The sequence below is a fragment of the Streptomyces phaeochromogenes genome, from assembly GCF_001418655.1.
In the GTDB taxonomy this organism is placed as follows: Bacteria; Actinomycetota; Actinomycetes; order Streptomycetales; family Streptomycetaceae; genus Streptomyces; species Streptomyces phaeochromogenes.
This window is the reverse complement of record NZ_LIQZ01000161.1, coordinates 1-56,603: the sequence shown is the minus strand read 5'-3', so window position 1 is coordinate 56,603 and position 56,603 is coordinate 1. Positions and strand designations below refer to the sequence as shown.

At 69.8% G+C, this 56,603-nt stretch carries 51 protein-coding genes and 1 pseudogene (1 of these 52 running past the window's edge); 29 read left to right on the top strand and 23 right to left on the bottom strand.

The window, feature by feature from the left end:
• The 6 genes from ppdK to AOK17_RS22060 form a co-directional block, all read left to right on the top strand.
• On the top strand, positions 1-510 hold the 3' portion of the coding sequence (gene ppdK / locus AOK17_RS22085) for a pyruvate, phosphate dikinase (protein ID WP_055614250.1). 2,178 nt of this gene lie to the left of the window's left edge; only the last 510 of its 2,688 coding nucleotides appear in the window; its start codon lies off the left edge, out of view; it ends in the stop codon at positions 508-510.
• A gap of 281 nt (positions 511-791) precedes the next feature.
• Complete coding sequence (locus AOK17_RS22080) at positions 792-1,517, top strand: CBS domain-containing protein (RefSeq protein WP_245697280.1); 726 nt, start codon at positions 792-794, stop codon at positions 1,515-1,517.
• Between the two features lie 203 nt (positions 1,518-1,720).
• Entirely contained in the window at positions 1,721-4,423 is a 2,703-nt protein-coding gene (gene adhE, locus AOK17_RS22075) for a bifunctional acetaldehyde-CoA/alcohol dehydrogenase (protein WP_055614249.1), read from the top strand.
• A gap of 166 nt (positions 4,424-4,589) precedes the next feature.
• Positions 4,590-5,066, top strand: a complete 477-nt coding sequence (locus AOK17_RS22070) for a pyridoxamine 5'-phosphate oxidase family protein (protein WP_055614248.1) — start codon at positions 4,590-4,592, stop codon at positions 5,064-5,066.
• 128 nt (positions 5,067-5,194) lie between these two features.
• Positions 5,195-5,860, top strand: coding sequence for a DUF4389 domain-containing protein (locus AOK17_RS22065; protein WP_055614247.1), 666 nt, complete (start codon positions 5,195-5,197; stop codon positions 5,858-5,860).
• A complete protein-coding gene (locus AOK17_RS22060) occupies positions 5,857-6,237 on the top strand; it encodes a hypothetical protein (RefSeq protein ID WP_055614246.1) in 381 nt (126 codons plus the stop codon). The genes AOK17_RS22065 and AOK17_RS22060 overlap by 4 nt, the downstream gene beginning before the upstream one ends.
• A 46-nt stretch (positions 6,238-6,283) precedes the next feature.
• Here AOK17_RS22060 and AOK17_RS48650 read toward each other — a convergent pair whose 3' ends face one another.
• The 6 genes from AOK17_RS48650 to AOK17_RS22025 form a co-directional block, all read right to left on the bottom strand.
• A complete protein-coding gene (locus AOK17_RS48650) occupies positions 6,284-8,074 on the bottom strand; it encodes a PAS domain S-box protein (RefSeq protein WP_245697278.1) in 1,791 nt (596 codons plus the stop codon).
• Between the two features lie 344 nt (positions 8,075-8,418).
• Positions 8,419-9,342 carry a universal stress protein gene (locus AOK17_RS22045; RefSeq protein ID WP_055614245.1) on the bottom strand — a complete coding sequence of 308 codons (924 nt, stop codon included), beginning with the start codon at positions 9,340-9,342 and terminating at the stop codon, positions 8,419-8,421.
• A gap of 163 nt (positions 9,343-9,505) precedes the next feature.
• Positions 9,506-10,123: a DoxX family membrane protein gene (locus AOK17_RS22040; protein ID WP_055614305.1), complete on the bottom strand. Its 618-nt coding sequence runs from the start codon at positions 10,121-10,123 to the stop codon at positions 9,506-9,508.
• 145 nt (positions 10,124-10,268) lie between these two features.
• Positions 10,269-12,653, bottom strand: coding sequence for a phosphoketolase family protein (locus AOK17_RS22035; RefSeq protein WP_055614244.1), 2,385 nt, complete (start codon positions 12,651-12,653; stop codon positions 10,269-10,271).
• Positions 12,654-12,900: 247 nt separating this feature from the next.
• A complete protein-coding gene (locus tag AOK17_RS22030) occupies positions 12,901-13,752 on the bottom strand; it encodes a universal stress protein (protein WP_206190803.1) in 852 nt (283 codons plus the stop codon).
• A gap of 85 nt (positions 13,753-13,837) precedes the next feature.
• Complete coding sequence (locus AOK17_RS22025) at positions 13,838-14,746, bottom strand: universal stress protein (protein WP_055614303.1); 909 nt, start codon at positions 14,744-14,746, stop codon at positions 13,838-13,840.
• A 441-nt stretch (positions 14,747-15,187) separates the two neighbouring features.
• Between AOK17_RS22025 and AOK17_RS22020 the strand changes: the two genes are divergently transcribed.
• The 3 genes and pseudogenes from AOK17_RS22020 to AOK17_RS50125 form a co-directional block, all read left to right on the top strand.
• Positions 15,188-15,652 (top strand): Crp/Fnr family transcriptional regulator, encoded by a 465-nt coding sequence (locus tag AOK17_RS22020; RefSeq protein WP_055614243.1) that lies wholly within the window; start codon positions 15,188-15,190, stop codon positions 15,650-15,652.
• A 34-nt stretch (positions 15,653-15,686) separates the two neighbouring features.
• Positions 15,687-16,391, top strand: coding sequence for a CBS domain-containing protein (locus tag AOK17_RS22015; RefSeq protein ID WP_055614242.1), 705 nt, complete (start codon positions 15,687-15,689; stop codon positions 16,389-16,391).
• 295 nt (positions 16,392-16,686) lie between these two features.
• Positions 16,687-16,852: pseudogene (locus AOK17_RS50125) on the top strand (protein phosphatase); the annotation flags it as partial.
• A gap of 327 nt (positions 16,853-17,179) precedes the next feature.
• Here the strand turns inward: AOK17_RS50125 and AOK17_RS22005 are convergent.
• Positions 17,180-19,780, bottom strand: coding sequence for a glycoside hydrolase family 2 (locus tag AOK17_RS22005; protein ID WP_055614240.1), 2,601 nt, complete (start codon positions 19,778-19,780; stop codon positions 17,180-17,182).
• 158 nt (positions 19,781-19,938) lie between these two features.
• Here AOK17_RS22005 and AOK17_RS22000 point away from each other — a divergent pair, with 158 nt between their 5' ends.
• The 5 genes from AOK17_RS22000 (at position 19,939) to AOK17_RS21980 (ending at position 25,717) form a co-directional block, all read left to right on the top strand.
• A complete protein-coding gene (locus tag AOK17_RS22000) occupies positions 19,939-20,952 on the top strand; it encodes a LacI family DNA-binding transcriptional regulator (protein WP_055614239.1) in 1,014 nt (337 codons plus the stop codon).
• Between the two features lie 165 nt (positions 20,953-21,117).
• A complete protein-coding gene (locus tag AOK17_RS21995; RefSeq protein WP_055614238.1) occupies positions 21,118-22,215 on the top strand; it encodes an ABC transporter substrate-binding protein in 1,098 nt (365 codons plus the stop codon).
• Position 22,216: 1 nt separating this feature from the next.
• On the top strand, positions 22,217-23,734 hold the full coding sequence (locus AOK17_RS21990) for a sugar ABC transporter ATP-binding protein (RefSeq protein WP_055614237.1): 1,518 nt from the start codon (positions 22,217-22,219) through the stop codon (positions 23,732-23,734).
• Positions 23,727-24,689 carry an ABC transporter permease gene (locus AOK17_RS21985; protein WP_055614236.1) on the top strand — a complete coding sequence of 321 codons (963 nt, stop codon included), beginning with the start codon at positions 23,727-23,729 and terminating at the stop codon, positions 24,687-24,689. Before AOK17_RS21990 ends, AOK17_RS21985 begins: the two co-directional genes overlap by 8 nt.
• Before the next feature lie 23 nt (positions 24,690-24,712).
• Positions 24,713-25,717 (top strand): ABC transporter permease, encoded by a 1,005-nt coding sequence (locus AOK17_RS21980; protein WP_425424626.1) that lies wholly within the window; start codon positions 24,713-24,715, stop codon positions 25,715-25,717.
• 113 nt (positions 25,718-25,830) lie between these two features.
• Here the strand turns inward: AOK17_RS21980 and AOK17_RS21975 are convergent, their stop codons facing one another.
• A complete protein-coding gene (locus AOK17_RS21975) occupies positions 25,831-29,040 on the bottom strand; it encodes an alpha-L-rhamnosidase (protein WP_055614234.1) in 3,210 nt (1,069 codons plus the stop codon).
• 288 nt (positions 29,041-29,328) lie between these two features.
• Here AOK17_RS21975 and AOK17_RS21970 point away from each other — a divergent pair, with 288 nt between their 5' ends.
• The 3 genes from AOK17_RS21970 to hemC all read left to right on the top strand — a co-directional run bounded on the left by AOK17_RS21970 (position 29,329) and on the right by hemC (position 31,872).
• Positions 29,329-29,817, top strand: a complete 489-nt coding sequence (locus AOK17_RS21970; protein ID WP_055614233.1) for a carboxymuconolactone decarboxylase family protein — start codon at positions 29,329-29,331, stop codon at positions 29,815-29,817.
• A 114-nt stretch (positions 29,818-29,931) separates the two neighbouring features.
• Positions 29,932-30,798 carry an AraC family transcriptional regulator gene (locus AOK17_RS21965; protein ID WP_055614232.1) on the top strand — a complete coding sequence of 289 codons (867 nt, stop codon included), beginning with the start codon at positions 29,932-29,934 and terminating at the stop codon, positions 30,796-30,798.
• Between the two features lie 138 nt (positions 30,799-30,936).
• Positions 30,937-31,872 carry a hydroxymethylbilane synthase gene (gene hemC / locus AOK17_RS21960; protein ID WP_055614231.1) on the top strand — a complete coding sequence of 312 codons (936 nt, stop codon included), beginning with the start codon at positions 30,937-30,939 and terminating at the stop codon, positions 31,870-31,872.
• Positions 31,873-31,906: 34 nt separating this feature from the next.
• Here hemC and AOK17_RS21955 read toward each other — a convergent pair whose 3' ends face one another.
• Both AOK17_RS21955 and AOK17_RS21950 read right to left on the bottom strand, forming a co-directional pair.
• A complete protein-coding gene (locus AOK17_RS21955; RefSeq protein WP_055614230.1) occupies positions 31,907-32,503 on the bottom strand; it encodes an MBL fold metallo-hydrolase in 597 nt (198 codons plus the stop codon).
• Between the two features lie 102 nt (positions 32,504-32,605).
• The gene (locus AOK17_RS21950) at positions 32,606-32,908 is read right to left on the bottom strand and encodes a muconolactone Delta-isomerase family protein (RefSeq protein ID WP_055614229.1); all 303 of its coding nucleotides are present in this window, start codon (positions 32,906-32,908) and stop codon (positions 32,606-32,608) included.
• A gap of 152 nt (positions 32,909-33,060) precedes the next feature.
• Here AOK17_RS21950 and AOK17_RS21945 point away from each other — a divergent pair, with 152 nt between their 5' ends.
• From AOK17_RS21945 to AOK17_RS21935, 3 genes are all read left to right on the top strand, one after another.
• Positions 33,061-33,984 carry a LysR family transcriptional regulator gene (locus AOK17_RS21945; RefSeq protein WP_055614228.1) on the top strand — a complete coding sequence of 308 codons (924 nt, stop codon included), beginning with the start codon at positions 33,061-33,063 and terminating at the stop codon, positions 33,982-33,984.
• A 253-nt stretch (positions 33,985-34,237) separates the two neighbouring features.
• On the top strand, positions 34,238-34,951 hold the full coding sequence (locus tag AOK17_RS21940) for an SDR family NAD(P)-dependent oxidoreductase (RefSeq protein WP_055614227.1): 714 nt from the start codon (positions 34,238-34,240) through the stop codon (positions 34,949-34,951).
• 59 nt (positions 34,952-35,010) lie between these two features.
• Complete coding sequence (locus AOK17_RS21935) at positions 35,011-35,382, top strand: SgcJ/EcaC family oxidoreductase (protein WP_055614226.1); 372 nt, start codon at positions 35,011-35,013, stop codon at positions 35,380-35,382.
• Between the two features lie 98 nt (positions 35,383-35,480).
• On the opposite strand, the gene AOK17_RS21930 is transcribed toward AOK17_RS21935, so the two are convergent.
• From AOK17_RS21930 to AOK17_RS21915, 4 genes are all read right to left on the bottom strand, one after another.
• Positions 35,481-36,347: an RNA polymerase sigma-70 factor gene (locus AOK17_RS21930; protein ID WP_055614225.1), complete on the bottom strand. Its 867-nt coding sequence runs from the start codon at positions 36,345-36,347 to the stop codon at positions 35,481-35,483.
• Positions 36,344-36,925, bottom strand: a complete 582-nt coding sequence (locus AOK17_RS21925; RefSeq protein ID WP_055614302.1) for a carboxymuconolactone decarboxylase family protein — start codon at positions 36,923-36,925, stop codon at positions 36,344-36,346. Before AOK17_RS21925 ends, AOK17_RS21930 begins: the two co-directional genes overlap by 4 nt.
• A gap of 90 nt (positions 36,926-37,015) precedes the next feature.
• Complete coding sequence (locus AOK17_RS21920; protein ID WP_055614224.1) at positions 37,016-37,993, bottom strand: SMP-30/gluconolactonase/LRE family protein; 978 nt, start codon at positions 37,991-37,993, stop codon at positions 37,016-37,018.
• Positions 37,994-38,102: 109 nt separating this feature from the next.
• Complete coding sequence (locus tag AOK17_RS21915; RefSeq protein WP_055614223.1) at positions 38,103-38,999, bottom strand: helix-turn-helix domain-containing protein; 897 nt, start codon at positions 38,997-38,999, stop codon at positions 38,103-38,105.
• A 159-nt stretch (positions 39,000-39,158) separates the two neighbouring features.
• Here AOK17_RS21915 and AOK17_RS21910 point away from each other — a divergent pair, with 159 nt between their 5' ends.
• Positions 39,159-40,589, top strand: coding sequence for an FAD-dependent oxidoreductase (locus tag AOK17_RS21910; protein WP_055614222.1), 1,431 nt, complete (start codon positions 39,159-39,161; stop codon positions 40,587-40,589).
• Between the two features lie 68 nt (positions 40,590-40,657).
• Here AOK17_RS21910 and AOK17_RS21905 read toward each other — a convergent pair whose 3' ends face one another.
• Positions 40,658-41,629, bottom strand: a complete 972-nt coding sequence (locus AOK17_RS21905) for an SGNH/GDSL hydrolase family protein (protein WP_206190802.1) — start codon at positions 41,627-41,629, stop codon at positions 40,658-40,660.
• 375 nt (positions 41,630-42,004) lie between these two features.
• On the opposite strand from AOK17_RS21905, the gene AOK17_RS21900 reads away from it, so the two are divergent.
• Complete coding sequence (locus tag AOK17_RS21900; RefSeq protein WP_055614300.1) at positions 42,005-42,565, top strand: GNAT family N-acetyltransferase; 561 nt, start codon at positions 42,005-42,007, stop codon at positions 42,563-42,565.
• A gap of 34 nt (positions 42,566-42,599) precedes the next feature.
• Here AOK17_RS21900 and AOK17_RS21895 read toward each other — a convergent pair whose 3' ends face one another.
• The 3 genes from AOK17_RS21895 to AOK17_RS21885 all read right to left on the bottom strand — a co-directional run bounded on the left by AOK17_RS21895 (position 42,600) and on the right by AOK17_RS21885 (position 44,632).
• Positions 42,600-43,427 carry an SAM-dependent methyltransferase gene (locus AOK17_RS21895; RefSeq protein WP_055614221.1) on the bottom strand — a complete coding sequence of 276 codons (828 nt, stop codon included), beginning with the start codon at positions 43,425-43,427 and terminating at the stop codon, positions 42,600-42,602.
• An 84-nt stretch (positions 43,428-43,511) separates the two neighbouring features.
• Positions 43,512-43,763, bottom strand: coding sequence for a DUF397 domain-containing protein (locus tag AOK17_RS21890; protein ID WP_055614220.1), 252 nt, complete (start codon positions 43,761-43,763; stop codon positions 43,512-43,514).
• Positions 43,760-44,632, bottom strand: a complete 873-nt coding sequence (locus AOK17_RS21885; protein WP_055614219.1) for a helix-turn-helix domain-containing protein — start codon at positions 44,630-44,632, stop codon at positions 43,760-43,762. The genes AOK17_RS21890 and AOK17_RS21885 overlap by 4 nt, the downstream gene beginning before the upstream one ends.
• A gap of 135 nt (positions 44,633-44,767) precedes the next feature.
• Here AOK17_RS21885 and AOK17_RS21880 point away from each other — a divergent pair, with 135 nt between their 5' ends.
• From AOK17_RS21880 to AOK17_RS52370, 3 genes are all read left to right on the top strand, one after another.
• A complete protein-coding gene (locus tag AOK17_RS21880) occupies positions 44,768-45,385 on the top strand; it encodes an ATP-binding protein (protein ID WP_342671514.1) in 618 nt (205 codons plus the stop codon).
• Between the two features lie 402 nt (positions 45,386-45,787).
• Positions 45,788-47,869, top strand: coding sequence for a SpoIIE family protein phosphatase (locus AOK17_RS21875; protein ID WP_055614217.1), 2,082 nt, complete (start codon positions 45,788-45,790; stop codon positions 47,867-47,869).
• Between the two features lie 13 nt (positions 47,870-47,882).
• Positions 47,883-48,425, top strand: a complete 543-nt coding sequence (locus AOK17_RS52370) for a hypothetical protein (protein WP_055614216.1) — start codon at positions 47,883-47,885, stop codon at positions 48,423-48,425.
• 48 nt (positions 48,426-48,473) lie between these two features.
• On the opposite strand, the gene AOK17_RS21865 is transcribed toward AOK17_RS52370, so the two are convergent.
• Complete coding sequence (locus AOK17_RS21865; protein ID WP_055614215.1) at positions 48,474-48,833, bottom strand: nuclear transport factor 2-like protein; 360 nt, start codon at positions 48,831-48,833, stop codon at positions 48,474-48,476.
• 38 nt (positions 48,834-48,871) lie between these two features.
• Positions 48,872-49,657, bottom strand: coding sequence for an SDR family oxidoreductase (locus AOK17_RS21860; protein ID WP_055614299.1), 786 nt, complete (start codon positions 49,655-49,657; stop codon positions 48,872-48,874).
• A 128-nt stretch (positions 49,658-49,785) separates the two neighbouring features.
• Here AOK17_RS21860 and AOK17_RS21855 point away from each other — a divergent pair, with 128 nt between their 5' ends.
• Positions 49,786-50,295: a winged helix-turn-helix transcriptional regulator gene (locus AOK17_RS21855; RefSeq protein ID WP_206190801.1), complete on the top strand. Its 510-nt coding sequence runs from the start codon at positions 49,786-49,788 to the stop codon at positions 50,293-50,295.
• A gap of 42 nt (positions 50,296-50,337) precedes the next feature.
• Here AOK17_RS21855 and AOK17_RS21850 read toward each other — a convergent pair whose 3' ends face one another.
• Positions 50,338-51,120, bottom strand: a complete 783-nt coding sequence (locus tag AOK17_RS21850) for an SDR family NAD(P)-dependent oxidoreductase (RefSeq protein ID WP_055614214.1) — start codon at positions 51,118-51,120, stop codon at positions 50,338-50,340.
• A 67-nt stretch (positions 51,121-51,187) separates the two neighbouring features.
• Positions 51,188-52,315 carry a sigma-70 family RNA polymerase sigma factor gene (locus tag AOK17_RS21845; protein WP_079053202.1) on the bottom strand — a complete coding sequence of 376 codons (1,128 nt, stop codon included), beginning with the start codon at positions 52,313-52,315 and terminating at the stop codon, positions 51,188-51,190.
• A 78-nt stretch (positions 52,316-52,393) separates the two neighbouring features.
• On the opposite strand from AOK17_RS21845, the gene ligA reads away from it, so the two are divergent.
• The 3 genes from ligA (at position 52,394) to AOK17_RS21830 (ending at position 55,549) form a co-directional block, all read left to right on the top strand.
• Positions 52,394-54,511 (top strand): NAD-dependent DNA ligase LigA, encoded by a 2,118-nt coding sequence (ligA, locus tag AOK17_RS21840; RefSeq protein ID WP_245697274.1) that lies wholly within the window; start codon positions 52,394-52,396, stop codon positions 54,509-54,511.
• A 95-nt stretch (positions 54,512-54,606) separates the two neighbouring features.
• On the top strand, positions 54,607-55,065 hold the full coding sequence (locus AOK17_RS21835) for a hypothetical protein (protein ID WP_107102470.1): 459 nt from the start codon (positions 54,607-54,609) through the stop codon (positions 55,063-55,065).
• Position 55,066: 1 nt separating this feature from the next.
• Entirely contained in the window at positions 55,067-55,549 is a 483-nt protein-coding gene (locus AOK17_RS21830; protein ID WP_055614212.1) for a pyridoxamine 5'-phosphate oxidase family protein, read from the top strand.
• A 19-nt stretch (positions 55,550-55,568) separates the two neighbouring features.
• On the opposite strand, the gene AOK17_RS21825 is transcribed toward AOK17_RS21830, so the two are convergent.
• Positions 55,569-56,441 carry an endonuclease/exonuclease/phosphatase family protein gene (locus tag AOK17_RS21825; protein WP_079053206.1) on the bottom strand — a complete coding sequence of 291 codons (873 nt, stop codon included), beginning with the start codon at positions 56,439-56,441 and terminating at the stop codon, positions 55,569-55,571.
• Positions 56,442-56,603: the final 162 nt, after the last annotated feature.

The window sequence follows — 56,603 nt, the reverse complement described above, 5'->3', positions numbered from 1 at the left end:
CTGCGGCTCGTACGTGAGGAAGTGGAGCAGGTACTCGCCGAGGTCTCCAACGCCTCGGGCGTCCTCGTCCAGTGCCCGGTGGGCACGATGATCGAGCTGCCGAGGGCCGCCCTCACAGCGGGCGCGATCGCGAAGGAGGCCGAGTTCTTCTCCTTCGGCACCAACGATCTGACCCAGACGACCTGGGGCTTCTCCCGCGACGACGTGGAGGCGGCGTTCTTCTCCGCCTATCTCGACAAAGGCATCTTCAAGGTGTCCCCGTTCGAGACGATCGACCGGGCAGGTGTCGGCCGCCTGGTCGAGATCGCGATCGCGGAGGGCCGCGCCGCGCACCCCGGGCTGAAGGTCGGCGTCTGCGGCGAGCACGGAGGCGACCCCGAGTCGGTCCACTTCTTCCACACAGCGGGGCTCGACTACGTCTCCTGCTCCCCGTTCCGCGTCCCGGTCGCCCGCCTGGAGGCCGGACGGGCCGCGCTCCACGGGCCCGCGGACAACGACGACAGCAAGTGATGAAGGGCCGGGCTCCGCTCCGGCAGGGAGGTTCGTCCCCGGTCGCGGGACACTCGGCCCCTGCCCTGGCCGGCAGCCGGGCGAGAGGCTGAACAGGCACCGGAAGCCGGGCTGCCGGAGCCGTCCGAAGGGGCGGCCCCGGCCGGTCCCACCGCCCGGGCCCGCGCTTCCGGCCCCCGGACACCCGCCGCGGGCGACAGCCCCCGCCGGAGTCCGACGCCGCCCACAGGTGCGCGACTCGGAATCAGCCGCTCTCCTGTACCCGTAGAGGAGGAAATGCCGTGAAGACCCGCACCGTCGGCGAGGTGATGACCAGCGAGGTCGTCGAAGCCCGCCCGGAGACGTCGTTCAAGGACGTGGCACGGCTGCTGGACGGGCATCGCATCAGTGGGCTGCCCGTCGTGGATCACGACGACAAGGTCCTGGGAGTGATCTCCGAGACCGACCTGATACACCGGCAGGCGTTCCGCGCCGGCCACGGCCGGGAGCGCCGCTTCCGGATGCCCGCGCTGCGGCGTGCGGCCCGCGCGGCTGCCACCAAGGCGACTGCCGTGACCGCGGAGGAGCTGATGTCCACGCCCGCGATCACCGTGCACCCGGAACAACGCGTCGCGGACGCCGCACGTGTGATGGAGCGCCACCACATCGAGCGGCTCCCGGTGGTGGACGAGGAGGACCGCCTGATCGGCATCGCCACGCGCCGCGACCTCCTGCGCGTCTTCCTCCGAACGGACGACGAGATCCGGCAGGAAGTTGTCGCCGAAGTCCTGACCCAGGCCATGCTCCTGCCGCCCCAGAGCGTGTTCGTCTCGGTCAACGACGGGGTGGTCACGCTGGAGGGCCGGCTGGAGCGCCGCAGCGACATTCCGCCGACCATCCGGCTGACCTGGCGGGTGGACGGAGTCGTCGGCGTGATGAACAGCCTGACGTTCCGCATCGACGACACCCGCCCGCCCGAGAATCACCCTTCACACAGGATCGACCACCACTGGCTTCCGGAGCGGTGACAACCGGCACTCACGGACCGGGGCCGGTCGGCCCCTCAAGGGGACCATCGGCATCTGCGGGACGGCACGGGGCCGGGGTGACCGTAGTGGTGGGAGCGGTACCGATCCCCCGCGGTGCCGCTCCCGCCCTCGCTCCCCACGCACCGGCCTCGCTCGAGTCGCCGACCTTGCGCAACAGACTTCAACAACGGAGGCGGATCCCCATGACCCGGCATGACGACAACCGGCCCCGGACCGCTTCGGGCCACGGTGCGCCGTCGGACATCGCCATCGCCGTCGACCGGTTGGTCACGGACGGGCTCAAGGCGCTCGCCGACTACGAGTCCATGGACCAGGAGCAGATCGACCACATCGTCAAGAAGGCCTCGGTCGCCGCCCTGGACCAGCACACCGAGCTGGCCCGCCTCGCCGTGCAGGAGACCGGCCGCGGAGTCTTCGAGGACAAGGCCGCCAAGAACATGTTCGCGTGCGAGCACGTCACCCACAGCATGGGCCGCATGAAGACCGTCGGGGTCATAGCCCGCGACGACATCGACGACATGGTCGAGATCGCCGAACCGGTCGGCGTCCTGTGCGCGATCACACCGGTCACCAACCCGACCTCGACCACGCTTTTCAAGGCCCTCATGGCGCTGAAGACCCGCAATCCGATCGTCTTCGCCTTCCACCCCTCCGCCCAGCGCTGCAGCGCGGAGGCGGCCCGCATCGTCCGGGACGCGGCTGTCGCCGCGGGAGCGCCGGAGCATTGCGTGCAGTGGATCGAGTCCCCCTCCATCGACGCGACCGGCGCGCTGATGCACCACCCCGGTGTCTCGTTGATCCTCGCGACCGGCGGAAACGCCATGGTCAAGGCCGCCTACTCGGCCGGGAAACCCGCGCTCGGGGTGGGCGCCGGCAACGTCCCCGCCTACGTCCACAAGAGCGCCCGCCTGCGCCGCGCCGTCAACGACCTCGTCCTGTCCAAGGCGTTCGACAACGGCATGATCTGCGCCTCCGAGCAGGCCGTCATCCTGGACACCGAGATCTACGACTCGGCGCTGGCCGAATTCCGCATCCTGCACGCCCACCTGGCCACCGCCGAGGAGAAGCGGAAGCTGGAGGCCTACCTCTTCCCCACCGACTCCTCCAACCGGGGGCACCCCGGGCCGGAGGTCGGAGGAGGCTGTGAGCCCAAGGTCAACTCCGCGGCCGTCGGCCGGAGCCCGGCATGGATCGCCGAACAGGCCGGCTTCACCGTGCCCGCAGACACCTCGCTCATCCTCGTCGAGGCCGACCACGTCGGTCCGGACGAACCCCTGACCCGCGAGAAGCTGTGCCCGGTTCTGACCATGCTGCGCGCCGACTCCCAACAGCAGGGCTTCGACCTGGCCGCCGACATGATCGCCTTCCACGGCCAGGGCCACAGCGCCGTCATCCACACCGAGGACGCGGCACTGGCAGAGGCGTACGGCACACGCATGAAGACGGTAAGGGTGATCGTCAACGCTCCGTCCTCGCAGGGCGCGATAGGCGGCATCTACAACAGCCTGCTCCCTTCGCTGACCCTGGGCTGCGGCTCCTGGGGCAGTACCTCGGTGTCCAACAACGTGTCCGCCGCCAACCTGCTGAACATCAAGCGGGTCACCGGTCGCCGCAACAACCTCCAGTGGTTCAAGGTGCCGCCGAAGATCTACTTCGAGCCGGGGTCCATCAGCTACCTCGCCTCCATGCCGGAGGTCCACCGCGTCACGATCGTGACCGACGCGACCATGACCCGTCTCGGCTTCGTGGACCGTGTCGGCCGCGTCCTGCAGCGCCGCCCCCAGCCCGTGACGGTGCAGATCATCGACAACGTCGAGCCCGAACCGAGCATCGACTCCGTGCGGCGCGGCGCCCGTCTCATGCACGACTTCCGCCCGGACACCATCATCGCCCTGGGCGGCGGCTCGCCCATGGACGCCGCCAAGGTGATGTGGCTGCTGTACGAGCAGCAGGCCGTCGGCAGGGAAATGGACTTCGCCGACATGCGGCAGAAGTTCTCCGACATCCGCAAACGGGCCTTCCGCTTCCCGGTCCTGGGCGAGCGCGCCCGCCTGGTGTGTATTCCGACCACCTCCGGCACCGGCGCCGAGGTCACCCCGTTCGCCGTGATCTCCGACCCGGCGACCGGCAAGAAGTACCCCCTTGCCGACTACGCGCTCACCCCCAGTGTGGCCATCGTCGACCCACTGCTCACCGCCGACCTGCCCCCGGCCCTCGCGGCCGACAGCGGCTTCGACGCCCTCACCCACGCCATCGAGGCGTACGTGTCCGTCTACGCGAACGACTTCACCGACGGCCCTGCCCTGCACGCCATCAGGCTCGTCTTCGACAACCTCGAACCGGCCGTGAACGACCGCGCCGCCCGGCCCGACGCGCGGGAGAAGATGCACAACGCGGGCACCATCGCCGGCATGGCCTTCGGCAACGCCTTCCTCGGCATCGTCCACGCCATGTCCCACACGCTCGGCGCGACCTTCCGCATCGCCCACGGCCGCACCAACGCCGTCCTGCTGCCGCACGTCATCCGCTACAACGGCACCGTCCCGACGAAGCTCACCGGCTGGCCCAAGTACGAGCACTACCGCGCCCCCGAGCGGTTCCAGGACATCGCCCGCACCCTCGGCCTGCCCGCGGCCACCCCGGCCGAGGGCGTCGAGTCGCTGGCCGCCGCCGTGGAACGGCTGCGCGACGGCGTGCGCATCGAACCATCGTTCCACGCCCTCGGCATCGACGAGCAGACCTTCCTCGACGCCCTGCCCCAGCAGGCTCTCAACGCCTACGAGGACCAGTGCGCGCCCGCAAACCCGCGCATGCCCATGCTCGACGACATGCAACGGCTCATGCGCACGGCCTACCACGGCGAGGCGGGCGCTCCCGGCGAATAGGGTCGACCGGTCGGCGACATGAGCCGAACGGCCCTTGTAAAGCGCGATCAACCGCCGTTCGATTTAGATCCACCAGCCCGCACCCGGAATCGCTCCGTGGCTGTGGCAACGGTTCCTCAACCCGCCGAGCCACGGAGCGAGCGACGAATCCGTACGGAAGTTCACCATGGCAACCGAGAACGCCCAGCAGCCCGCCGCAGGACCGCGGCAGAGTGTCGAGCTCGACAGCGCCGCAGCCCTGAAACTGCTGGGCAGCGTGTCGCTGGGCAGGGTCGTCTTCACCCAGCACGCGCTGCCGACCATCCGTCCGGTCAACCACGTCCTGGAGGACGGCGACATCATCATCCGCACCCACGAGGGTGCGGCCCTGACATCGCACACGCGGCACGCCGGAGGTGAGGGCGTCGTCGTCGCCTACGAAGCCGACACCATCGACCCGGACACGCACCTCGGCTGGAGCGTCGTGGTGACCGGATACGCCCACCTGGTCACCGACGCCGCGGAGGTGGCCCGCTATCGGGCGATGCTCCGCCCCTGGATGAACCGGACCATGGACTACACGGTCCGCATCCGTCCCGATCTGGTCACCGGAATCCGTCTCACGTCCGCGCCCGGGCCGGACGGCGGGCACGAAGCGAGCTGAGCGACGAAGGGCCGACAGGCCCAACGGGACAACCCCACACAGCCCTCGCGGCCGGGACCGTGCGCGGCGGACGCTGGTCATGTGCCGGTGGTGCACTTCGGCCGGCGCGGACGAAGGAGCTGATCGCCATGACGATCCTCGTGGGATTCCCGGACCACCCGGTCCGGGTGAACGCGGAGCTCGACGCGCCGCTGTCCCGGTGGCTGTGGCTGGTGAAGTGGATCCTGGTCATTCCGCACTACGTGGTGCTGTTCCTCCTCTGGATCGCCTTCGCCGTGGTGAGCGTGATCGCGTTCTTCGCCATCCTGTTCACCGAGCGCTATCCGCGCGCACTGTTCGACTTCAACCTGGGTGTGCTGCGCTGGAGTTGGCGAGTCGCCTACTACTCGTACGGCGCCCTGGCCACCGACCGCTACCCGCCCTTCAGTCTGCGTGCGGAACCCGATTACCCGGCGCGGCTGGACATCGCCTACCCGGAACGGCTCTCCCGGGGCCTGGTGCTGGTGAAGTGGTGGCTCCTGGCCGTCCCGCACCTCATCGTCGTCGGCTTCTTCCTCGGCGGCTACCACCTCGGATGGTGGTCGGGCGGACTCGTCGCCCTGCTGACAGTCATCGCCGGCGTGATCATGGCCTTCACCGAGAAGTACCCGAAGGACCTGTTCGACCTGATCCTCGGTCTCAACCGCTGGGTGCTGCGCGTCGCCGCGTATGTCGCCCTGATGACCGACTCGTACCCGCCGTTCCGGCTGGACCTGGGCGGCACCGAACCGGCCGATGCGGAGGAGTTGTCGTGACCACCATGCTGGTGACCGTGTTCCTGATCGCGCACGGGCTGCTGCACCCGGGCGTCTGGACGGCGCCGGTGCAGCCCGGCAAACAGCTCGCCTTCGACCCCGGGCACTCGTGGGTTCTCACGGCGGCCCACGTCTCCGCCGCACCTGCCAGGGCCACGTCGCTGGCACTCGCCTGGTACGTGGCCCTTGTCTACGTCGTCGCCGGGGCCGGGGTGGCCGCGGGAAGCGGCTGGTGGCCCACCGCAGCGGTCGTGGCGGCGTCGAGCGGGCTTGCCCTCAAGGCGCTCTGGTTCGATCCCTGGCTCAGCGTCGGAGTACTGCTCGACGTGAGTGTCATCGTCGCCGTGGCCGGCACCTGGCCCGCGTCCCTCTACTGAACCGACCGCGCCACCCGGCGCGGCCAGGACCCGTCGGAGGCAGGCACTACAGCGCGAGGGTGAACCATGTGGTTTTGCCCTCGTCGGTGGGACGGACGCCCCAGGTGTCGGCAAGGGCCCGGACGAGGATCAGTCCTCGTCCGGATTCCTCGTCCTCGGCTGCGAGCCGCGGCTGGGGCAGATGCGGGCTGTGATCACTGACCTCGACGGTGAGTTCGGTGGCGGTGCGGCACAGGTGCAGACCGAGGGGGCCCTGGGCGTGCTGAACGGCGTTGGTCAGGATCTCGGACAGCAGGAGTCGTGCGTCGTCCGCGGTCGTCGTGCAGTCCCAGGAGGTGAGGGCCTTGGTGAGGAAGGCGCGGCCCTCGGGTACGGAGTCCGGGACGGCGGGCAGGTCGGTGGTGACCGCGGCCAGGGGCGCGTCCGGGAGCTGGGTCAGCAGCAGGGTGACGTCGTCGTTGTGGCCCTCCGCGTCGGGCAGCAGAGCGGCCAGGACGCGATCGGCGGCGACTTCCAGGTCGGGGGCGGTGGTGAAGAGGTCACTCAGTACGTCGGTGAGCTGCGCGAGTTGGTCCTCGATGTCACTGCCCGGGGTTTCGATCAGGCCGTCCGTGTAGAGCACGAGTGTGGCACCGGCCGGGATCACCGCGCTGGTCTGCTCGTAGAGGACCCCGCCGACACCGAGGGGTGCGTTCACGGGTGCCGACAGCGCCCGGGCGCCCTCGCCGGGTGTGGCGATGAGGGTGGGCAGATGTCCGGCCGAGCAGATGGTCACCTCACCCGCGTCGGCTGCGATCACCAGGTAGCAGCAGGTGACCAGCTGGTCGGGCACGTCCAGATCGGCGACGACCGTCTCCAGGGCCTGCATGAGCTGTCGGGGCTGCATGCCGGTCTTGGCCAGGGCATGTGCGGCGGAGCGCAACTGGCCCATGACTGCGGCGGCTTCCAGGCCGCGGCCCATCACATCGCCGATCAGGACGCCGACCCGGCCGGCTCCCAGCGGGACGAGGTCGAACCAGTCGCCGCCCACCCCGGCCCCCTGAGTGGCGGGCCGGTAGCGGCTGGCGGTGGCCAGCCCCGGAATGGCGGGCGGTGTGCCCATCAGACTGCGCTGCAGGGTGAGGGCGATGTGCCGTTGCTGTTCGTACAGCTCGGTCAGTTCCGCTTCGGCCCGCTTGCGGTCGCTGATGTCGCGGACGATCGCGCAGGCCCCGATGACCGTTCCGTCCGGGGAGCGGGTGGGCCACAGAGTGATGTCGACGTCCAGCAGATCACGGGAACGGGTCAGCCGCAGGGTCTCGAAGTGCTCTACCCTCTCGCCGTCGCGCAGTTGGTCCATGAGCGCGTCGATCTCGTGGCGGCGTTCGGACGGGGCGAGCAGGGACACATGGCGGCCCATGACGTCGTCCCGGGTGTACCCGTACAGCCGTTGGGCGGCGGCATTCCAGTAGGTGATGTGACCGTCGAGGGTCTTGGCGAGGATCGCGTCCTGGGAGGACTCGACGAGTGCGGCCAGCTCGTTGATACGTTCCTCGGCCCGCCTGCGGTCGCTGACGTCACGGACGGCGGCGGAGACGAGCAGGCCGTCGGCGGTCTCCAGCGGGCTGAGGCTGATCTCGACCGGGAACTCGGTGCCGTCCCTGCGCAGCCCGTGCAACTCCAGGCCCGCTCCCATCGGGCGCACCTGACGGTTGGCGGCATAGCCGTCGCGGTGCTGGACGTGGTGGGCACGGAAGCGGCCGGGGATGAGCAACTCGACGGGTTGGCCGAGGAGTTCTTCGCGTCGGTAGCCGAAGAGCGCCTCGGTCTGGGCGTTGACGAGTCTCATGGTTCCCATGTCGTCGACGATGACCATCGCGTCCGGCGCCGCCTCCAGCAATCCCCGGAACCGCTCCTCGGCGCCTTCTGAACCGCCCTTGAGCGCTCCAGCGCAGCATTCGCGCCCTCCGCGGCAGGCCACTGGGGCTTCCGGGATTGACGCCGGTCCGACCGTGTCACGCATGTCCGCCCCCAACGACCCGCATCTCGAAATCAGTTGGGCCATCCCAGCGTGTTTCGGTCACAGCGACTCCGGCATGTTCCTTACTGTCCGTACAACGGCCGATCCTGTTCCCTGTGAGAGCACGCAATGCCCGTCTGCCGACGCCTCCGCCCCTGCCGTGAGCGGTGCCGTCCTCGTGGTCAGTCGTGCGGGACCACCGCTACCGGCGCGGTGGCGTGATGCAGGACCGCATGGGTCACGGGGCCTATGTGAGGGCCGAACTGCACGTTCCGGGTACGGCGGCCGACGACCACAAGTGCCGCGTCCCATGAGGCATCCACCAGGTGCGAGCCCGCTCCGCCGATCACGGTCTGCTCGTTCACCTCGACGCCGGGGAACTTTGTCCGCCACGGTCGCAGTACGTCGCTCAGCTCCTGTCGTACCCGGGCGGTCAGTTCGGCGTCGAACTCGGGGTCGACGACTCCTCCGTAGCCGTGGGAGGAGACCGGCAGGCTCCAGCCGTGGAGAACGCGCAGGTTCGCGGCACGGCGTGAGGCGGCGTCGAACGCGAACTCGATCACCTTGTCGTCGGGGTTGCGCAGGTCCAGCCCGAGCACGACGTCGCGGTACGGAGTGACCGTGGACGCGACTCCGGCGCCGTCCGGCAGGTGCTCGTCCTCGGCGCGCTCACCGGCCCGTACGAGGACGACGGGCCGGGCCGTCCTGGCCACGACGGCGAGTGCGACGGAACCGAGCAGGAAACCGGTGACTCCGTTCAGGCCCCGGGATCCGAGCACCAGCACCTCGGCGTCCTCGGCGGCGGCGAGCAGCGCGGGTACGGGTTGTTCCGCGATCCGGTCGAGGCCGATCCGCAGGCCGGGGTGCCGACGGACAAGCCGGCTCTGGGCCTCGCGCGGCATGCGTTCGACCCATTCGCGGTCCGCGTCGCTCACGGCACGCGGCACGCCGGCTCCGGCCAGCGGTGTGTACGCGTACGGCTCCCATTCCCAGGCGTGCACGAGCCGCAGGGGCGTGTCGCGGAGCAAGGCTTCGCGGGCGGCCCAGTCGGCGGCGGCAAGGCTCTCGGGCGAGCCGTCCAGACCGGCGGTGACATTGCGGGGCATGTCAGAACCTCCTTGAGGGGGGATGTGGTTTCAGTTTCCGGGCCGGGCAGTTGCGCCAGGAGGGGCCGCTGGTCCCTGGTGGGGACCATTGGTCCCGGGTGGCATCACGATCGCGGGGCGCCACCGCGTCGTCGCGGTGGCGCCCCGGGGCCGAGCCGAGTGGTCAGAGCAGCCAGCGGTTGCGGCTGACGAACGGCAGGCGTGCCCACGCCTTGCCCAGGCCCCACGTGGCGCCGGCGCCAGCGGCCGCGAGGGCGATGAGGACGACGGCGTAGATCAGGTGGTAGTCGGCGAAGGGGTTGGTGGACATGCTCAGCGAACCGTCGGACAGGTGCCTGGCCGGGGGCCACTCCGCGATCCACATCAACGCCATCATGGCGGTGCCCGCGACCGCGGCGAGCCGCAGCGCGATGCCGGAGACCAGGGCGAGACCGATGCCGAGCAGGCCGAGCATGAACAGCCAGTCGGCCCAGCCGGCTCCGGCCCAGTCGTGGAACGTGGACTCCATCGGTCCCACGGCGACGCCGCCGAGGAAACCCTTGGTCGGCGAGCCGCCGTCGATCCAGCCCTTGCCGGAGCCGGTCGCGTAGCCGAAGCCGAAGGTCTTGTCGAGGAAGGCCCACAGGAAGACGAACCCGGTCAGCAGGCGCAGCCCGGCGAAGACGTACGAACGGGTCGCCGTGACCGTCGCGGTCTCGGCGTCGCCGGACGCGGTACCGGTCCTGCGCACCGACGGGAGGCGGAACCCCGTGTGCCGGTGGGGGTGTTCGTGGACTGCCATGATGCTCATCCCTTCCATCCAAGGGCCGGTGGACGAGGCCGAGGTGGCTCTCGTTGCGCCTTCAATGTCCCGCTCCAGCAAGGGAGTTCGGAGGGGCTGCAGGGCCCCTGACGACGGGCCGAAGGTCCCTCGGCCAAGGGGCCGGTCAGCCGCTCCAGGTCCAGTCGGTGACCTCGGGCAGATCGGTTCCGTGCTCGCGGATCCAGGCGTGGTGGCGCAGCCGGGTGTCCTCCATCAACTGCCGGACGGGGGCGGCGCGTACGGCCAGTCCGGGGACCCGGTCGATGACGTCCATCACCAGGCGGTAGCGGTCGAGGTCGTTGCGGACCACCATGTCGAAGGGCGTGGTGGTGGTGCCAATCTCCTTGTAGCCGCGGACGTGGAGATTGGCGTGGCCGGTGCGCCGGTAGGCAAGCCTGTGGATCAGCCAGGGATAGCCGTGATAGGCGAAGATCACCGGCCTGTCGCGGGTGAACAGTGCGTCGTACTCCGACCCCGGCATGCCGTGCGGGTGCTCCTCCTGCGGCAGCAGCCGGGCCAGGTCGACGACGTTGACCACGCGGACGGCAAGGTCCGGCAGGTGCTGTCGCAGCAACTGCGCGGCGGCCAGCGTCTCCAGGGTGGGGACGTCGCCGGCGGCTGCGAGCACCACGTCGGGTTCACGGATGCCGTCCTCGGAACCCGCCCACTCCCAGATCCCGGCGCCACGGGCACAGTGGGCCCGCGCCTGGTCCATGGTGAGCCAGTCGAAGCCGGGCTGCTTGCCGGCCACCACGACGTTGACGTAGTCGCGGCTGCGCAGCACGTGGTCGGCGACCGACAGCAGGGTGTTGGTGTCCGGCGGCAGATAGACCCGTACGACCTCGGGGCTCTTGTTGAGTACGTGGTCGACGAAGCCGGGGTCCTGGTGCGAGAAGCCGTTGTGGTCCTGGCGCCAGACGTGCGAGGTCAGCAGGTAGTTGAGGGAGGCGATGGGAGCGCGCCAGGGCAGCCGGCGCGTGACGCGCAGCCACTTGATGTGTTGGTTGACCATGGAGTCGACGATGTGCACGAAGGCCTCGTAGCAGGAGAACAGACCGTGCCGTCCGGTCAGCAGATACCCCTCCAGCCAGCCCTGGCAGGTGTGTTCGGAGAGGATCTCCATGACCCGGCCGTGCCGGTCCAGGTGCTCGTCGACGGGCAGGGTCTCGGCCTGCCAGGCCTTGCCGCTGGCGTTGTAGACGGCCTGGAGCCGGTTTGACTCGGTCTCGTCGGGGCCGACGATCCGGAAGTCGCGGCGGCCGCTGGTGTGGTGCATGACGTTCTCCAGCAGGTCGCCGAGGACCCTGGTGGGTTCGTGCAGCGTGCCGCCGGGCTTGTCGACCTGGACGGCGTACCGGTCCAGCTCCGGCAGCGGCAGCTCGCGCAACAGCAGACCGCCGTTGGCGTGCGGGGTGGCCCCCAGGCGCCGGGTGCCCTCGGGGACACAGGCCAGCACCTCCTCGCGGGGGCGGCCGTGCTCGTCGAAGAGCTCTTCGGGCTTGTACGAGCGCAGCCAGGTCTCCAGCTGTCGCAGGTGCTCCGGGTTGTCGCGGACGGCCGACAGCGGGACCTGGTGGGCGCGCCAAGTGCCCTCCACGGGAAGGCCGTCGACCTCGGCCGGCCCGGTCCAGCCCTTCGGGGTGCGCAGCACGATCACCGGCCAGTGAGACCGCTGGGTGACGCCCTCCTCGCGCGCGGTGCGCTGCAGGAGCTCGATCCGCTCAAGGGCGTCGTCCATGGCTGCGGCCATGGCACGGTGGACGGTCATCGGGTCGTCGCCGGTGACGTGGATCGGGGCGTGGCCGTATCCCCGGAGCAGTGCGTCGAGTTCGGACTCGGGCAGCCGGGCCAGCACCGACGGATTGGCGATCTTGTAGCCGTTCAGGTGCAGGATCGGTAGCACCGCCCCGTCGTGAACCGGGTCGAGGAACTTGTTGGAGTGCCAGGAGGCCGCCAGCGGCCCGGTCTCGGCCTCGCCGTCACCGATCACGCAGGCGACCAGCAGATCCGGATTGTCGAGTGCGGCCCCGTAGGCGTGCGAGAGCGAGTAGCCGAGTTCGCCTCCCTCGTGGATGGAGCCGGGTGTCTCGGGCGCGACGTGGCTGGGCACTCCGCCGGGGAAGGAGAACTGCCTGAAGAGCCTGGCCATGCCCGCGCCGTCCCGGCTCACATCCGGGTACGTCTCCGAATAGGTGCCCTCCAGCCAGGAGTTGGCCAGTACTGCGGGTCCGCCGTGACCGGGGCCCCAGATGCACAGGGCGTCCTGGCCGCGGGCCTTGATGACGCGGTTGAGGTGGGTGTGGACCAGGTTCAGGCCCGGGGAGGTTCCCCAGTGGCCGAGCAGCCGGGGCTTGACGTGCTCGGGACGCAGGGGCTCGGTGAGCAGCGGGTTGGACATGAGGTAGATCTGGCCGACGGCCAGGTAGTTCGCGGCACGCCAGTGGGCGTCCAGAGCCCGCAGTTCGTCGTCCGTGATCTGGGCGGGCGCCTGCTGTGGGACGTCGCGCATGGTGGACTCCCTTCCGGTGGAAAGACACGTGCCGGTGCGTACTGCCTTCCACCCTCGGTCCACCCGATGGACCGTCAACAGAGCCGGTCGGCCCATACCGATGCTCGATCAGGCCCTTTCGGCCAGTCCGAGCGGCGCTGATGCACGATCCGGGGCGAATCCGGCGACGTGGGGTCTTGACGGCATCCGGCAGCCCCTGCGGCAAGCTCTCTCAACGCCGTCGGGACTGCCGCCGTACACCTGTTGCTCAGCCGGTGGTCACAGCGGCCTGTCCCGTGGGGACGACCAGCACCGGGCAGTGGGAGCGGTGCAGCAAGGCGTGGGTGACGGGGCCCAGTTGCGGGCCGAGCCGGTTCGGGCGGCGGTGAGCGCCGATGACCACGACGTCAGCGTCGCGGGTGGCCTCCAGCAGCGCGTGCGCTGGACCCGAACGGACCGCGTGGGTCTCCACCCCGACCCCGGGGTGCTGCTCCCGAAGGCCGGCCACCGCGAAGCGGGGCACCGCCTGTTCGGTCCGTGCCTGCCGGACGAGGTCGTCCTGCAATCGGAGTGTGGGCAGCGGGTCCGGCTGCTCGGGTGTGAGGTGCCGATAGGTCCACGCGCGCAGGATGCGCAGCCCGGCTCCTCGGCGTTCGGCCTCTTCGAAGGCGTACGCGGCCGCGTCCGTGTCGGCTTCGCTCTCCAGGCCGAGCAGCAGCACCCCGCCACGGCGTGCCGGTGCGTGATCGCCTCGTACGACGAGCAGCGGCGTGTGCGAGTGGGCGGCCAGGCGCAGGCTCACCGAACCGAACAGCCGACCGGTGATTCCCCCGAGCCCGCGGGTGCCGACCACGGTGAGCGCCGCGTCCCGGCTGTGGCGCAACAGGGCTTGTACCGGGCTGCCTTGGACCGCTGAGGTCGTCACAGGCAGGCCGGGGTGGCGGGCGCGGGCGCGTAACTCCGAGGACGCCAGGATGGGTCCGGCCTCGTCGATGTCGTGCACGGCGTACACGATCTCCAGAGCGGTGCCTCGCAGTACCGCCTCGTCGGCGGCCCGGTCCAGCGCCCGTACGGCGATGAGTGAGCCGTCCACGCCGACGGTCACATGGCGGGTGGTCATGTCCGTCCCTTCCTGTGGGTCGATGGGCCGGGCAGGGACGGATGTGCCGTCCCTGCCCGGTTCGCGGGGTCGGCGCGACGCTGCTTCAGCAATGCGGGATCACAGCGACGGGGCACCCGGCGTGGTGCAGCACTGCGTGCGCGATGGAACCGATATGCGTACCGAGCCGGGCTTCCCGCGTCCGCCGTCCCACGACGGCGAGGGCCGCTCCGGAGGTGGCCCGCACCAACTCGTTGGCCGTACGCCCTTCGACAACCGTCTCGGTGACGGCGACCTCGGGGAACTTCTCGCACCACGGGCGCAGTGCCGCAACCACGGCATGTTCGTGCTCGGCCAGCAGTTCGGGGCCGGACTGTGGAACGAGCCGGTCGGCGGCCTCGTGGGCCGGCGAGGCGCTGAAGACGTGAACGACCCGCAGGGACGCATCGCAGCGCCGGGCCGTCTCGAAGGAGAACTCGATCAGCTCGTCACAGGGTCGGCCGGTGTCGAGCCCGAGGACGATGTCGCGATACGGGGTCTTGGAGATCTCGTCCGGCGAGACGCCGCCGGGGGCCGAGAAGTGTTCGTCCGCGGAACTCTCCCCCACCCGTACGAGCACCACGGGACTCGTCGACCTGGCGACGACCCGCTGGGACACGGACCCGACCAGGAAGCCCGCGACGCCGCTGAGTCCACGGGAGCCGAGGACCAGCAGCTCGGCCTGCTCGGCAGCCGCGAGCAACGCGGCGACCGGCGACTGCGACACCGGCTCTTCGACGATGCGCAGTCCGGGATGAGCGGCGCGGACGCTGTTCGAGGCCTGCGTCAGGGTCTGCTCGGCCCACTCACGCTGGGACACGCCCATCGGCACCGACGGGGCGGGGCGCGGACGCCATTCCCAGGCATGCACCAGACGCAGCGCGGCGCCGCGCCGAAGCGCGTCCCGGGCCGCCCAGTGCGCGGCGGCGAGGCTCTCGGGCGAGCCGTCGATCCCCGCGGCAACGTGTCGAAGCATGATCCGCACCTCCTGGGTGTGTATCTACCTGTCCTTGTGTAGAACCTCGTGCAGGTAGGGCACGGCGGGTAGGGGCCGCCCAGGCCCTTCCGAGGGCCCTTCGACCCAACCTCTGTGCACCCCTCGCTCCCAGGTCGAAGCGATGGGCCCAAAGTGGGCCGGTCCGCGCGAGGCCGCGCGGTTCTGGGCACCTGCCCCATGCCGGTCCGGTGCCGTACGGCCCGGCCTGTGGGCCGGGTGGCCCCTGGTGAGAGCGGCCCCGCCGAAAGACGCTGGAGTCGCCAGGTACGTAACCATGTCCGGGAGGGAGGAATGACACACCACCCGGCGCAGCGCACTGGTGGTCCCGGCCGCCTTCACCACGGCTGCGGCCCCGGCCCGGCGCCGTCGTCCTCGTCGAGCTCACGAAGCGGTCCACGTTCTCCAGGAAGAGGCAGGGTCATGAACACTTCCACCACATTCAGCATGCTGCGTGCGCTGCCCGCCGAGCACCGCGAACGGCTGATGCGCAGCGCCCGTGAGGTGTCTTTCCCGCAGGGGACCCGCCTTTTCGAAGAGGGCGCCCGCGCGGACCGGTTCTGGATCATCCGGACCGGCACGGTGGCTCTCGACATGCACGTGCCGGGGCGCCGAGCGGCCGTGATCGAGACCATCGGGCACGACGAACTGGTCGGCTGGTCCTGGCTGTTCGCGCCGCACGCGTGGCATCTGGGCGCCGAGACGACGAGCCCGGTCCGCGCCTACGAGTTCGACGCCGTGGCCGTACGGTCCATGTGCCAGGACGACCACGCTCTGGGCCACTCGGTCGCCCAGTGGGTGGGCGACATCCTCGCGCACCGGCTGCAGTCGGCCCGCACAAGGCTGCTGGACCTGTACGCGCCGTACGGCAGCGGCAGCACCCTGTGACCGCGCTCGAATCCGAGGCGACCAAGGAGCCACCATGCACGGCACACCGCACATCGTGAGCGACGTCATGACCCACACGGTCGCCGCCATCGGCCGCGGGGCGCGCTTCAAGGAGATCGTGCAGATGATGGCGGAGTGGAAGGTCAGCGCCCTGCCCGTCGTGGAGGGCGAGGGCCTCGTCGTCGGCGTCGTCTCCGAGGCCGACCTGCTGCCCAAGGAGGAGTTCCGCGACAGCGACCCCGACCGGTATACGCAACTGCGGCGTCTCTCCGACCTCGCCAAGGCCGGCGCGGTGACCGCCGGCGAGCTGATGACCTCTCCCGCCCTCACCACCCACCCGAACGCGACGCTGGCCCAGGCAGCACGCAGCATGGCTCGTGCCAAGGTCAAACGGCTCCCTGTCGTCAACGACCTGGGCATGCTGGAGGGCATCGTCAGCCGCGCCGACCTGCTGAAGGTGTTCCTGCGGGACGACGAGGAGATCGCGGAGGAGGTCCGCAGGGAGGTCGTGGCATACCTCTTCCCCACCCCGGCATCCACTGTCCGGGTAAAGGTCCAGGACGGAGTCGTGAAGCTCGGCGGGCACGTCCGTGACACGTCCTTGGTCCCCGTGGCCGCGCGCTTGGTCCGCGCCGTCGAGGGCGTTGTGGACGTGGAGTTCGAGCTTGCGGGGCATGGCGGTTCCCCGGAATCAACGACCTCGACAGCCGGGGGTACGGGGAGTGCCTCTCAGGAATGAACAAATGAACTGGGGCGTGGAGCGGGGACGCTCGGTGAGCTGGCGCCGCTCGACCGTGAGATCAGGCGCCCCAGTGTCGTTCAGGATCCCCGACTTCGTTGGCAACAAAGGGAGTTCGTCAGCAGTGGATTGCCAAATCCACGCTTCTGTCAGCAATGGATCTCGTGACCTGCGCATACGCCAGTCGCAGCAGCTGCGACAGCAGGCTCCGCTGAGATCGCACCCCGGATGGGCACATCCGGGATTCGATGCGCACGATCACGCCTCGTGCCGCGAGCTGAATCACGGGAGCGTGATGAGGGCGCTGCTCACCCCCGACCTGGTGTACGCCGACGCCAAGGACGACTTCCTGCGCCTCGCCGGACGCATCCGCGAACAGTTGCTGGGCCGCTACATCTTCGACGTCATCCCCGAAAACCCGAACGATCCAGCCGCGGCCGGCGTGCGGGAGACCCGCGCTTGGCCCGCCTTGCCGACTCCCTCACCCGCCACCGGCAATGAGGCAGTGGAGCTGGTCGTACGGTTCGATATCGCCCGGCGTGAGCGGGGCGAGGCGGCCCAGGAGGGCGGTCAGCGCGTTGCGGACGCGCTGGAGGCCTGTGCAGGGCCATGTCGTCGAAGCGAGTGCGTGTTGTTCCGTCACGCAGGCATTCATCCCATATGCCTGAATTCCGGATGCTCGTATGAGACCAGAAAGCGGGCGCGGGTGAGCGCGGTCAGGTCCGCGGTGTGGGGCCGGAGCCGCCCGGCGAACGGAGGGAGGTGAGCCGTTCGGCGGGCGGTCCGGGTCAGGCGCAGCCGGCGGGAGTCGGCCGCGACACGTCGTTGATCAGTGCCTCGTGGGCCGCCTTGACCCGTGGCACATCGGGCTTGACGACCTTGCGGTCGTAGGTGATCAGCCCGTTGAGCTCGCCCTCGACGTCCGCGATCTGGGTGTAGACCGCGCCGTTGCCGCCCTTGCAGGCCAGGGCGTGCACTTCGGCGAGCTTGGTGAGGTAGTCGTCGGTGTACGTGGCCGGGTCGACGTCGACGTAGGACTGCTGCACCGACCAGGCGTGTCCGGGTACGGCGAGGCCGAGGCCGCCGTACTCGCCCATGACCGTGGCCCGTTTGCCGTCCGGGCGCGGTGGTAGCGCCGGGCTCGGGTAGCCGTGCTCGTCCATGATGTCGCCGGTGCCGCCGTCGGCTCCGAGGTTGAGGCCCGACTGGTTGTTGACCAGGCGGGTCGGGTCCCAGGCCTTGGCCTGTGTGGCGATGCGGCCCACGTCGTACTGGCCCCACCCTTCGTTGAAGGTGACCCACATGACGATGGACGGGCTGCTGATGTGCTCGTCGATCATCTGCTTCATCTCTAGTTCGTACTCGGCGCGGGCGGCGGTGGACGGGTTGACGCCCGCCGTCATGGCCGGCATGTCCTGCCACACCAGCAGGCCGAGCCGGTCGGCCCAGTAGAACCAGCGGTCGGGTTCGACCTTGATGTGCTTGCGGACCGAGTTGAAGCCCATCGCCTTGTGCATCTTCAGGTCGTAGGCCAGGGCCTTGTCGCTGGGGGCGGTGTGCAGGCCGTCCGGCCAGAAGCCCTGGTCGAGGGTGGCCATCATGAAGACCGGCTTGCCGTTGAGGACGGTTCGCGGGGTTCCGTTGACGTTCTCCATGGTGATGGACCGCATGCCGAAGTAGCTGTTGACGCGGTCGGCGCCGACGCTGACCTTCAGGTCGTACAGGAACGGGTCGTCGGGCGACCACAGCCGGGGATTCTTGATCTTCAGGGTGAGTGGGCTCCCGGTGCGTCCGCTGACGGTGGCGACCTTCCGCTTGCCGTCGTACGCGGTCGCGGTGACGGCGAGTCCGGGGCGTACGCCCTGCGGCTCGACGGTGAGGGTGCCCGCACCGGCATCCGGGGTGAGCTTCAGCGAGTCGACGTGGTCGGTGGCGACGGGCTCCATCCACACGGTCTGCCAGATACCGGAGGACGGGGTGTACCAAATGCCACTGGGGTCGAGGCGCTGCTTGCCGATGGGCGGGTTCTCGCCGTTCGCGGCGTCGGTCGGGTCGTAGACGCCGACGATCAGCTCCTGGGTGCGGCCGGGCTTGAGGGCGTCGGTGACGTCGGCGCTGAACTTGTCGTAGCCGCCCTTGTGTTCGGCGACCTTGGTGCCGTTGACGTAGACCTCGGAACGCCAGTCGACCGCGCCGAAGTTGAGCTGCAGGCGCTTGGCGGAGCCGATCTTCCAGTCGGACGGGACGGTGAAGGTGCGCCGGTACCACATCCGGTCCTCGTGGCGTTCGATGCCCGACAGCTGGGACTCGACGGGGTACGGGACGAGGATCTTCTCGGCGAGTTTCCGGCCCACCGGGGGCTGTTCGCCCGCCTTCGCGGCGGCGAACTGCCAGCTGCCGTTGAGGTTCTTCCAGTCGCTGCGGGTGAGCTGCGGCCTGGGGTACTCGCGGTGGGCGTTGGCCGGGGTGACCTTCTCGCCCCACGGGGTGCTCAGCTGGTAGGTGGATTTGTTGGCGCCGCTGCTCCAGAAGGCCTTGACAACGTTGCCGTCCTTGCCGGAGAGGCCACCCGACCCGTCGTAGCGCACATCGGCGGCGCCGCGCGCGGTACCGGTCTTGTTGCCGACCACGGGTTCCTTGAGCGTGACCAGCAGCGACCTGGGGTTGGCCGGATCCAGTCGTGCCCGGCCGAGCGGCCAGGTGGCGCCTCCGATCACGGCGTCCAGGTGCTCGGTGAGACCGGCCGGTGCGGCCGCGAGTGTCTGGGCGAAGTCGAGCCGCAGGGTGCGGCCGTCCTTGAGGACCGTGGCGGCGATGGCGCCGTTGTAGTCGTAGCCCGCGGGCAGCAGGAAGGCCGACTGCGGGATGGCGGTCTTGGTACCGCCGGGCGGTGTCCAGCGCACGTGGAGGTTGGAGCCTCCGTAGTGCTCGAAGTACTCGATCTTGATGTCGTAGGCCTTGCCGGCGGTCAACTCCACCGGGGCGCCGGTCTGTTCGCGGTCCCAGTCGTCGACCCAGTGGTCGATGGCGATTTTCCCGTCCACCCAGAGACGGAAGCCGTTGTCGCCGATGATCGAGAAGGTGGTGGGGCCGGTTTTCTCCGGCACGATCCGGCCGGTCCAGCGGACGGAGACGTCGTCCGACCGGCCGGTGGCCGAACGGAGACGGGGCTCCAGGTTGTCGAAGTCGAGTTGCGGGTCGAATCCGGTGGCTTTGAGTTCGTGGAAGTCGAAGGCGCCGGGGGCGGACTGGGTGTAGTACTCACCCTTGAGGCCGTGGATCTCGGGATCCTCCGCGGCCGTCGCGGCAGGTGCTGCGGCCAGTCCCGCGGCACCCAGCACTGCTGCGACGAGCAGGGCGAGGCTGTGTGTGAACGGTCTGATGCGCACGAATCCTCCTTGGTTGAGGAAGGGTGGCGGCTCGGTGCTTCAGTCTGTACAACGTTGGAAGCAGAGGCAGTTGGCATGAGAGCACGGGCTCTCGGCCGCTGTCCAGGTCCATGACAAAGCTCCGGTCGCGGAGCTCCTGTCGATGCCGAGGAGATTCCTTGCGGGTCAGCCTGAAGGACGTGGCCGAGCGGGCCGGCGTCTCGATCAAGACCGTTTCCAACGTCGTGAACAACTATCCGCACGTCACACCGGCGATGCGTGCCAAGGTGCAGGAGGCGATCGACGAGCTCGGCTACCGCCCGAACCTCACCGCGCGCCATCTGCGCAAGGGCCGTACGGGCATCATCGCGCTCGCCGTTCCCGAGCTCGGAAATCCCTACTTCGCCGAGCTCGCCGGCGCGGTGATCGACGCGGCGGCCCAGCACGAGTTCACGGTCCTGCTCGACCACACGCGCGGCGACCGTGAGCAGGAGCTGCTGGTCAGCCAGGGTTTCCGGGCCCGGGTGATCGACGGGCTGATCCTGAGCCCGCTGGAACTGGAGGCCGAGGACCTGCACGGCCGGGCCGACGACGTGCCGCTGGTGCTGCTCGGCGAGCGCGAGTACGACCTGCCGTTCGACCACATCGCGATCGACAACGTGGCCGCCTCGCGAGAGGCGGTGCGCCATCTGCTCGGGCGCGGCCGGACCCGGATCGCCTACCTCGGTGCCCGCACCGACTCCGCGAACCGCCCCGCCCATCTGCGACTCGACGGCTGGCGGGCGGAGTTGACGGCGGCGGGCCTGCCGACCACGGACGACATGGTCGTGCCCGTCGACGGCTGGGACCGGGACGACGGGGCCCGGGCCATGGCGCGGCTGCTGGACTCGGGCATCCGGCCCGACGCGGTCTTCGCCTACAACGACCTCATCGCGATCGGCGCTATGCGGGTGCTGCACGAGCGTGGGCTCAGGGTGCCGTGGGACGTCGCCGTGGTGGGTTTCGACGACATCGCCGAGAGTCGTTTCGGAGCCGTCTCGCTGACCACGATCGCGCCGGACAAGCAGGCCATCGCCCGCCTCGCGATGGGCTCACTGCTGCGCAGTCTGTCCGGCCGTCAGGATCCCGGAGGACGTGAACTGACCGCGGAATACCGGCTGGTGGAGCGGGAGAGCACCCTCGGGCGACGCTGATCACGGTCCGGACCAACTGGCCGAGATTTCGGACGGAAGGGTTTACAGCCTCCTTCCAACGATGTAAAAAACTCCCCTGAACGACGTGCACGCCATGTTGACCGCAAGTGCCGAACTCCCCGGGAGCGCTCTCAGCGCCGGGGCCGCGCCGTTTGGGGAACTCCCATGAAGCACACCGCACTTCTTCGTCGTACCTCCGCTCGAACCCTCCTCGCCACCGGCCTCCTGACAAGCCTGGTCCTGACCACCGGATGCACCAAGTCCGAGGACTCCTCCGACAGCGACAAGGCCGCACCCCAGCAGGGTGACTCCGGCCAGCAGGTCGCCTCGCCCAGCGCCGGATCCGGGCCCACCTGCACCATCGACGCGTACGGGGGCGAGAAGCTCGACCTCAAGAGCGCCACCGTCGGTTTCTCCCAGTCCGAGAAGGAGGCCAATCCCTTCCGCATCGCGGAGACGGCCTCCATCGAGGCGGAGGCGAAGAAGCGGGGCGTCAAGCTCCTCACCGCCAATGCCCAGTCGCAGTTCTCCAAGCAGATCAGCGACGTCCAGGACCTCATCGCCAAGGGCGCCGACCTGCTCGTCATCGCGCCGCTCAACTCGGACGGCTGGGAACCCGTGCTGCGCACGGCGGCAGCCAAGCACATCCCGATCGTCACGGTGGACCGCAAGATCAACGCCACCGCCTGCAAGGACTATGTGAGCTTCATCGGCTCCGACTTCGTGGAGCAGGGCAAGCGAGCCGCCGACGAGATGATCGAAGCCACCGGGGGCAAGGGCGACATCGCCATCCTGCTCGGTTCGGCGGGCAACAACGTCACGACGGAACGCACCAAGGGCTTCGTCGACCAGATCAAGGCCAAGGCGCCCGGTCTCAAGGTGGTGTTCCAGCAGACCGGCGAATTCGCCCGCGAGAAGGGCCAGTCGGTCACCGAGAACCTCATCCAGTCCAAGCCCGGGATCAAGGGCATCTACGCCGAGAACGACGAGATGGGCCTCGGTGCCGTCAACGCCCTCAAGGGTGCGGGCAAGAAGGCGGGCGCCGTGAAGATCGTGACCATCGACGGCACCCGCAACGCCGTGCAGGGCATCGTGGACGGCTGGATCAGCGGCGTCATCGAGTCCAACCCGCGCTTCGGGCCGCTCGCCTTCCAGACCCTGGACACCTTCACCAAGGGCTCCGAGGTGGCTCAAGACATCGTTATCAAGGACAGCGCGTACACCGAGGCCAACGCCCAGTCGGACCTCGACAAGGCGTACTGAGATGCTCGCTGTCACCGGCGTGTCCAAGGTCTTCCCCGGCGTGAAGGCGTTGTCCGACGTGGACTTCACCGCCCGCGCCGGGGAGGTCCACGCCCTCGTCGGCGAGAACGGCGCGGGCAAGTCGACCCTGATCAAAGTACTCACCGGCGTCTACCTGCCGGACGCGGGCGAGGTCGTCCACGACGGCACGCCGGTCCGCTTCACCACACCCCTGCAAGCCCAGCAGGCAGGCATCTCGACCATCTACCAGGAGGTCAACCTCGTCCCGCTGATGAGCGTGGCGCGCAACCTCCTCCTCGGCCGCGAACCCCGCGGCCGGCTCGGCCTGATCGACTTCCGGCGCATGCACCGGGAGGCGGACGAGGCACTGCGCGGCCTGGGCATCCGCGTCGACGTGCGCCGCCCGCTGCGCGAACTCGGCGTCGGCGCCCAGCAGATGGTGGCCCTCGCCCGGGCCGTCGCCATCGACGCACGTGTGGTGATCATGGACGAGCCCACCTCCTCGCTCGAACCGCGCGAGGTGCGCACCCTGTTCGACGTGATCCGCATGCTGCGCGAGCGCGGTATCGCCGTGGTCTACGTCAGCCACCGCATGGACGAGCTGTACGAGATCTGCGACTCGGTCACCGTGCTGCGCGACGGCCGCGTGGTGCACACCGGCCGCCTCGCCGACCTCGACCGGCTGCGTCTGGTCTCGCTCATGCTGGGCCGGGAGATCGGCGAGGTCCGCAGCGAGGGCCTGACCAAGTTCACCGGCTCCCACCACGCGTCGGCCGAACCCATGCTGCACGCCGAAGGATTGACGGTACGTCACCAGTTGCGGGACGTCTCGCTGTCCATCCGCCCGGGCGAGGTGGTGGGCCTGGGCGGGCTGCTCGGCTCCGGCCGCAGCGAGACGGCCAGGGCCGTCGCCGGGGCGCTGCCGACCGACTCGGGCCGGGTCTCGGTCGGCGGCGCCCCCGTGCGCACCGGCTCGACACCGGCCGCGATCCGCGCCGGCATCAGCCTGCTGCCGGAGGACCGCAAGGCCGAGGGCATCGTCCCCGGTCTTTCGGTACGGGAGAACATCGCGCTGGCCGCCCTGCCCTCGCTCTCGCGGTTCGGCCTGGTGGACGACGCCCGTATCGACCGGATCGTCGACACCTTCGTGAAGCGGCTGCGCATCAAGTCGTCCGGCCCGCACCAGAAGGTGGGCGAACTCTCCGGCGGCAACCAGCAGAAGGTGCTGCTGGCCCGCTGGCTCGCCCTGCACCCGAAGGTGCTGCTGCTGGACGAGCCGACCCGCGGGATCGACGTCGGCGCCAAGGCGGAGGTACAGGCACTCATCGACGAACTCGCCGACGACGGACTCGCCGTGCTGCTGATCTCCTCCGACACCGAGGAGTTGATCGAGGGCAGCGACCGGATCCTCGTACTCAAGGACGGGGCGGTGGTGGACGAGTTGACCGGCGACGCCGTCACCGAGGACGCGCTGATGCGGGCCATCGCGGCCGAACCCGCCGGGAGCCACCATGACTGAACTCACGCTCGCGCAGGGCCGGGTGGATCGCGACCGGCTGCTGCGCCTGCTCCAGGAGTACGGCGTCTACGCGGGCGTCGCCGCGCTCCTGGTCTTCAACTTCGCCTTCACCGATCACTTCGTCTCCGCGGAGAACTTCCGCACCCAGGCCGTCCAGGTCGCACCCGTGCTCATCGTCGCGCTGGGCATGGCGCTGGCGATCGGCACCGAGGGCGTCGATCTGTCGGTGGGTTCCGTGATGGCCCTGTCCACCTCGCTGCTGTCCCTCTATCTCGGCTACGGGCCGTGGGCCGCCGTGCTCGTGCCGGTGGCGGGCGGCATCCTGATCGGGCTCGCGAACGGAACACTGGTCGCCCACCTGGGAGTTCAGCCGATCGTCGCCACGCTCGCCCTGATGGTCGCCGCTCGCGGCCTGGCCCTGGTCCTGCTCCCCCAGCTCAAGGACGTACGCGATCCGGGCATGACGGCGCTCGGCTCCGGCGACGTGCTGGGTGTCCCGTATCTCGTCCTCATCGCCGTCGCCCTGGCCCTGTTGGTGGCGTTCGTGGTGCGCCGCACCACCTTCGGGCGGCAGTTGCTCGCCATCGGCGACAGCCGTCCGGCGGCCCGGCTCGCGGGCCTGCCCGTCCGCCGGGTCCTCATCGTGGTGTACGCGTGCTCCGGCGCGCTGGCCGCGGTGGCCGGCGTCCTCGCCACCGCCCGGCTGACGGCCAGTGACCCGACCTCGCTGGGCACGCTGATGGAACTGTCGGCGATCACCGCCGTGGTCGTCGGCGGCACTCCCCTGTCCGGCGGCCGGGTCCGGATCGGCGGCACGGTCGCCGGTGCCGTCCTCATCCAGCTGCTGACCACCACGCTCGTCAAGCACGACCTGCCGCCGTCGTGGACGCAGATGGCCCAGGCCGTGGTGATCGTCGGTGCCGTCTACGCGGCCCGCGAACGGGGGAAGCGATGACCACCGAGACCACGGAAGCCGACATGCAGCCCGACGCCGTCCCAAAGGTCACCGACGAGGACCCGGGACCGAGCCGCGCCGACCGCTTCAGCGCCCTCGCCCAGCAGCACGGGGCCCTGGTCACCCTCCTGATGGCCATGGTCGTGGCGTCGCTGAGCTTCGACACCTTCCTGACCGGCGACAACCTGGAGAACATGGCGCTGTCCTCGGCCTTCCTCGCCGTGGTCGCGCTCGGCATGACGTTCGTCATCGTGACCGGCGGGATCGACCTGTCGGTCGGCTCGCTCTTCGCCCTCGGCGGCGTCGTGGCGGCCTGGGGCTCGCAGTACGGCTCGGCGGTGGCCCTGCTGCTCCCGCTCGCGGTGTGCGGGCTGATCGGCCTGGTCAACGGACTGCTCATCGCCCGGTCGGGACTGGCCCCGTTCATCGTCACCCTCGCCGCCATGCTCGGCGCGCGCGGCATCCTGCTGGCGATCACCGACGAGGGCTCCCGGACCTACCTCGTCGACAAGGACTCGTTCCTCGCGACGCTCGGCCAGGGCTCACTGCTCGGGATCGGCGTGCCCGTGTGGATCACGGTGACCCTGTTCGTACTGGGAGCCGTCGTACTGCGACGCACCAGATTCGGCCAGTACGTGTACGCGGTCGGCGGCAACGAGGACGCGGCGGCCCTGATGGGCGCCCCCGTGGCACGGACGAAGATCGCGGTGTATGCCGTGTCGGGGCTGTGCGCCGGTCTCGCGGGCGCGCTCAACGCGGCCTGGCTGCTGTCGGGCGTGACGATCCTCGGCTCGGGCATGGAGCTGGAGGCCATCGCGGCGGTCGTCATCGGCGGCACCCTGCTGTCCGGCGGTTTCGGGTTCGTCAGCGGTTCGCTGGTCGGGGTGCTCCTGCTGAAGGTGATCCAGAACGTCATCAACCAGATCGGCTCCCTCGACTCCGCCTACCAGCAGGTCGTCAGCGGGGCCTTCCTCGCCGTCGTGGTGGTGGCCCAGACCTGGCTCGGCCGTAGACGCCGCGTCCTGTGACCGCGAAGCCGCGGTCCTCTGCATGAGTTCCTGACCGACGACCTCGACGTGCGGCGCGGGCTGCCACCGGGCAGCCCGCGCCGACGTGTTCAGCCGTCTCGGGCAGTCACGCGCTACGTGGTGAAGCGGTGGCTGCCGGACCCGGCGCGGTACACCACGCAGCCGTCCTCCTCGCGCAGGAACGTCGCGCGGGTGTGGGTGACCGCGTCCGGACCGTCCGCGGGGATCCATACCTCGGCGGTCGTGTTGGCGGGCACGGTGCACGTCAGGACGAAGCCGCCGGACCGCTGTTGCCACCTCGTCGAGATCGGACCGTGGACCGAGGTGAACGTGGCGCGTGCGGAGGTGACGTCACCGCCCGGACGGGGACGGATGACGATCTCCCGGTAGCCGGGCCGGCCCGCCGAGATACCGGCGATGTTCGTGTACATCCACTCCCCCACCGAGCCGTAGGCGTAGTGGTTGAAGGAGTTCATGTCCGGTGTCTGGAAGTCGCCGTCGGGCTCGATGGAGTCCCAGCGTTCCCACATCGTGGTGGCGCCCTTGTCGATCTGGTAGCCCCAGCTGGGGAAGGAGCGCTGCTGGAGCAGCCGGTAGGCGACATCGGTGTGCCCGGAGTCGGTGAGCACGGGCAGCAGCCGGGGCGTACCGAGGAAGCCGGTCGACAGATGCCAGTCCTTGGCCTCGATCAGCGCGACGAGCCGGTCGGCCGCCGCTTTCCGCAGTGCGTCCGGCAGCAGGTTCATCGACAGGGCGAGGACGTACGCCGTCTGCGTGTCGCCCTTCACCCTGCCGTCGGCGGTGACGTAGGCGTCCTGGAACGCCTTGCGGACGCGCTCGAAGAGGTCGCGGTAGGGGGCGGGGTCCTTGCCGAGCTCCCCGGCCGTCCGGGCCGCAAGGTCGGCACTGTGCGCGAAGTACGCGGTGGCGATGACGTCCTTCGGTGTCTCGTCGGAGATGTTGAGCCAGTCGCCGTAGCCGCTGGCCGGCCGCAGCAGGCCGGTGCTGTTCTTCTCCAGGTACTTCAACCAGGCCTGGATGGACGTCCAGGCGTCCTCCAGCACCTGCCGGTCGCCGTACGCCTGGTACAGGGACCACGGGACCGTGACGCCCGCGTCGCCCCATCCGGCGACGCCGTTGCCGACCGTCCCGACCATGGGCGCCACATCGGTGAAGGCACCCTCGGCGGTCTGTGCGTCGCGCAGGTCCACGAGCCACTTGGTGAGGAAGCGGGCCGATTCCATGGTGTACGCGGCCGTGGGCGCGAAGACGTTGATGTCGCCCGTCCATCCCAGGCGTTCGTCGCGCGCGGGTGTGTCCGTCGGGATGGAGAGGAAGTTGCCGCGCTGCCCCCAAGTGATGTTGCTGTGCAGCTTGTTGAGCATCGGGACGTTCGTCTCGAACTCGAAGGTGAAGGGCGCCGCCGTGTGCATGACGCGGCCGGTCATGGCCTTCGCCGAGGGAGTGCCCGGGAACCCGGTCACCTCGACATAGCGGAACCCGTGGAAGGTGAAGCGCGGCTCGTACGTCTCCTCGCCACGGCCTTTCAGGATGTACGTGTCGGTCGCCGCGGCGGTGCGCAGGTTCGCGGTGTAGAGGGTGCCGTCCGGGTTGAGGACCTCGGCGTGTCTCAGCCTCACGGACGTTCCCGCGGGGCCCGCGACACGCAGCCGGACCGAGCCGACCATGTTCTGGCCCAGGTCAAAGACGAAGACGCCCGGCTTGGGTTCCGTCACCTTCTTGACCGGGAGTTCCCTGGCCACACGGACCGCGCCGTCCACCTGGGCGTCGATCAGGTCGGGAGCGGCATCTCCCGCGGCGCGCACGGCGAGCCACGCCCGGTCGTCGAAGCCGGGTGAGGTCCAGCCGGCGGTCTCCTTGCGCGCGTCGTACGTCTCGCCGCCCAGCAGGTCGGCGGAGACGATGGGTCCGGAAGTGGCCCGCCACTGGGTGCCCGAGGTGATGCGCTCGCTCGTGCCGTCGGCGTACTCGACCTCCAACTGCGCCAGCAGCGCCGGGCGTTCACCGTACTGGTGGGGCCCGAACATGCCGACGTTGCCCGCGTACCAGCCCGGAGCCACGTAGGCGCCGATGGCGTTTGCGCCCTGCCGCACGAGCCCTGTGACGTCGTACGTCTGGTACTGGACGCGCTCGCGGTAGTCGGTCCAGCCGGGGGCCAACTCATCGCGGCCCACGCGGCGGCCGTTGAGGTGCGCCTCGTACAGGCCGAGAGCCGTGGCGTACAGGCGTGCGCGTGACACCTTCTTTCGCGGCAGCCGGAACTCGTGCCGCAGTTGGTTGGCGGCGTACACGACCGGGACGACCCTGCCCCATGGCCCGGCTCCCCACGCGGCTGCCTTCTTCGCCGCCTGCCAGCCGCTGTCGTCGAAGTCTGCGTCGCGCCAGCCGTCGGCGGGTTCCTTGTCCGTCGACCTCCAGGAGGTGTCGGTGACGATCCGCTGCTCACCGGCGGGCGTCCGGACGGTCAGGACGGCGACCAGGCCGGCGGGTCCGACGGTCGCGTTCGTCACCGACACCGCGAGGACGTTGCCGCCGGAGCGCACCTGGGCGAGTACGTCGACGACGGCCGGTCGACGCCAGCCGTCGTGGTCCGTCTCCAGGTCGGTGTGGGCCACCTCGGCGCCGTTCACGGAGACGGAGTACACGTTGTCGGCGGTGAGGGCGAGGGTCGCCGCCGTGACTCCGGCCGGGAGGTCGAAGGTCCGGCGGAACCAACGGGTCGCCGCGGGCGCGCTGTTGGCCGGTTCGCCCTCGGGGAACCAGATCCAGTCACAGCCTTCGAGGGACGGCGCGTCGGTAAGGGCCGCGGGAGCGGAGATCCAGTTCGCGGACCACTGCGCGGCGCCCATGAGGCCCGTTTCCCACCACGACGGCGCGCTCCAGCCGGACGCCTCGCCGTCGCCGTCCCACACCCGCACGGACCAGAAGTAGCGTGTCCGCGGCTTGAGTTGAGGGCCCGCGTACGGAACGAGGGACGAATCGCCGGAGGCGATCTTCCCGCTGTCCCAGACATCCGGGCGGGACAGGCGCGACTCGCTGGAGGCGACGCGGACCTGATAGGCGCTCTGACGTGACCCCGGCTTTTCCGAGGCCATCGGCCAGCTCAGGCGAGGGCGTTGCGCGTCGAGGCCCAGGGGATGCTGAACGTACTCGACGGTCGGCGCGGTGACGCGCAGGGCGCCGCGTTGCGCGGACGCCTGAGCGGATGCGGACGCCGGCGCGGCGGCGGCCGATCCTGCTCCGGCGGCCACACCGGCAACCGTGGCCGCCGCGCTCGCCAGGATGTTCCTCCTACTTATCACTACGGGCCCCTAACGCAGGATGATGAATCGATTCACGGCGTTGGACTTAGGTGAACGTAGGGGCGCCCGAGACGAGGGTCAATGAGTGTGCAGGGATTTCTTGACGGACAGTCCGATGAAGGTGTGACTTCGGCCGGGTTCGCTGCAGTCACGAGGCGAAGCAATTGAACGGTTTCAAGTCCCCGGAAGGCAGGCGTCACATGAGGCCTGCGACGATGATCCCGACGCGTACGCGACGGACGCGACGCAACGATCAGGGCCGGGGACGGCCCGCCGAAGGAGTTCAGCTTGAGCGACACGACGACGGGCACCGCGGGCAGGCGGGTCTTCATCGACAAGCAGAGCCCCAAGGCCTATCACGCGCTGGTCCAGGCCTCCGAGGCCGTCCGTGCGACCGCTGCCGACGCGGGCCTCGACCGCGCCCTCGTGGAGCTGATCAACCTCCGTGTGTCCCAGATCAACGGCTGCGCCTTCTGCCTCAACGTGCACACCAAGGCCGCACTTCGCGCGGGCGAGACCACACAACGCCTGGGCGTACTGCCCGCCTGGCGTGACACGGAACTGTTCACGCCAAGGGAACGGGCCGCGCTCGCCCTGGCGGAAGCGACCACCGACATCGCGAACGCGACCGCCCAGGAGGACGCCTACGAGGAAGCCCGCCGAGTCCTGACCGAGGACGAGATATCCGCCGTGATCTGGGTGGCCCTCACCATCAACGCCTTCAACCGCGTCTCGATCATGAGCAGGCATCCGGTGCGCGGGCTCCCTCAGCAGTGACGCGTACGCGCTGGTCGGGGCGGGCGTCGTACCCGACCGAACCGGGCACAGGATGTCGGGTCCGGCAGGGTGGGTCCTTCCTAACGTTGGTGATCGAAAGGGAAGGAGACCGGGGTGCTGGAGCGGCTCAACCAGGCCATGGAGCACATCGAGTGCCACCTCGATCAGCGCATCGAGGTGTCCGAACTGGCGCGGATCGCGGTGACGTCGGAGTACCACTTCCGGCGGCTGTTCTCGGCGCTGGCGGGGATTCCGCTGTCGGAGTACATCCGGCGCAGGCGCCTGACGATCGCGGGTGCCGAGGTGCTGGCCGGTGAACGGACACTGCTGGAGATCGCGGTGCGCTACGGCTACACCTCGGGGGAGGCGTTCGCGCGTGCGTTCCGCACGATGCACGGCGTCGGTCCCGGCGAGGCCAGGCGGGTCGGTGCGAGTCTGCAGTCCCAGCCCCGGATGTCCTTCCGACTCGTCGTCGAAGGGAGCAGCAGCATGCGATACAGGGTCGTGGAGAAGGAGGAGTTCCGGGTGGTGGGCAAGAAGGCGCGCGTCCCCCTCGTGCACGAGGGGATGAACCCGGCGATCGCCGACTTCATCCGGGGCATCGGCAAGGAGACGATCCAGCGCATCGAGCAGCTGTCCGATCAGCAGCCGGAGGGCATCATCTCGGTGAGCGACAACCTGGACGAGAGCCGCGCCGAGGGAACCGAACTCGACTACTACCACGGCGTGGTGACCCACGCCGCCGTGCCCGAGGACATGGACGCGCTCACCGTCCGGGCCGGGACATGGGCCGTGTTCGAGAACTCCGGGCCGTTCCCGCAGGCGCTCCAGTACCTGTGGCGGGACGTGTTCACCCAGTGGTTCCCGTCCAATCCGTACCAGAGCCGGCCCGGGCCCGAGATCCTGCGGACCCGGCTGTCGCAGGATGCCACGCACGCCGACGCGGAGCTGTGGATCCCCGTGGAGCGGACCGCGGTCTGAGAGCCGGCGCGCGGCCCGGGCCGGGGGGCCGGGCCGCGCGCCGGCACGCCGTCTGTTTCCGCAGGCGACGCGTCCGACGCCGTCCGCACGTTTCCGGCGGATGCCGGAACGGCGGCTTCAAGGGTCTATCGTGTCCGCATGTCCGTCCCTGAACTGATCCGTATCGTCTCGCGCGACTCGCCCATGGCGCTGGCCCAGGTGGCGCGCGTCCAAGGTGAACTCGCCGCGCTGTACCCGCACTTGCGCACCGAAGTGGTGCCCGTGAAGACGACCGGCGACAAGTGGATGGGCGATCTCGCCCAGGTCGAGGGCAAGGGGGCGTTCACCAAGGAGGTCGACGCCGCACTCCTGGCCGGCGAGGCGGACCTGGCGGTGCACTGCGTCAAGGACGTGCCCGCCGACCGGCCGCTCCCGGCGGGCACCATGTTCGCCGCGTTCCTCAAGCGGGACGACATCCGCGACGCCCTCATCCACCCCGACGGACTCACCCTCGACGAGCTGCCGGACGGAACCCGCATCGGCACCTCCTCGGTGCGCCGCATCGCCCAGTTGGCCGCATCCCACCCGCATCTTCAGTGCGTGCCCTTCCGCGGCAACGCCAACCGGCGCCTGGCCAAGCTCGCGGCCGGCGAGGCGGACGCGCTGCTGCTCGCGGTCTCCGGCCTGGAGCGCATCGAGCGCACCGACGTGATCAGCGAGATCCTCTCCCCCGAGACCATGATGCCGCCGATCGGCGCGGGCATCCTCGCCCTGCAGTGCCGCGAGGGCGACACGACGGTCATCGACACCGTCAGCGCCCTCGGCGACCCGGACACCCACCGCGAGGCCACCGCGGAGCGCATGTTCCTCCACGTCCTCCAGGGCCACTGCAACTCCCCCATCGCCGGCTACGCAACGGCCGCACGAAACGGCGAACTCTCCCTGCGCGCCTGCGTGTTCACCCCGGACGGCAAGACCCAGCTCAACGCCCACGAGTGGGCCGGGCCCCTCGACCCGGCCACCCTCGGCACCTCCGTCGCGGTGGCCCTGCTGCGCCAGGGCGCCCGGGACCTGATCGACGGCATCGCCCACTGACGACTCGGGCCCGGACTCAGGCCCAGGCCCAGGCTCAGAGCGATTCGCCGGGCGCCAGATAGCGGTAGCCGCTGTCGGTCGACTCGGCGAGCCAGGCGTTGACGCTGTTGAGGCCGCGATCGTTGATCTGGGCGTCGTGTATCGGGAACACCCTCCGCGGTTCGATCGCGTTGACGAAGTTGATGGCCTCCGCCATCTTCATCCACGATCCCTGGGCCGGGACCAGGAGCGTCTCGACCGGCTGCTCAGGGACGTGGAGCGAGTCACCGGGATGGTAGACCGACTCGTCGACGATGTAGCCGAGGTTCGCGCAGTCCGGCTCACCGTCGTAGATGAACGCGTGACGCCCGCCGACCGCTCGCACTCGGAAGCCGGCGGCGGTGAACTCGGTCCCGGAGGACACCCCGATGGTCTCCAGCTGTGGAATGTCGGCGTCGGCCGGGGCGTACACCGGCACGCCGAGCCCGGCCAGGCGAAGGACGTCGATGTGATCGGCGTGCTCGTGCGTGACCAGGACGGCGTCCGCGCCGATCAGGGCCGCCGGCTCGCTCCATGTCCCGGGATCGATGACCAGCACCCGGCCATCGTGTTCGAGCCGCACACATGCATGGGTGTATTTCGTGATCCGCATGGCGTCTCAACGTACGCCGTATGCCCGCTGGTTCCAGACTCCCTACGCAGGCGGGTGCGCGGGGGCTGGAGTGCGAACGGGAGTCGTAAAGCGAGGTGATCGTCACTGCGTAGCGTCGGTCCCGCCCGGGTCATTCGGGTGGGACTGGAGTGCGGTGACGGTGAAGGTCATCCACGGGCGAAGCGGCAGTGTGCCGAGCACCTCCGCGTGGAGTTCCTCCTCGTCCAAGGCCCGCCAGATGCCGATGCTGCGCAGTTCGCCGACCGGGCGCCAGAGCCGCGCCAGATTTCCGGTGGCGGCGAGTTCCCGGGCACGGACGGCTTCGGCCGCGCGTCGCCGGTCGACCTCGTCCTGGCTGGTTCCCTCGGGGACAGTGGTCGTGATCTCGACCAGGAACTCTCGCATGGTCCTGCTCCGCTCGATGGGGTGTCCGGCGGGAACCGGAACGCCGCGATGGTGATCGCGTCCTGTGGTCGTCATCGTCCGCCCGCGACCAGGCCCGACGCCACGACCGGCTGCCTCGCTGCTGATAGGGACAGCCTCCTACGGGACGTACGATGACGGATGTGGAGTTGCGCCAACTGCGGTACTTCGTGGCGGTGGCCGAGGAGCTGAACTTCGGCCGGGCCGCCGAGCGGCTGCTCATCGCCGGCCCGTCCCTGTCCCAGCAGATCAAGGCGCTCGAACGCGATCTCGGGGTGCGCCTCTTCGACCGTGACCGCCGATCGGTGTCGCTCACCCCGGCCGGTTCGGCCCTGCTCCCCCACACCCGCGCCCTGCTGGAACGGGCCGACGACCTCCAGCACCGCGCCCGCCGCCTGTCCGGATCGGATCCGGTACGGCTCGGTTACGTCAACTGGCTGCCGGCTGACCTGACAGCCCGCACCTCCGCCGTGGCCCAGCTCCACATCGACGCGTGGATCGCGCCCTCCCACACCCAGGCCGCCCGGGTCGCCGACGGCAGCCTGGACCTCGCCGTGTGCTGGGTGCGGTCCGAGGATCTGGAGCGGCACGGCCTGGAGGCCCGGCTCATCGGCGCCGACCGGCTCTACGCCGTCGCGGCCGGCGACGACACCGGCGAGGTGGCCGCCGAGGACACCGTCGTCCTCCTCGACGACGACACCACCTCGTGGTCCTCCTGGAACACCTACGCCGAGCAGCTGGCGCACGACACCGGGGCCCACGCGGTTCGTATCTTCGACGGCGGCATCACCGGCCCGGCCTTCTTCGACCACGTACGCCGCAGCGACCGCCCGGTCATCAACTCCCCCAAGGGTCAGACCACGCCGCTGCCGCCCGACGTCGTCCAACGCCCGGTCGTCGCGCCGGAGATCTACTGGACCTGGTCCCTGGTCCGGCGAGCCGGTGAGGCCCGCACCGCCGTTCTCGCCGTGGCCGACGCCCTGTGCGACCGAGTCGGTGACCTCGGCATCCACGGCCCGGCCGCGTGGCTGCCCGACGGCGACCCACACAAGCTCTAGCCGACGCCGTCGCCGGCCCCCACCTCGACCCCGACGCCGACTCCGACTCCGACGCCAGGCGTCCTCCCGAACGGCGTCCCGCCGACCTGCGCTGGGAGCCCAGCCCTACCAGCTGGGAGAAAGCCGGTCCTGGCCATCACCCCTCTGACCTTTGACTTCTCCTCCTGAGGCCGCCTAGTTTCCAAATAGTCGACCGGTTGGCTAGTAAGAAATCGGTCCAGGAATCCGCACCCCACAACCGGAGAAGGTCACCATGAGCACCCAGCACCAGAAGGTCGCCGTCATCACCGGGGCATCGCAGGGCATCGGCGCCGGACTGGTCGAGGCCTACCGCAAGCTCGGCTACGCCGTCGTCGCCACCTCACGCACCATCGCCCCCGCCGACGACGCGGACATCCTGACCGTCCAGGGCGACATCGCCGACCCCGCGACCGCCGAGCGCGTCATCGCCGCCGGCGTGGAGAGGTTCGGCCGCGTCGACACCCTGGTCAACAACGCGGGCGTCTTCGTCGCCAAGCCCTTCACGGACTACACCCAGGACGACTACGCCACCGCGACGGGCGTGAACGTCACCGGCTTCTTCCGCATCACCCAGCTGGCCGTCGAGCACATGCTCGCCCAGGGCGGCGGCCACATCGTCAACATCACCACCAGCCTGGTCGACAACGCCGACGCCAACGTGCCCTCCGTGCTGGCCTCGCTGACCAAGGGCGGCCTGCAGTCCGCCACCAAGTCCCTCGCCATCGAGTACGCCACCCGCGGCATCCGCACCAACGCCGTCGCCCCGGGCACCATCAAGACCCCCATGCACCCCGAGGAGACCCATGCGGCCCTCGCCGGCCTGCACCCGGTCGGCCGGATGGGCGAGCAGAGCGACATCGTCGACGCCGTGATCTACCTGGAGAACGCGCCGTTCGTCACCGGCGAGATCCTCCACGTCGACGGTGGCATGAGCGCCGGTCACTGACGGTCCCGTCGCTCGTCTCGACCCCATGAGCCCATGACCCCATCGGCAAGGAGAACCCGATGAACAGCACCACAGACACCGCATCGGTCCTGCGTGGCCTCCTCGACCGGTGGAAGGCCGCCGTCGACGGACACGAGCCGCAGAAGGTCGCCTCCCTGTTCACGGAGGACGCGATCTTCCAGGGGCTGCATCCCTACAGCGTGGGGCGCCAGGGCATCGCGGACTACTACGACTCCCAGCCCCTCGGTCTGACGGCCGCGTACCGGATCGTCGAGACGAGACGCCTCGCCGACGACCTCGTACTGGGCTATCTGAGCGTGGACTTCTCGTTCTCCGACCGCCCCACGCTCACCGTCAGCCTCAGTGTGGTGGTGAAGCGCACGGAGGAGGACTGGTACATCAGCCACTACCAGGTCTCGCGCCTCGGCTAGTTGCTGTTCACCTCGTTGCCGTTCACCGAGGCGGTCGTGGGTGTTCCGGACGGCTGGGAACCGCCCGGAGCACCCACGACGCCGGAGCAGCAACAGGCCTACCTGGAGAGTTCGGACCGCACGTCCAGCCGTGTCAGCTTCTGCGGGTTTCTCACCAGGTAGATCCGGGTGACCCGCCCGCCGTCCACCACGAGGCTGACCGCGGCCGGCTCGCCGTCGACCTCGACCCGGCCCGCGAGGGCGCCGTTGAGCCACACGGTCGTCGTCTCGAACGGGGTGACCACTCGATCCGTGCGCGCGAGCAGCTTCGCCACCGGTTCGACGCCGTGGATCGGTGCCTGAACGGCGGCCACCACCCCGCCGCCATCGGCGATCAGGACCACGTCCGGCGACATGACCGCCATCAGCTCCTGCAGCTGACCGGTGCGCAGCGCGAGCAGGAAGCGCTCCACCACGGCCTGCTGCTCCGACCGGCTCACCCGCACCCGCGGCCGTCGGGCCGCCACATGTTCGCGGGCCCGCCGCCCGATCTGCCGTACCGTGGCCGCGGACTTCCCGACGACCTCGGCTATCTCGCCGTACGGCATCTCGAAGACTTCGCGGAGTACGAACACCGCTCGCTCCGTCGGTCCGAGCGTTTCGAGGACGGTCAGCATCGCGATCGAGACGCTCTCCGCGAGTTCGACGTCCTCGGCGACATCGGGGCTGGTCAGCAGCGGTTCCGGGAGCCACTCGCCGACGTACTCCACGCGGCTGCGCGACAACGCCCGCAGCCGGTTGAGCGCTTGCCGTGTGACGATCCGGACGAGATACGCCCGCGCGTCACGCACCTGTGAACGGTCGACGTCGGCCCACCGCAGCCAGGACTCCTGCAATACGTCCTCCGCGTCGGCCGCCGAGCCGAGCATCTCGTAGGCGACCGTGAACAACAGGCTGCGATGGGCGAGGTAGGGATCCTCGGTCATATCGCCGTCGACACCACGCCGGGGTTCTCCGAGCGTGCGGCCAGCGGAATCCCGCACGCGTCGGAGAAGCCCTGCGAGGTGATTCCGTGCGCCGTGTTGTTCCTGGTCGACATGTTGGCGAAGCCGATGACCGCGGTCAGCTCCACCATCGCCGCCGGGCCGAGCCGGTCGAGCAGGCCCGCGTACAGCTCGTCGGTGACGGTCGTCGGCGTGCTGGTCATCGCCTCGGCGTACTCCAGTACGTCCCGCTCCAGCGGCGTGAACACGTCCGACTCCCGCCAGCGCGGCACTTGACTCGCCTTGGTCAGGTCGAGGTTCTTGTTCAGCGCCTGGAAGTAGTTGATGTCGAGGCACCAACTGCAGCCGACCTGTGCCGCGACCGCCATGTGCGCGAACGTCTTGAGAGACTCGTCGGCCATGTCCCACTGGCTGATTTTGCCACCCATCTCCGTGGCATCCTGGGCGACCTTGGGATTGTGTGCCGTCACCTCGAAAGGTTCGGGCACGGCACCGAACTGCTTGATCGTGGTCTCCCGGAGTTGGGTGGGAAGCTCCGCCTTCGGAATGCGCAGTGTCACGATGTTCTCCTTGTCCGTCGGCCCGTTCGGCCGGTTCGGCATGAAGACACCGCCGGGGCCGGGAGTGTGACACCCACATCGCTGCCGCGCTCAGTGGCCGTGACGGTTCAGGCGGGCGTGGAGCAGGTTGGGGTCGGTTGCGGTGAGGTAGGCGGCGCTGGGCACGTAGACGTCCTTGCCGCGGATCGCCACGGAAGTGGGGTTCTGCAGTCCGTCGGAGGAGTCCAGGACGGTGGTGTGCGTGCCGTCGTCCGCGATGCGCACGACCGTGCCGGGCCCGTTGAGCGCGGCGAGGATCTCGTTGCCCCGGCCGGTGAAGGCGAAGTCGTCGATGCCCTCAAGTCCGGTGGCCCTGACGGTCGGTGTGCCCGCGCGGTGGCCGCCGCGGAGGGGGAGGCTCAGTACGGTGCCCCGGTCGAGGTTGGTCACCCACAGCGCGCCCTCGTGCACGCGTGCGCCATTGGCTCCGAGGAATCCCTGTGCGGCGAGCTCCGGTGCGGTCGACCAGGCCGTCGCGCGTCCGCCGTTCGCGGGGACTCGCCATACGGTGCCGAGGACCGAGTCCGTGATGTAGAAGGCGCGCGAGCGGGGATCGAAGGCAAGTCCGTTGGGCAGGCCGTCGGCGGGGAGGGCGGCGATCCGTTCCGGGGCCCTGTGCCCCGGCTTCAGCCGCCACAGGCCTGTCAGGTCCGCGGTGCCGGTGGCGTAGAGGACGTACAGGGTTCCGTCGTCGGTACGGACGAGCCCGGTGGTCAGGGGGAAGCCGAGCACCGGGGTGTGGACGCCGCCGTCGGAGGGAGCCGGCAGGGTGGCCAGGATCTGTGTCGCGCCGCTCCGGGCTATGCGCGCCACTTGGCGGGCGGCGGCGAAGGTGACGTCCACGGAGCCGTTCGGCTCGATGACGGCGTTCTCCGGCAGCTGTCCCTGGGCCAGGTCGAAGTGGGTGACGATCCGGGCCTGGGACAGCGGTGCGGTGGCGGCGACCGCCTCCGTCGCCGTGGCGACCGTCACGAGGGAAAGGCCGGCCGCGGCGGCGGCGAGAACAGCGCTCTTGAGGTTCTTCTTCATGATTCCTTCTGGTTTTCGGGCATGACAAGGAAACGCAGCGACGAAAATGCTTCTGCGTAGAGCAATTGACGATTGACGCCGGATCAGAAAAGGGTTCTCCGGCGTGAGGTCACCGCGGAGCCGGCCCCGTTGCCGGGATCGGAATGTGCGGTGCGGGCAAGGAATGCGCGGTGCGGGAGAGAAGGGCGAGTGCGTGGGCGGAGGCCGAGCCGGGCGCCGCGGTGACCATGACGATCCGCTGGTCCGATTCGGCCTGGAGGGTCTGCTGGGTCACCTCGATCGAGCCCACCGACGGATGCCTCATGGTGTAGATCGCGACGGGGCAGGCACGAACCCGGTGATCGGCCCACAGCGATTCGAATTCATGGCTTTTCAGCAGGAGATGACCGACGAGTGAGGCCATTTTCGGGTCGTCCGGATGACGGCCCGCCGCGAGGCGCAGCGTTCCGACCACATCGCGGGCTTTCTGCTGCCAGTCGGCGTACAGGTCCCGCGTATGGCAGTCGCAGAACACCAGCTCCGCCATGTTCGGCCGTTCCGCGGGCCGGTCCGGGCTTTCCGGGTCGAGGTGCCCCGCGAAGAGCAGATGTCCCGTCCGGTTCCAGGCCAGGATGTCGCAGCGCCGGCCGAGGACGACCACGGGCACGTCGGTCAGGGCCGACACCAACTGGCGGACCGACGCCGCCACCTGCTCCGGCGGCACCCTGCGTGGTTTCGCCGGGCGGCGCTGCGCCACGGCGAGATCGTGCAGGTGGAGACGGTCGGCGTCGTCCAGATCCAGAGCCCGGGCAATGGCGTCGAGGACCTCCGGTGAGGCGTTCGACGAGTGCCCCTGTTCGAGCCTGGTGTAGTACGAGGAACTCACCCCGGCCAGGAGCGCCAGCTCCTCGCGGCGCAGACCGGGCACCCTCCGTCGTTCCCCGTACGTGGGGAGCCCCACGTCGTCCGGCCGCACCTGGGACCGGCGTTTCTGCAGAAACTCCCCGAGGGGCCGCTTTCCGTTCATGGCTCATAGTCTGCGGCGCCGCTTCAGGACCAACCATCCCCTGCCGTGGATAGGCAGGGGATGGTGAGGGAGGAAGGCCAGGCACGGGATGGTGAGGAAGCCGCCCCGGCCGACGGACTCACCGCTGACGGACCCGTCTCCGGAGGAAGAGAACCGACCATGGCGAGGATCGTCGTACTCGGTGCCGCGCTCGGCGGCCTGCAGACAGCGCTGCTTCTCGCCCAGGACGGCCACGAGGTGACCGTCCTGGAACGCGATCCGCAGCCCCCGCCGCCCGACACGGAACTCGCGTGGTCGCAGTGGCCACGCCCCGGTATCGCCCAACTGCGCCAGACCCACCTGCCGCTCGCACGGTGGCTTCAGCTGGCCGAGGCCCATCTCCCGGACCTGGTCCAGGAGATGACGGAGGCGGGGGCGGTCCGAATGAATGTACTGGCGCCCGAACCGGCCTTCCGCGGTCCGCTGTTGGCCGGGGACGAACGGTTCGACACCCTCGCCGCTCGGCGTTCCCTGCTCGAATCCGCCGCGACGCGCGTCGCCCAGGGGGCGGGCATCCGCATCGGATGGGGTACCGCCTGCCGGGGCCTGCGCAGCTCGCCGGGCCCGCGGATCCCGTACGGTGGCGCGTCCGGCGATCGTGTTCCTCTGGTCACCGGAGTGGAGACCCACGCGGGCGGTACGGCGGCCGACCTGGTGGTCGACTGCACCGGGCGCAGGTCCCAACTGCCCTTCTGGCTGCGGGCCATCGGCGTGCCGTGTCCGGTCGACGAGTCCGGTCGGCGCGGCTTCACCTACTACAGCCAGTACTTCCGGTCCGCCGACGGCGCGCTGCCGACGGACCGGTTTCCCCTGGTGGTGGAGCACGGGTCGCTCGGTCTCCTGCGCATCCCGGCCGACCACGGCACGTACTCGCTCTGTCTCATCGGCCGCAGCGACGACCAGCAGCTGCGGCGGGCCCTGCGGAACGAGCGCGCCTGGTCCGCCGCCGTGCGTCTGTTCCCCGGCGCGGACCGCTGGCTCGACGGGCGGCCCGTCACCGACGGCATCCAGATCATGGCCGGCCTCACGGACCGCAAACGGCCCCTGTACGACACCCAACGCCCTCTCGTCACCGGGCTGGTGGCCGTCGGGGACGCCTGGGCCATCACCACGCCGACCGTGGGACGCGGGCTGGCCATGAGCCTGCGGCACAGCCTGCTCCTGCGGGAAACCCTGCGACGGACGGGCACCGCTCACCCCGTCGAACTCGTCACCCGGTTCGCGGAGGCGACCAGGGACAGCCTCGGAAGGGTGTACGAGCTCACTGCCGCCTACACCCGCCACCGTCTCGCCGAGATGGACGCGCACACGGCCGGGACCGTCTACCGGAACCCTGACTGGATCCGGGCCAAAGGACTCGCTCTGCTCGCGCGGCGCGACACCGACGCACTGCGCGCGGAACGGGCAGCGGCCCATCTCCTGCCCGGCGCCCGCGATGCACTGCGCGCTCCGGCCCTCGCCGACGCGGTCACGCGGCTCGTCCCCGAGGTGGAACAGCACGTGCCACCCGGTCCCTCACGGGCCGATCTCCTCAAGGCCATCCATTCCTGACGCAAGGACTGAGGAGCCGTACCCGGGCGTCGGCCCGGGTACGGCTCCTCGAAGATGCCGGATGCGGCTCAGTTCACGCCGAGGGCGTTCAGAATCGCCACGGAGACCTGATCGGCGGCGTTCTTGTGGCCCTTGGCGTTGGGGTGCACGAAGGCCACATCGGTCGGGAAGGTGGTGAAGACGCCCTCCACCCACTTGCCCGCGTCGCAGACGCTGTGGTTCCGGGAGGAGGGGGCCAGGTCGACGAACGCGTCCCCGTGCTCACCGGCCGCCTTCTCGATGGTGGCGTTGAGCGGTTTCAGGACGTCGTCGCGCGGCCAGTCCAGGTCTCCCGGGGTGATCGAGGCGAACTGCTCCCAGTCGTTGTACCGGCACTTGGAGGTGTCCTCGGGGATGACTGTGGGGTATCCGACGTTCACGATCTTGGCGTGCGGGGCGCGCTCGTGCAGGGTGGCGAGCATGTCGTCGTAGTCCTTGCCCACCTTGGTCAGCCGGGCGGGGACGTTGTCGGCGAGGTCGTCCCGGCACGGTGTGCCGACGCCGCCGCTGCCGTCGCCCAATTGAAGGCAGGTGAAGAGGATTTCGGCGAACCCGAGGGTGTTGCCGCCGACGCCGACGGTGACCACGTCGGTGCCGGGGTTCACCGCCTCGGACTGGGGAGGCACCGGAGGGAACGGGTAGTCCGGGTCCTCGGAGAAGGGCGGCAGGTGGCGGCCGATCGGCTCCTGGGCGTTGAAGGTGACGTCCTCGACGGTGGCGGCGCCGCAGCTGACGTTCGTCAGATCGATCAGGGAGCCGAGGTCGCGGTCGATGACCTGCGGGTAGGACAGGTCGGTACGCTCACAGCCGTCGCGTGGGACTTCGAAAGTCTCGCCTGCCGCCGGGATGACTCCGGCGGTGTAGGAGTCGCCGAGGGCGACCCAGTCATAGGCCGCCGCGGCTGCCGGGGTTGCGCCGGCGAGCTGTACGGGGACGAGGGCCGCTGCGGCGAGAGCCGCGGTGGAGCCCAGCACGGTCAGCCTGGTGCGCACGTTTGCCACGAATCCTCCAGAGATACGGTGTTGACGCCGCTATGACCGTACGAGGATCGTCACTCAGTGCACTAGATCCGATACGGACAGTCACAATCTGTCGGATCTCTTGGGTACCCCCGACCACTGGTGGCGCGTTCTGAGCGGGCGGGCCCCGCATACGGACCAAGTTCGCCGCTCTACTGACAGATCTGGCACGGCATTTGATCGCCGCAAGCGGTTCCCGGGCGGTTCGCCGAAACCCGGCCCGCCGCTTGAACCCCGTCTTCTGTCCTGTTCACGCCCACCGGCGGACGCGGGCCCGGGTCACCGCCACATCCCGGCGGGCGCCACGTTTCCTGAAACCCGGTGGCGGCCCCGTCCGGCGGGGGTGACCATCTCGGCATGGGTATCTTCCTGGAGACCGACCGGCTCGCGCTGCGGCCGTTCACCGTCGCCGACGTCGACCATCTGCTCGCGCTGGACGGAGACCCCGACGTCATGCGCTTCATCGACGGTGGTCGTCCGGTGAGCCGTGAGCAGATCCGGGCGAAGACCCTGCCGCGGCTCCTGCACGATCATCCGGGGCTCGGGACCCGCGGCTACTGGGCGGCCGAGGAGAAGGCCACCGGGCTGTTCCTGGGCTGGTTCGAATTCCGGCCGCTCGAAGAGGACAGCCCTGCCGTCGTCGAACTCGGCTATCGACTCAACAAGGCCGCCTGGGGCCGTGGTTACGCCACCGAGGGGTCACAGGCCCTCATCGACAAGGGCTTCACCGACCTCGGCGTCGAGCGCGTGACCGCGAACACCATGACGGTCAACACGGGATCCCGGCGGGTGATGGAGAAGGCGGGCCTGTCCTTCGTCCGGACCTTCACCCAGGACTGGCCGGACGCGCTCGCGGGCTCCGAGCACGGCGAGGTCGAGTACGAACTCACCCTGACCGACTGGCAGCGACAGCAGTAGGCGCGTCGGTGGGCCGTGGCGGCCCACCGCCCCGCTACGGCTTCACGCCCACCCCGGTCCAGAGGCTGACCTCGGCGTCCATCGGCTGCTGCTCCGTGGCAGCGTTGTCATCCTGTGCGTCCGGGCGCCAGCGGTGGCCGACGGTGATGCCGGGGTCGAGGAGGTCGAGGCCGTCGAAGAAGCGGGCTACGTCCTTCTGGGACCGGAACTGCACGGGGGTGCCGGCGCCCGTGTAGATCGCGGTGACCTTCTCCCAGGTGGGCGGGTCGAAGTCGGGCGTGCAGTGGCTCAGGGCCAGGGCGCTGCCGGAGGGCAGAGCGTCGAGCAGGCGGCCGACGATCCCGTACGGGTCCTGGGCGTCGGTGACGAAGTGCATGAGGGCGTTCAGGGACAGCGCGACGGGCCGGCCCACGTCCAGCACCTCGGCCAACTCGGGTGCGTTCAGGAGCGATTCGGGGTCGTTGGCATCCGCCTCGATGTACGTGGTGCGGCCCTGGGGAGTACTGCGCATCAGGCGCTCGGCGTATTTGAGGACGAGGGGGTCGTTGTCCGCGTAGACCACCCTGGCCTCGGGAACCACGCTCTGGGCGACCTGGTGGAGGTTCGGCTCGGTGGGGATGCCGGTGCCGATGTCGAGCCACTGGCGGATGCCGTGCTCCCGTGCGAGAACCCGGGTGGCGCGGTGCATGAAGGCCCGGTTCTCGCGGGCGCACACGAAGATGCCGGGATAGGCCGCCGCGACCGACTCCGCCGCCTGCTTGTCGATGTCGAAGTGGTCCTTGCCGCCCAGGTAGTAGTCGTACATGCGGGCGGAGTGCGGCCTGCTGGTGTCGATGTCCCGCGCGGCCTGGGAGTTGCTCATTCTTTCCCCTTCAGTGGTGTACGTCGGCGTGCCGGGCAGGTCGCGGCCGGGGCCGGCCCGAGGTCTTCCCGTTCGTGGTGTGGTTCAGCCGGCCGCCAGATGATCGGCGAGGCCCTTCTTGACGCCGGCGACGAACGCGGCGATCTCCTGCGGTGTGTAGATCAGCGCGGGACCGGCGGGATCGTTCGACTGCCGCAACGCCACGCGGCCGTCGGCGAGTTGCTTCGTCTCCACACACTGCCCCCCGTTGGGGCCGCTCCACGGACGCTCCCAGCCCTGCTCGCCGAGTTCCGACGCGGGCATTCCGTTGTACACACTTCCGTCGGTGGTGGTCATGAGTACTCCTTGCGCATGCGGTTCAACAGGGCCTTGCTGTCCGCGGACGAGGTGAGCAAGGACATCCGGTTGTGCGCCTCCAGATGACCGGCGACGTCGGAGCGCTGGTCCAGATACACGGAGGCGGAGAGGATCTCGCTGTAGACGATGTCCGGCAGTTCCCGCTCCTCGAACCGGAAGTAGGTGAAGGGGGCGCAGGCCCCGATGTGGGCCCCCGCCGTGAACGGCACGACGTCGACGCTCACATGGTCCAGCTCCGAGACCTCCAGGAGCCGCTCGATCTGCTCCCGCATCACCTCGGCACCGCCCACCATCCGGTGCAGTACGGTCTCCTCCATCACGACCCATAACGTGGGTGCGTCAGGTCTCTCCAGCAGGCTCTGCCGGCGCAGCCGCAGATCGACCCGCCGCGCCAGGTCCTCGTCGCTCTCGTTGGGAAAGCCCCCTCGCAGCACGGCACGCGCGTAGTTGTACGTCTGCAGCAGCCCGGTGACGTAGTGCGGCTCATAGGTGCGCAGTGTCTTGGCGCCGGTCTCCAGGCTCACGTACGCGCTGAACCAGTCGGGCACCACATCGCGGTACGCGTGCCACCAGCCGGGCTCGTTGGCCCGCTCGGCCAGGGTGACGAACTCGTCGACCTCCTGCTGCGCGGCCCCGTAGGTCTGCAGCAGTTTCTCCACATAGAGGGTCTTGAGCGCGACCTCCGCCTTCTCCAGCCTGCGGATGGTCAGCGGCTTCACGTGCAGGGCCCTCGCCGCGTCGTCCAGCGACACTCCCGCGCCCTGCCGCAGCTCCTGCAGCCGCTTGCCCAGGATCATGCGGAGAACAGTGGGTGCACTGGTGCCGACGCCCGAACGAGCTTCGCTCACGCCCTACCTCCTGAGGAACTGTCACCAGTACGAGTCTGACAGCGACTTGCTGATGGCACCAGACAGATACCGCCTTGCTGAAATTATCAGGGAGACGGTTGCAGCGTGAACTGAGCTACCAGCATAGTTAGTTCTGTGAGCGATCCCACCGAACGCGCGCGCATCGTCGTCAACACCCGCCACGCCCCGTGGAGTTGGCGCACCTCAGCGTTCGGACCGCAGGCCGCCGGAACACCCCGCCGGACGGAGCCGAAGGTCGTGATCCCCAACTCTCCCAGCGCTCCTCCTTGTTGGAAGGCAATCACCGTGTCCCCCCACACGACTCCCTCCCTTCGACTCTTAGGCTCCACGAACACGGACACAGCACACTGGCTCGAACTCCCGGCGCACCGGACCAGCGTCAAGGTCGCCCGCAACACGCTGGGCGAGCGGCTCACCGCGTGGCGTCTGCCCTGCGAGTTGCGCGATGACGCCGTGCTGCTCGTGTCCGAGCTGGCCACGAACGCCGTACTGCACACGGTCAGTACGCGGATTCTGTGCGGCGTCGGGCTCACCGCGGACGGGGGCCTGCGCCTGGAGGTGCACGACGAGGACCGCACGGGCCGCCTCCTGCCCCGGTGCGATCCGGGCCCCGACGACGAGAACGGCCGCGGGCTGCTCCTCGTACAGCACATAGCCGACACGTGGGGAGTCGACCGCTCCACGCTCACCGGGGGCCACGCGGTCTGGGCGACCTTGACCGACAGCGCCTGAACCCACCCGGTTCGAGACCCCCTCCCTCCCGGATGCCGGCGGGTACGGCGCCCGTCGGCATCCGCCGCACCCGCTTCCGGCGGATCCACCGGAAGCGGACCCGCCGGAAGCGCACCCCGAGGTCCGCACAGTCCGCGACCTGTCGCATGCGGTCAGTGACCACTGTGACACCTGAGGCTCCTGATCACGCTGTCGGAGTGGTGGCCCGCGCCGAGGCGCGATGCTCCGCGCCCGGATCTCCCCGCCATTTCCGTGGCGTCTTCGCCGGACAACCACTGCTGTGTTGGGAGATGGTGAAGGCAGACGAGAACGGCACCGGAGGAAACGGTGGGCACGGTAGAACAGGGGACAGTCGGCACAGGGAACGGCGTGCCGCGTAAACGGGCGAAAGCGGTGCCTGCAATGAGCGCAGCCGGAATTCCCGTGTCCGACGACGACGAACGGGTCCGCGGGCCGTTACAGCCGAGCGCGCTGCTGGACGTGCTGGGCGTGGCCTCGGTGGTGCTGGACACCGAGGGACGCGTCGTGCTGTGGAGCCCGCAGGCCGAGGAACTGTTCGGCTACACGGCACGGGAGGCGCTGGGCGAGTACGCGGCCCGGCTGATGGTGCACGAGCAGCACGTCGACCTGGCCGTGAAGCTGTTCACCGACGTCATGGACACCGGTCGGGGCTGGGCCGGCGGCTTCCCCGTCCGGCACAAGGACGGCACCACGCGGCTCGTGGAGTTCCGGAACATGCGGCTCCTGGACGACCGCGGTGGCGTCTACGCCCTGGGGCTCGCCGCCGATCAGTCGACCGTGCACCGCCTCGAACGGGATGTCGCGCTCTCCGTACAGATGGTTTCGCAGTCCCCGATCGGGCTGGCGGTCCTGGACACGGACCTGCGGTACGTGTCGGTCAACCCTGCCCTGGAGCGGATCAACGGCATCTCCGCCGCCGAGCACGTCGGCCGGACGATCCGCGAGGCGCTGCCGTTCCTGGACGCCGAGGCCATAGAGTCCGCGGCGCGCCAAGTCCTCTCCACTGGTGTCCCGCTCGTCGAACAGGCCACGATCGGCCGGACTCCGGCCGATCCGAACGAGGACCATGCCTGGTCGGCCTCTTACTACCGGCTGGAGGACTCCCTGCAGACCGTGCTGGGGGTCGCCGTCTCGGTCGTCGACGTGACCGAGCGGCACCGCTCGGCGATCGAGGCGGAGACAGCGCGACGACGCCTCACGGTCATCGCCGACGCCTCGGCCCGTATCGGCACGACGCTGGAGCTGGACCGCACCGCCTGTGAACTCGCCGACGTCGCCGTGCCGGAGCTCGCCGACATCGCGTCCGTGGACCTGCTGGAGGCGGTGGTGGAGGGCCGCCGCAGCGACCTCGGCCCCACGGAGCCCACTCTGATCCGCACTCTGGCCGTCCGGACCGATCACGCCGCCACCGAGGCCCCTGACGAGGCCGCGCCTCGCGGACAGGTGGCCCGGTACGGCTCCGACCGTCTCGTCACCCAGTGCATACGCACGGGCAGCCCGGTCATGGTGTCGCAGGTGAAGGACGAGGACCTGCTCCGTATCGCCCAGGACCCCCAGTCGGCCGTGCTCCTGGGCCGGGCGGGCGTCCACTCGTACCTGGTAGTGCCGTTGGTCGCGCGCGGCGAGGTGCTCGGCGCCCTGGATCTCAAGCGGACCCGCAACCCGCGGCCCTTCACCAATGACGATCTCGTACTGGCCCGGGAGCTGGCCGCCCGTGCGGCCGTGCAGATCGACAACGCCCGCTGGTACCAGAACGCCCGCAACACGGCCATCGCCCTGCAGCGCAGTCTGCTGCCCAGCCACCCGCGCATGACCACCGGTCTGGAGGTCGCCTCCCGCTACCAGCCCGCGGGGGCGGCCGGTGAGGTGGGCGGCGACTGGTTCGACGTTCTCCCCCTGGACGGCGACAAGACCGCGCTCGTCGTGGGTGACGTGATGGGCAGCGGCATCAACGCGGCGGCGACCATGGGCCGACTGCGCACCGCGACAAGCACCCTGGCCTCGCTCGACCTCGATCCCGCCCGGCTCCTCGAACACCTCGACAAGACCACCGGGGGCCTGGACGAGTCCATCGCCACCTGCGTGTACGCCGTCTACGACCCCCACAAGCACCAGTGCAGGATCGCCAACGCAGGGCACCTGCCGCCGGCCCGTCTCCGCGTCGGCCACCCTCCCGAACTGCTGGACCTGCCCACCGGGGCACCACTCGGCGTGGGCGGCGTCGCCTTCTCCACGACCACCGTCGACCTCGAACCGGGCGACCAGCTCGTCTTCTACACCGACGGGCTCGTCGAAACGCGCCAGCACGACCTCGACGACCGCCTCAACACGTTCCTGGGCCTCCTCGACGATCCAACACGCCCCCTGGAAGACGTCTGCGACCTCCTTCTGAGCACCCTGCACCACCCCGACAACCACGACGACGTGGCCCTGCTCATCGCCCGCGCCCGGCCACAGGCGTAAGGATCCCTCGCTCATGACCAGCCTCGCCCAGCTGCGCAGGACGGCGCTCTCGCTCCCCGGGACGGCGGAACGAAGCACCGACTCCGGCACGAAGGCATTCACCGTGCGCGACAAGCGGTTCGCCTCGATGGGCAAGGACGCCTACGTACAGCTGCACCTCCCCACGGCGGACGCGGACGAGGTCCTTGCCGCGCACCCGACCGCCGAGCGGCTGACCCGCGGCGCGACGCCCACCGGCGTACGCCTTCCGATCGGGGACATCAACGGTCAGCAGCTCAACCACTGGGTACGTCGCGCCTGGCTCGCGCACGCGCCCAAGCGACTGGCGGCGCAGGCACGAGCCGCGGAGACGGCGGCTGCCGGTGAGGTCGGTGACCTGCCCAGGGCCATCAGAAGCCCCGCGACTCGGGCGCTCGCCAACGTCGGCATCACCACGCTCGCCCAGGTCGCCGAGTTGAGCGAGGCCGAGCTGCTGGCCATGCACGGCGTCGGCCCGAAGGCGGTTCGCCTTCTCGGCGAGGCGCTCAGCGCGACGGGACACCGCCCCAAGGGCTGACGCGGCGGTTGCCTCCCGGCAGGGGCGGCGCGCGGCGAGTCCGCGGATTCAGGGTTCGATGACGAGGCGTTCGACGAGGTCGTCGCGGAGCGTGAACCGGTAGTGGAGATCGACGGTGCCGCCGGGGAAGTCGCCTTCGAGGTGCTGGGTGGCGATGAAGTGGTCCGCGTCGGTCTCCCGGGCGTCGGTGAGCTTGACAGTGAAGGTGTATTCGGTGGCGGCCCGGCCCAGCCATCCCTCGATCGCCGCGACACCCTCGTAGGTATGGCCGTCGTCGACCACCGTGGCGTCGCCGGTGAACGCCGTGACCGCGGTGGCGGTGTCGTGGTCGCGGTGGGCCGTCAGATAGCGGGTGATCACCTCGGGCAGGGCGTCCAGGGCGATGGTCCGGGGCTGGTTGTCGTGCATGACGCTCCTCGTGCAGGGGGTGAAGGGTGGTCGCGGGATCAGACGGTGGGGGTGGTGCCGCCGTCGATGACGTGCTCGGCGCCGACGATGGCCGAGGCCCGGTCGGAGACGAGGAAGGCGACGAGTTCGGCGACTTCCTCGGGCCGGTTGGGGCGGCCGAGCGGGATGCCGCCGAGGGAGTCCATGAGCCGGCCCAGCGCCGCTTCCTCGGTGATGCCCGCCTCGTGGGCGATCCGGGCGACCAGGTCGTCGGCGGCGGACGTCTGGACGAAGCCGGGCGAGACGGCGTTGACGCGGACGCCCTGTGGGGCGACCTCGTTGGCCAGGCCCTTGCTGTATGTGGTCAGGGCGGCCTTGGCGGCGGCGTAGGCCAGGGTTCCGTTCCACAGCGGCATGCGGCGCTGGATCGAGGTGACGTGCACGATCGCGCCCTTGCCGCCGGCGATCATGTGCGGCAGGAGAGCACGGTCCAGACGGACGGCGGCCAGCAGGTTCGTGTTCAGTTCCCTGGTCCAGTCGTCCTCGCCGAGCGCCGCGAAGCCGCCGGCGGGTGCCTCCGATCCACCGAGGGTGTTGACGAGGATGTCGACGCCTCCGAGGCGGGCGTCCACCTCCGCGACGACGTGGGCGGCGCCCTCCGCGGTGGACAGGTCGGCTTCGACGAAGGTCTTCGCCTCGACGTCGTCGGGGCGGCTGCGGGCGGTGACGAGCGCGGTCGCACCGGCTTCGGCCAGGCGTCGGGCGATGGCGGCTCCGGTGCCTTTGGTGCCGCCGGTGACCAGGGCGCGCCTGTCTTCGAGGGATTCGCTGAGGGTTGTGGTCACGGTGTCCCATTTCCGGGTGCGGGCATGCGGGATCCGGGTGTCGGCATGGTGCACTGCCACTCCCGTTTCGACTGCTAAAATAGAAGCTACTAACTTCGACTTTAGCAGTAACTGAAGGGACGGTCGCCGTGGCAAGCCGGATCAGGCTGGAGGACCGGGAGTGCCCGCTGTCCACGACGGTGCAGCACGTCGGCGAGTGGTGGACTCTGCTGATCCTCCATGACGCCTTCGACGGCTACACCCGCTTCGACCAGTTCCAGGAGAGCCTCGGCATCTCCTCCAGCATGCTCACCACCAGGCTCAAGACCCTGGTGGAGGACGGGCTGCTGGAGCGCAGGCCGTACCAGACCAACCCCGTCCGCCACGAGTACGTGCTGACCGAGCTCGGGCACTCCCTGCGACCGGTGATCGTCACCCTGGCCGCGTGGGGCAACTCCCGCCTCCCGGCGGCGGAGCGCAGCATGATCCTCGTAGACGCGCACAGCGGCCAGGAGGTCGAGCCCGTCGTCGTCGACGCCAGGACCGGGCGCCGACTCGACGACAGCGACGACTATGTGTTCGCGGCGGGGCCTGCGGCCAGCGATGCCATGCGCAGCCGCTACGCGACACGGACAGGGAGCCCGGCGGAGGAGGCGTAGGACGAGCGGCGCAGGGCATGGGCACGCAGGGTGCCCGACGCCTCAGCTCGTGAACATCGCGGTTCCGTTCACCCACGTTCCGGTGACCGCTCCGGCGCGCTCCGAGGCGAGGAACGCGGCCAGTTCCGCGACCTCCCGCAGCCTCGGCGACGCCGGGAGCATGCGCAGGCCGTCCAGCATGTCGAGGATGCCCCGCAGTGCCTCGGGGCTCGCCATCGCCGGGTTCACGGCTCCGAGCTTCTCCGGCGTCAGGGTCTCCGGCACTCCGGCCACCCACAGCCCGAGCGCCCGTACGCCCTTCGGACCGAGTTCGTGAGCCAGCGCGCGGATCAGGGTGTCGATCGCCGCGTCCGCGGGGCACGTACCGCCCATCATCGGGCTGGCGTGCGCGGAGCCGCTGTTGAGGGCGAGGATCACGCCGGAGCCCTGCTCCGCCATACGGCGGCCCGCGGCCCGGGCGGTGATGAAATTGGTGGTGACGCCGGTGGTCACCGGGGCGATGTAGTCGGCCACCGACATGTCCACCAGGGGCGTGCCCTGCACGTCGTTGCGGGTGATGAGGTTGAACGAGATGTCGACCGAGCCCGCCTCCGCCAGCACGGTGTCGGCGTGCTCCTCCACCGACCGCTCGTCGAGCGCGTCGACCACGGCCACGTGCGCCCGGCCGCCCGCCGCCTCGATCTCCTTGGCCACCGCCTCCAGCTTGGCGGCCGTCCGTCCGGCGAGGAAGACGCGGGCGCCCTCGCGCGCGAAGGTGCGGGCGACGGCACCACCGATACTCCCGCCGGCGCCGTAGATGATCGCGTTCTTGTCCTGCAGCAGCATGATGGCTCCTGGTCCGCTGTCGTGATCCGAAGATGTCGGCCATACAGACGCACGGCGAGCGCGTCAGTCATCGCTCCTGTTCGGAAATCTTCAGCGGCAGCCCGAAAGCCGGCAGCAGGTGCGGCTCGAAGGTGGTGATCTCCGCGATGCGGCCGTCCTCGATACGCAGGACGTCCAGGTTCTGGGCGCGGTAGACGGTCGTCCCCGGCCGTTGGACGTAACCGCCCACCGCCGGGAGCCCGTTCGCCCAGGTCGGCAGGTGCCGCCACCGGCCGAAGTACATCGGGGAGGCCGGGTCGAGACTCTGGCCGACGAAGGCGAGAATCGCCTCGCGTCCGACGAACCAGAGCGGGTTCGGCGGCATGGTGAGCTTGGCGTCGGCGGTCAGCAGTTCAGCCATCGCGGACAGATCGAGCCGCTCGGCAGCGTCCCGGTAGCGCTCGACCACCTCACGCTCCTCGCGGGTCGGTGCGGCCGCAGGGGCCCATTCCGTACGGCGGCCCGCCGGGAGATGCTCGCGCAGTGCGGGCCGGGCGCGCTGCAGGGCGCTGTTGACGGAGGCGGTGGACAGCTCCAGCAGCCCGGCGGTCTCCGTGGCCGGCAGACCCACCACGTCCCGCAGGATCAGTACCGCCCGCTGTCTCGGCGGCAGATGCTGCAGCGCGGCGAGGAAGACCAGTTCGACCGTCTCCCGCGACAGCGCCTGCGACTCGGGGCCCGCCTCCTCGGCGGGGATGTCGGCGAGCAGCTCGTCGGGGTACGGCTGCAGCCACGCGATCCGTGTCGGCGGCTCGCCCTTGCCGTGTTCCATACCGGGCAGCCGCTCGTACGGGTGCGGGGTGCGCTGGTGGCGGCGCAGATGGTCCAGGCAGGTGTTGGTGGCGATGCGGTACAGCCAGGTGCGCATGCTCGCCCGGCCCTCGTACGCCTCCCGGCTCCGCCAGGCCTTCAGGAACGTCTCCTGGACCAGGTCCTCGGCCTCGTCGTACGAGCCGGTCATGCGGTAGCAGTGCACCTGCAGTTCGCGGCGGTACGGCTCCAGGAGCTCGGCGAAACCTGCGTCCGTGTCGGTCTGCTGCGGCACGACGGAGCCTTTCGGGCGGCGACTCGGGTCTGATGCGCCGTCATTGTGCCAGCCGGAAGGCTCCGCGAGGCGGGTCGGGCCGTGGTGCCGCGCGCCCGCCACGTACCGCAGGGCACCGAGACGGCTGAACGCATGGACGGGTACGCCGCCACCGGGGCGTTGTCAGTGGTGGCAGGCAAGATGACAGGCATGACGACACCAGTTGCAGTGATCGTGGATGCCGCCGCCTACGCGCAGGCGGTCGAGGACGCGGTGAAGGCTTCGGCCGCCTACTACGCGGGCGGCACCTCGGTGCTGGACGACGACTCCTACGACCGCTTGGTGCGCGGTATCGCGGCATGGGAGGCCGACCATCCCGACGAGGTGCTGCCCGATTCCCCGAGCGGGAAGGTCGCCGGGGGCGCGGTGGAGGGGGATGTGCCGCACACGGTGGCGATGCTCAGCCTGGACAACGTGTTCTCGGCCGAGGACTTCACCGCCTGGACCGCGTCGCTGGCCCGGCGCATCGGGCACGAGGCGGAGCGGTTCAGTGTCGAGCCGAAGCTGGACGGTCTGGCGATCGCCGCCCGCTACACGCAGGGCCGCCTGGACCGGTTGATCACTCGGGGCGACGGGACGGCCGGGGAGGACGTCTCGCACGCGATCGGCACCATCGAGGGCCTGCCCCAGGAGCTGGCCGAGCCGGTGACTGTGGAGGTGCGCGGTGAAATCCTCATGACCACCGCCCAGTTCGAGCACGCGAACGAGGTGCGCACCGCGCACGGCGGGCAGCCGTTCGCGAACCCGCGCGGCGCCTCGGCGGGCACGCTGCGCGCCAAGGAGCGCGCCTACACGGTGCCGATGACGTTCTTCGGCTACGGCCTGCTGCCTCTCGCCGACACCGAGGCGGAGCTCGCGGAGCGGCTGGGCGAGAGTGCGCACAGTGACCTCATGGTGCGGGCCGCGGGGCTCGGGGTGAACACCACCGCGACCACTGCCGTGCCCGGCATCGTCGCGGAGACGGCCGAGCAGGTGCTGGACCGGGTGCGGGAGATCGCCGCGCTGCGGGCCGAGTTGCCGTTCGGGATCGACGGCATCGTCATCAAGGCGGACCTGGCCGCCGACCAGCAGGCCGCCGGTTCCGGTTCGCGTGCCCCGCGCTGGGCGATCGCCTACAAGCTGCCCGCCGTGGAGAAGATCACCCGGCTGCTGGAGGTGGAGTGGAACGTCGGCCGCACCGGCATCATCGCCCCGCGCGCGGTGCTGGAGCCCGTGGAGATCGACGGCGCCACCATCACGTACGCCACTCTGCACAACCCGGCCGACATCACCCGCCGCGATCTGCGTCTGGGCGACCACGTCATGGTTCACCGCGCCGGCGACGTCATCCCTCGTATCGAGGCCCCCGTCGCCCATCTGCGCACCGGTGCCGAACAGCCCATCGTCTTCCCCGAGGTGTGCCCGCGCTGCGGGGCCGGCATCGACACCAGCGAGCAGCGCTGGCGCTGTGAGAACGGCCGCAACTGCCACCTGGTCGCCGCTCTCTCGTACGCCGCCGGACGGGACCAGCTCGACATCGAAGGCCTTGGCCACACACGGGTCGTGCAGCTCGTCGAGGCGAAGCTGGTCAAGGATCTCGCCGATCTCTTCTCCCTCACCCGCGACCAGTTGCTGAGTCTGGAGCGGATGGGCGAGACCAGCACCGACAACCTCCTTGCCGCGCTCGACACGGCGAAGGGAAGACCGCTGTCGCGGGTGCTGTGCGCGCTCGGGGTCCGTGGCACCGGCCGGTCCATGTCCCGCCGTATCGCCCGGTACTTCGCCACGATGGACCTCATCCGCGCGGCCGACGCCGAAACGATGCAGCAGGTCGAGGGCATCGGCACCGAGAAGGCCCCGTCGATCGTCGCCGAGCTGGCCGAACTGGCCCCGCTGATCGACAAACTCGCCGCGGCCGGGGTGAACATGACCGAGCCCGGGGCCACCCCGCCCCAGCCGGCCGCGGAGAGCAACGAGGACAACGGCGAGGCGAGCGTCGCCGAGAAGGGCGAGGAGAGCGGTGCGAGCGAGGCGGCCGGGCCGCTCGCGGGGATGACCGTGGTCGTCACCGGTGCGATGACCGGGCCGCTGGAGAAGCTCAGCCGCAACCAGATGAACGAACTCATCGAACGCGCCGGTGGCCGCTCCTCCTCCAGCGTCTCCAAGAAGACCACCATGGTCGTCGCCGGTGAGGGCGCCGGATCCAAGCGTGCCAAGGCCGAGTCTCTGGGCGTCCGGCTGGCCACGCCGGACGAGTTCGCCGTCCTCGTCGCCGACTTCGTCGACTGATCCCGCCCCCGAGCGGTGGGACCGATGAGTTTCTCCCGCCGAGGTCGTCCTACATCCGATGAGCGTCGGCGAGCGACAAGGAGGAGATGTTCACCATGGACGGATCGGCACGGCAGGAAGCCTTGGAGAGGCTGGATGTTCTGGTCGGCGAGTGGGTGGTGGAGGCCGACTTCCCCGGACTGGACACGCCTGCCGCTCGCTGCGTGTTCGAGTGGACCCTGGACGGACGGTTCCTGGTGCAGCGCACCGAGATCCCGGTGGCCGAGGCCCCGGACAGCATGGCGATCATCGCGGCCGCCCCGGAGACGGGCGCGTACACACAGCACTACTTCGACTCACGGGGTGTCGCCCGGTTGTACGCGATGAGCTTTGCCGGCGGGGTGTGGCGCCTGCTGCGCGAGGCGCCGGACTTCTCGCCGCTGGACTTCCGGCAGCGGTTCACCGGACACGTCGGTGACGACGGCACCACCATCCGTGGCAGCTGGGAGACCTCGCACGACGACGGGACCACCTGGGAGCACGACTTCACACTCGCCTACCGCAGGAGTCGTTGAGATGACAGTCAGCGGATCACCGGGCGAGGTCGCACGCGGCATCGTCGACGCGAACAGGTACATGGTGCTGGCCACCGCCGACCGAGCGGGGATGCCGTGGAGTTCCCCGGTGTACTTCGCCCATCGGGGATACCGCGAGTTCTTCTGGGTCTCCTCGCCGCAGGCCACCCACTCGCGCAACATCGCGGTACGCCCTCAGGTGGGCATCGTGGTCTTCGACTCCTCGGTGGCGATCGGTACCGGGCAGGGTGTGTACATGTCCGCCGTCGCCGCCCCGGTGGACGCCGCGGACGCTGAGGACGCGCTCGCGGTCTTCTCCCGCCGGTCGGTCACACATGGCGGCCGGGTGTGGACGGCCGACGACATCCAAGACGCTCAAGGCGTCTCCGGCCTGGCCCTCTACCGCGCGGTTGCTGATGAGCATTCGATGCTCGCCAAGGACGGGCAGCCGGATCATCGGGTGCCCGTCCAGCTCACTGGCTGATCGCCTGCGTGCGTGAGGTTCAGGGCTCGAACCTGATGCCGGCGGCGACCGGGAGGTGGTCGCTGCCGGTGGCGGGCAGGGTGCGGATGTCGGTGACCACCATCGAGCGGGTCATGACGTGGTCGATCCGGGAGACGGGGAAGGTCGCGGGCCAGCTGAAGGCGAAGTTGCGTCCGGCGGAGTCCATCCGCTCGGTGACCGGGTCCAGTCCGCGGTCGTCCACCGTGCTGTTGAGATCGCCCAGCAGGATCACCTTGGCCAGCTTCTCGGCTGCGAGGGCCTCACCCAGCAGGCCGGCGCTCTCGTCCCGCCAACCGGAACTGAGGCCGTTCCATCGGATGCGGACCGAGGGCAAGTGGGCGACGTACACCGCGATATCGCCCTGCGGCGTGCGTGCCGTGGTCCGCAGGCCGCGGTTCCAGCCCTCCGGGATCCCCTCCGGTTTGATGTCCACCGGCCGGACGTCCGACAGCGGATACTTCGACCAGAGTCCGACGGTTCCTTCGACCGCGTGGTGGGGGTAGTCCGCCGCCAGGGCCGACTCGTAGACCGACAGTGCGGAGGGCGTCAGCTCTTCCAGAGCGATGACATCCGGTGCGGCCTCGATCAGGGCACTCGCGGTGCCCTCGGGGTCGCCGTTCTCGTCACTGACGTTGTGTTGGACCGCCGTCATGTCGTGCGCCCCGCTGTCCTCGTCGGCCAGCACCAGCCCGCCGAAGAGGTTCGCCCAGACCGCCACGGGCAGCAGCAGGGCCACCAGGGCGAGGGCCGAGCGACGCAGCAACGCCAGGACGAGCAGCAACGGAACGGCCAGGCCCATCCAGGGCAGAAACGTCTCCAGCAGACTGCCGAGGCGGCCCACCTGGTTGGGCACGACGGAGTGGAACGCCATCAGCCCGGCGGCCAGCACGGCGAGCAACGCGAGAACACGCCCACGCGCCCAGACCGACCGGCCTCCCGTGCCCTTCCCCCACCGCCACCATTCAACGCCCCTCAGCCACCGCCGGACCGCCACAGCCCTCTCCCCCGACGCCACCCGGCCGTTCGCCTGCTC

What these genes read in the sequence shown, in the direction of transcription:
- adhE (WP_055614249.1), top strand. Translation starts at nt 1,721, where the DNA reads ATGACCCGGCATGACGACAACCGGCCCCGGACCGCTTCGGGCCACGGT.
- AOK17_RS22070 (WP_055614248.1), top strand. Translation starts at nt 4,590, where the DNA reads ATGGCAACCGAGAACGCCCAGCAGCCCGCCGCAGGACCGCGGCAGAGT.
- AOK17_RS22065 (WP_055614247.1), top strand. Translation starts at nt 5,195, where the DNA reads ATGACGATCCTCGTGGGATTCCCGGACCACCCGGTCCGGGTGAACGCG.
- AOK17_RS48650 (WP_245697278.1), bottom strand. Translation starts at nt 8,074, where the DNA reads ATGGGAACCATGAGACTCGTCAACGCCCAGACCGAGGCGCTCTTCGGC.
- AOK17_RS22045 (WP_055614245.1), bottom strand. Translation starts at nt 9,342, where the DNA reads ATGCCCCGCAATGTCACCGCCGGTCTGGACGGCTCGCCCGAGAGCCTT.
- AOK17_RS22040 (WP_055614305.1), bottom strand. Translation starts at nt 10,123, where the DNA reads ATGGCAGTCCACGAACACCCCCACCGGCACACGGGGTTCCGCCTCCCG.
- AOK17_RS22035 (WP_055614244.1), bottom strand. Translation starts at nt 12,653, where the DNA reads ATGCGCGACGTCCCACAGCAGGCGCCCGCCCAGATCACGGACGACGAA.
- AOK17_RS22030 (WP_206190803.1), bottom strand. Translation starts at nt 13,752, where the DNA reads ATGACCACCCGCCATGTGACCGTCGGCGTGGACGGCTCACTCATCGCC.
- AOK17_RS22025 (WP_055614303.1), bottom strand. Translation starts at nt 14,746, where the DNA reads ATGCTTCGACACGTTGCCGCGGGGATCGACGGCTCGCCCGAGAGCCTC.
- AOK17_RS22020 (WP_055614243.1), top strand. Translation starts at nt 15,188, where the DNA reads ATGAACACTTCCACCACATTCAGCATGCTGCGTGCGCTGCCCGCCGAG.
- AOK17_RS22015 (WP_055614242.1), top strand. Translation starts at nt 15,687, where the DNA reads ATGCACGGCACACCGCACATCGTGAGCGACGTCATGACCCACACGGTC.
- AOK17_RS21995 (WP_055614238.1), top strand. Translation starts at nt 21,118, where the DNA reads ATGAAGCACACCGCACTTCTTCGTCGTACCTCCGCTCGAACCCTCCTC.
- AOK17_RS21990 (WP_055614237.1), top strand. Translation starts at nt 22,217, where the DNA reads ATGCTCGCTGTCACCGGCGTGTCCAAGGTCTTCCCCGGCGTGAAGGCG.
- AOK17_RS21985 (WP_055614236.1), top strand. Translation starts at nt 23,727, where the DNA reads ATGACTGAACTCACGCTCGCGCAGGGCCGGGTGGATCGCGACCGGCTG.
- AOK17_RS21980 (WP_425424626.1), top strand. Translation starts at nt 24,713, where the DNA reads ATGCAGCCCGACGCCGTCCCAAAGGTCACCGACGAGGACCCGGGACCG.
- hemC (WP_055614231.1), top strand. Translation starts at nt 30,937, where the DNA reads ATGTCCGTCCCTGAACTGATCCGTATCGTCTCGCGCGACTCGCCCATG.
- AOK17_RS21955 (WP_055614230.1), bottom strand. Translation starts at nt 32,503, where the DNA reads ATGCGGATCACGAAATACACCCATGCATGTGTGCGGCTCGAACACGAT.
- AOK17_RS21950 (WP_055614229.1), bottom strand. Translation starts at nt 32,908, where the DNA reads ATGCGAGAGTTCCTGGTCGAGATCACGACCACTGTCCCCGAGGGAACC.
- AOK17_RS21945 (WP_055614228.1), top strand. Translation starts at nt 33,061, where the DNA reads ATGACGGATGTGGAGTTGCGCCAACTGCGGTACTTCGTGGCGGTGGCC.
- AOK17_RS21940 (WP_055614227.1), top strand. Translation starts at nt 34,238, where the DNA reads ATGAGCACCCAGCACCAGAAGGTCGCCGTCATCACCGGGGCATCGCAG.
- AOK17_RS21935 (WP_055614226.1), top strand. Translation starts at nt 35,011, where the DNA reads ATGAACAGCACCACAGACACCGCATCGGTCCTGCGTGGCCTCCTCGAC.
- AOK17_RS21930 (WP_055614225.1), bottom strand. Translation starts at nt 36,347, where the DNA reads ATGACCGAGGATCCCTACCTCGCCCATCGCAGCCTGTTGTTCACGGTC.
- AOK17_RS21920 (WP_055614224.1), bottom strand. Translation starts at nt 37,993, where the DNA reads ATGAAGAAGAACCTCAAGAGCGCTGTTCTCGCCGCCGCCGCGGCCGGC.
- AOK17_RS21915 (WP_055614223.1), bottom strand. Translation starts at nt 38,999, where the DNA reads ATGAACGGAAAGCGGCCCCTCGGGGAGTTTCTGCAGAAACGCCGGTCC.
- AOK17_RS21910 (WP_055614222.1), top strand. Translation starts at nt 39,159, where the DNA reads ATGGCGAGGATCGTCGTACTCGGTGCCGCGCTCGGCGGCCTGCAGACA.
- AOK17_RS21900 (WP_055614300.1), top strand. Translation starts at nt 42,005, where the DNA reads ATGGGTATCTTCCTGGAGACCGACCGGCTCGCGCTGCGGCCGTTCACC.
- AOK17_RS21895 (WP_055614221.1), bottom strand. Translation starts at nt 43,427, where the DNA reads ATGAGCAACTCCCAGGCCGCGCGGGACATCGACACCAGCAGGCCGCAC.
- AOK17_RS21890 (WP_055614220.1), bottom strand. Translation starts at nt 43,763, where the DNA reads ATGACCACCACCGACGGAAGTGTGTACAACGGAATGCCCGCGTCGGAA.
- AOK17_RS21875 (WP_055614217.1), top strand. Translation starts at nt 45,788, where the DNA reads ATGAGCGCAGCCGGAATTCCCGTGTCCGACGACGACGAACGGGTCCGC.
- AOK17_RS52370 (WP_055614216.1), top strand. Translation starts at nt 47,883, where the DNA reads ATGACCAGCCTCGCCCAGCTGCGCAGGACGGCGCTCTCGCTCCCCGGG.
- AOK17_RS21865 (WP_055614215.1), bottom strand. Translation starts at nt 48,833, where the DNA reads ATGCACGACAACCAGCCCCGGACCATCGCCCTGGACGCCCTGCCCGAG.
- AOK17_RS21850 (WP_055614214.1), bottom strand. Translation starts at nt 51,120, where the DNA reads ATGCTGCTGCAGGACAAGAACGCGATCATCTACGGCGCCGGCGGGAGT.
- ligA (WP_245697274.1), top strand. Translation starts at nt 52,394, where the DNA reads ATGACGACACCAGTTGCAGTGATCGTGGATGCCGCCGCCTACGCGCAG.
- AOK17_RS21835 (WP_107102470.1), top strand. Translation starts at nt 54,607, where the DNA reads ATGGACGGATCGGCACGGCAGGAAGCCTTGGAGAGGCTGGATGTTCTG.
- AOK17_RS21830 (WP_055614212.1), top strand. Translation starts at nt 55,067, where the DNA reads ATGACAGTCAGCGGATCACCGGGCGAGGTCGCACGCGGCATCGTCGAC.
- AOK17_RS21825 (WP_079053206.1), bottom strand. Translation starts at nt 56,441, where the DNA reads ATGGCGTTCCACTCCGTCGTGCCCAACCAGGTGGGCCGCCTCGGCAGT.